Consider the following 51614-nt stretch of genomic DNA (forward strand, 5'->3'; position numbering starts at 1 on the left):
TTGATAAATTAAGTGTAAAAGAATATGAAGACCCTTTTAAGGGTGGCAAGAAATACTAACACTCCTTCAGGGGTTAGTAAAAGAGGCAACGACAATGAGGCTTGAATGCTATATGAAAGCCAGCGCCTTGAGACGCTGGTCGGTAGTATAGGCTTATAGCCGTTGTGCAAACCACCCGTTGGACGGGTGGTCATGATTTTAATCATCCTATAGTGATTCTTTCTTTAGGGTAGCGGAAGGTTCTGTTCTTCTTATTGGATTTAAACATAATTAGAAATGTAAAAATCCCAACCCTACCAATAAGCATTAATACCATAAGAATAATCTTAGTCGTTGTACTTAAATCAGGTGTAATCCCCATCGATAAGCCAACCGTACCAAATGCCGAAGTGACTTCAAAAATGATTTGGATCAACGAATATGGTTCCAGCTTTGAAATTACTAGTACGGATAGGAAACTAATAAACCCCGCCATAATTGTTACGGTTATTGCTTTAGACAAATCCTCTTCATAAATCTCCCTATTAAAAATTCGTATATTTTTTTCACCACGTACGGAAGCAATAATATAGATAATTACTAACGCAAATGTCGTCGTTCGAATACCACCGCCAGCACTACTTGGTGAAGCCCCGATAAACATTAAAAAGGACATAAAAAGCTGGCTTTCTTCCGTAAGGGAACTTACATCCATTGTAGACAATCCAGCACTTCGTGTTGTTACAGATTGAAAAAGAGAATAAAAAAAGGACTCATGCCAATTTTTATCAGCAAGATAATGGTTCATATCCAATAAATATATTCCAACTGCTCCCACTACAACTAAAATAAAAAATGTTATTGTCGTAATTTTCGTGAACAGACTAAATCTTTGAGTTTTTCTATGCTCTTTTTTCGCAAAAATGTATTTCTTAACTTCAATTAAAACAGGGAAACCTATCGCCCCTAGAATAATTAGTAACATATTAATAAATTGAACAAAGTAATCATGGTTATACGGTATAAGTGATGAACCAGTTAAATCAAATCCACCATTCGTTATCGCGCTTACCGTCCCAAAATAACCATGAAAAAAAGCTTCTTTAGGAGATGGAAAGTATTGTAAGAAATAAGTACCTAGAACTAAAAAAGCAATCAACTCAATGATAAGTAATACATAAATGATTTGTTTGATAAGACGTACCATTCCTTGGAAACTTGTTTGATTTTGGTCTGTCATAATTAATCTGCGTTCTTTTAATCCAATTTTTTTCCCAATTAATAACCAAATAAGTGTTCCAATAGCCATAATACCAACGGCACCCAACTGTAAAATACCTGTTAGTATAAAAATACCTGTTACACTTAATGAATCTACTATGGATATAGTGCTTAGACCTGTTACACTAACTGCACTGACCGCAACAAATAAAACATCAATGAGCGGAATATGAACCCCATCCTTATGGGATATCGGTAAAGATAATAAAATTGTTGCAATGATCACAGTTAATATGTAATAGGTAATCAATATTTGTACCGGTGTAAGTTTATTAATCCAATGAAAACGACTGTGATGTAATTTCATGATATGCTCCTAGCCCTTTATTTTTTCTTTTCCAAATTCCCTTTAAACAATACATTGATATTTTCACCTATTTTATTAATCCCAATAATTTTTGATTTAAAAAGAACAGGTTCATTCTCTATTTTACTTATTTTTACCTTTAACAAGAGTTCTTCTATGTTCATTACTTTTTCAAAATAGGTGGTATAATCTTTACTTACAAAAGCTTCAATTAACCACTGATTTGGATAATAATCATCTTCCTTATTTATAATAAGGCCATCTAATAATTTTATTTCCTTTTGCTCTAGATTATTTGGTAGAACGAATAACATTTTTAACTTAAATGTCTTCATTAGAATTCATCATCTCCAGTTACTTCTTTAATAGTTAAAGTCTACCAAAATTTATTTGAATTACAACAGATAAATTATTTTAAGAAAAAATATATTAAAGAAGACTTTTTAGTGAGGTCCTCCATCTCCATTAAAAAAATTCAGAGAATCCCTCTGAATTTTTTCAGTTAAACATTAATGGTTCCACATGGTCAATATTGACAAGTTTGTTATTTACAAGAAACTTTGCTCTTACATATAAATTACACTCACCCTTTACATCTATTGGAGATAAGATTTTTGACTCTTGATAATAAATATTACCTTTATTCAGCTTCTTTTGAATTAAACTTCCTGTAAAATCATGGTTTTTATCAAGCAAAGAAACAGAAATTAATGGGGTTTGATGTAAAATTTCCACCGCACCTTCTCCTATGTATTGCAGGGAGTGATGTACTTCTATACCACTCTTTTCCCTTTCCACTTTCATATGTATAACAAAGTCATTGGCCTTTTTTTCGATTACTTTTTCTTTCTCTAAAACCCCTTCTTCTTCCCCGTATAGAGAAATTAGCATAAAAATTGAAGCAAATATAAGAAAACAAATAACCCCTATCTTTTTCAACCCTATTGTCCCCACCTACTTTCCCCTATCTTAATACGATTGAAAAGACAAAATGTTTCATTTTTTTATTTTAACATGGTTCAGAAGGAAAAATGTAGAAGTATATTTCAATAACATATAACAAAAACTACACTTGATAATTTTTTAAAGGAGAGGATCCCTTTGACTGTAGGAACTCAAGTTAAACAAACAATTGCTGGTTTGAAAAGTGCTCAAGCAAGTTTTGAACAATTTGCATTACAAACAGATAATAAACAAGCCAAACAGATTTATCAGGCTGCAGCCCAACAAACTCAGGCTATTGTAGATAGTGTACAACCTAGGATGCAACAGATTGAACAAGAAGAACCTCAATATAAACAATAAACTCAATTTATATTAAAAGGGGCTGGATGTTACCAGCCTCTTACATATTCTTGAAAAAAGGACTGAAGAAAATGAAAAAAATTTATAAAACGATTTTTATTATAATAACTTGTTTTATTCTTTTTGGATGTCAAAATAACTCTCCTGTAAAAAATACCAATAACCATGATCAAAAAGTAGAGGTTAAAAATATTTCTTCAAGCCAAATGATAGATCAAGAACCTTCTAATGAAGCAAAAGAAATATTAAAAAAACATAATGAAGTTACTGGGATAAAAGCTGCAAATACTGATAAAGATTTAATTATTGCAGTAGAAATAGAGCACAATAAACGATTTCAATTAAAGAAAATAAAAAAAGAGTTAACAAAAGAAGTAAAAAAACATTTTAAAGACTTTCATGTTGAACTTACGGTAGATAAGAAAATATTTTTGGAATTAGATGAACTGGAAAAGAAAATCGAATCGGATAAAATCGAACCAACTAAATTAAATAAAGAGATTGATCGTATTACTAAATTATCTAAAGAGAAAACATAATAAGAAAAGAAAATCTTTAAGAAAGAGGGATTAAATTGTCTGATAAGAAGAAAAAAAAATTACCTCCTCAAGCCCAGGAATATCAATCATTTCAGCAAGATAGGGAAGTAAAGCGGCCTATTTTCAAGAATTGTATAAAAGCCTTTTTAGTCGGAGGAACCATTTGTTTAATAGGACAATGCATAACAACGTTTTATATTTACTTTTTTGATTTTACCGAACAAACAGCAGGAAACCCGACTGTTGCCACGTTAATATTTATTACGATGCTATTAACTGGTTTTGGCGTGTATGATCACATTGGGCAATTTGCCGGTGCAGGTACCGCTGTTCCCGTAACAGGGTTTGGTAATGCTGTTATTTCCTCTGCTATCGAACACCGTACAGAAGGTTTTATATTAGGTGTTGGAGGAAGCATGTTAAAGTTAGCTGGACCTGTTATTGTTTACGGTGTTTTTTCTGCCTTTATTGTTGCACTGATTAAAACCATTCTTATTCAATGGGGTGGATTATAATGCTCACTGGACATCAAACTTGGATTTTTCATAATAAACCTAGAATTATTGAAACTGGTACGGTTGGCGGACCTTTTGAAGCACAAGGAAATATTCCATATGCCTTTGACATTTTGCATGAAGATATGTGGATTAATCAAGATTCATTTGAAAAGGCGCATCAAGTTTTAATGGAACAAGCTTGTCAAGTTGCTATTAAAAAAAGTTCTATTGAGAAAGAACAGGTCGATTTTTTTATAAGTGGAGACCTTATCAACCAAATTACTCCGACTACATTTGCTGCTCGGACAATGGGACTCCCCTATTTAGGTTTATTTAATGCATGTGCTACTTCTACGGAAAGTTTAGCATTATCCGCTGCCATTATTAATGGGAATGGAGCTAATTATATTCTTAGCGGTACTTCTAGTCACAATGCTTCTGCTGAACGGCAATTTCGCTACCCGACAGAATACGGAGGACAAAAGCCACCTACAGCACAGTGGACCGTGACAGGAGCAGGATGTGCATTAGTTGCAAAAGAAGGAAATGGTCCTATTATTACATCAGCGACCATTGGTAAAGTAGTCGATTTAGGAATGACAGATCCATTTAATATGGGTGGAGCCATGGTACCTGCTGCAGTCGATACAATTGAAACACATTTGAAGGAAAGAAATATTGATCATTCTTATTATGATCTTATCATTACGGGAGATTTGGCTCGTATCGGGAGAGAAGTTTCATTGGATCTTCTTCATAAAAGAGGAATTAATATTCCAGAAGAAAAATACGTCGATTGTGGACTAACCATTTATAAAGAGGATCAACCAGTTTTTGCAGGAGGAAGTGGACCTGCTTGTTCGGCAATAGTAGCTTACGGACATTTTGTAAAAATGATTAGAGAAGGAAAAATAAATCGTATTTTAGTAGTAGCTACCGGTGCCCTACATTCGCCACTTAGTGTCAATCAAGGCGATTCCATACCTGGTATCGCACATGCAGTTTCTATCGAGTCAGGAAGTGATGTTTTATGATTTTCCTTTGGTCATTTATTATCGGGGGACTTATTTGTGTGATTGGACAAATTATGTTTGATGCATTTAAATTAAGTCCCGCACATACTTTAACTACCCTTGTTGTAATCGGTGCTGTTTTAGATGGGATTGGCTTATACGAACCTCTAATTGATTTTGCTGGAGCAGGCGCGACAGTTCCAATTACAAGTTTTGGTAATAGCTTGGTTCACGGTGCTATGGAAGAAGCTGAGAAGCACGGATTAATCGGTGTCGTAACAGGAATGTTTGAAGTTACAAGCTCAGGTATATCTGCAGCAATAATATTTGGAGTTATTGGTGCATTACTATTTCGTCCAAAAGGCTAGATTTATTATTTTTTAAGGGGAGTATTCATTTATGACAGTAGGTTCAGAAGTAAAAGGATGTTATGCATCTGTTAAAAATATAGAAGCAACACTTCAAATTCTTGCAAATAAAGCACAGGATGTAGATTCCCAACAAGCATTTAATGAAGCACAGCAAATCATTTCTGAAGTTAAAGAAAGTTTGAACCAACAAGTTATTCACCTCACACGTGAAGAACCACAATACAATAAGTAATTATAAAAGGAAAGGATAGAAACGTCATATGCCGGATTTTCCTGAATGGTTAGAGGTTATATTAAGGTCGCTTATTCTTATGGTTGTTTTATTCACGATTACGAAAATACTTGGATCAAAACAATTGTCCCAAATGAATGTTTTTGAATATGTAACAGGGGTTGTGTTAGGTGGAATTGTTGCTATTCATACATTTGATCCTAATTCTCATATTATTTATGCCATTATCGCAATGCTTATTTGGTTTTTTGTTCCATATGCCGTTCAGAAAATCGCATTAAAAAGTAAAGTTTTCCGTAATTTCACATATGGCAAAAGTACTGTTTTTATTCAGGACGGGAAAATAATGGAGGATAATCTAAAAAAACAAGGCTATTCTACAGATGATTTACTAGAAAAACTTCGAGACAAAGATGTATTTCTTGCTACTGACGTGGAATTTGCTGTATTGGAGCCTGATGGAACTCTAAATGTCTTGCCAAAAAGAGAAAATCGTCCATTAACAGCCAAGGATCTAGGTATAAAATTAGCACCTCAAAAGGAACCCCAAACGGTTATTATGGATGGGAAAGTATTATATGAATCTTTAGCTAATTTAAACTTAAATTTGGCATGGCTTGAAACGGAATTAGAAAAACTCAACGTAAGCATTGAAAATGTATTTCTCGGCCAAGCAGATACAGATGGACAATTGTATGTTGATTTATTTGATGACACAATAGCAGTGCCTAGTCCAAATGAAAAACCATTATTATTAGCCACCATGAAGAAGTGTCAAGCAGATTTGGAATTGTTTGCTTTGGCCACTGAAAATCCGCAATCTAAAACATTGTATCAAACGAATAGTAAAAAATTACAAGCTGCTATAGATAAAATCGAAAAATATTTGAATTAAACGGGCAGTTGATCTCCCACCTACCTTCTTTGTTTTCCCAGAAGCTTGAACCGCCCTTAGATGGGATGAATACAATGTGGAGAGCAACCATCGTGTCTCTCCACTTTCTATATTAATCATAGAAATGAATTGCTACTTTCCCAATTCCCTGGCATTTTTTGTAAATATTCCATACCATCGTCTCCCTTACATGTTTATATATATATGTATCTATTCAAACTATCAGCCTTTAATACCACTTCTAGTACCTAACCAATAAGGCCTTTCATTTCCGTAACTTAGCATTGGCAAATATCATCAATTCAGAATCTTTTATAAAAACAGCCCCATAATGGAACTGTTTTGGAATGCTTAATATAACTTTCCTTGTTTGTAAAGTACAATGGATAATTTCATTACGGCTTGAATATAACAATTTTCTCTTAAGGAAAAATGATCACTAAAATATTTGGGATAAACAATCTCGAAGGTCTTTTTCATTTTCTCAAATAATTGGTTATTTACTTCATCTTCCGTGTAAAATTTTGTATCTCTTCCTTGCATCCATTCAAAGTAAGAAACAATAACACCACCAGCGTTTGCTAAAATATCAGGGATAATAATTTTTTTCTTCTTATTTAGAAAAAGATCCGCTTTACCCGTTATAGGTGAATTTGCTCCTTCAACGATTACCTTTGTCTTGATATTATTCATATTGTTCATATGAATTTGATCTTCAAGTGCAGCTAAAAAGAGGACATCTACATCTAATGTCAACAAGTCATCCCGAGGCATTATTTTAGCTGATATATTTGCTTTTTCTAATTCCTTCTCATTCTTTGGAAGATCCCCATAATTTCCTTGCGTATAGTTTATTAATTTAGTTATATCCAATCCATCAGAATGAAACAACGTAACATTTCGATCGCTTATAGCAATAATTTTATTTTCTAAATACGGACATCTAAAAGCTTCAGAAGCGATAATGGATCCTACATTTCCGAAACCTTGAATGGCTATGTTTAATGGCTTATTTTTTAAAGCTATAAGTTTGTTAGCATATTGATTATTTTGACTCCCAAGCCAATCTTTATTTTGATTTAAAAAGTCATACAACATGTAGCGAAAAGAGTAATACACGCCTTTACCAGTTGCTGTCTTTCTTCCAAGTGAGCCGCCATTTACAATACTTTTCCCTGTAAAGCTTCCAAGATAACTTTCACCCGGATGAATACTTTTATATTCTGCCATCATCCAATCCATTTCTCTTTCACTAGTACCCATATCCGGAGCCGGAATATCTTTGTCAGGTCCAATAATATCACTAAAATAACGAACATACTTTTTGCAAATTAAATTAAGTTCTTCGTTTTCAAAATTTCTGGGATTAATTATTACTCCACCTTTTGCTCCCCCAAAAGGAACATCATGGACAGCATTTTTCAACGTCATTAATGTTGCTAAATTTATTACTTCATCTTCATTTACTGTCTCATGAAATCGAATACCACCCTTGTAAGCTCCTAAAATATTATTATGTTGAACACGGAAAGCAGGTATTCGAACTATTTCTCCATTGTTTAATGGCAGTCTTAAAAACGATTTATACACATGATTTGGCGTTGAAAGAATAGAACGAATGGACCGTAACGCTTTTTCCCTCTCTTCATTCTGTAATTCCGGCAAAAAAGAACTATCCTCAAATAAAGCATCAAGTGATTCATGAACAATGGATCCCGTATTTTTTGACATTTTTCACTCTCCTATTAGTCTTGTTAACATTTATATGTTTCAAAGGATTAGATTATCCTAATAGGAATACAGCTATAGCTGTTGAAACAATCAAGCCAATAATTACTGGTAAAAAGTTTTTCCGTACTAAATCCATTACGGAAACTCCACATAGTCCCGCTATGGCGATTAAAGATGACCATGCTATGATGGTTCCTCCTCCAGTCCAGATTGCACCCATTTGACCAATTGCTGCTAATGTTGTTGCATCGATAGAACCATTCTCCAAACTTGCTGCAAGCGCACCAGTTAATGGTAAACCAGAAAAACCAGATCCATCTAGCCCAGTAATAATACCTATAATTAAGATACTAAACCCAGCAAAAAATGCACTCTGTGGTAGGAATTCTTGCGTGGCTTCAACTAATCCAAATAATAAAGAAGGCCCATTTTCCACTCCCAATATAGCTCCGGAAAAGTCCCCACTACCTAGAAAGAAGAAACCTGCAATCGGGATGACAGGCCCCATCGCTTTGAATGCAAATACGAAACCGTCCGTAATATGATTACTAATATAATTTAATGCTTCTGATTTACCGAAAGCAAGAGTTGACATTAGCAATAAAATAGCAGCTACACCACCAACAAAAGCAGCTCCATCTCCTCCTACTAATCCTCCATTACCGGAAGAAAGCTTATTCACTAACATAACAATAAGCACTAAGAGAAGAGCAATTGGTACAAATATTGCAAAAACCTTACTCCATAATTTAAGATTCACAGTCTTAGCCACATTTTTTGTTTCGTCCGATGTTTGCAAATTTCTTAATTCATTTTGAATATTTTCATTGTCCTTCGATCGGATTTGTTTTCTATAGAAAAGATAAGCTAATCCTAATGCTAAAACTCCAGAAATTAGCGATAAAATAAGAGCTTTATCCGCAACTATGGATGTATCTAATCCGCCAGATGCAGCCGAGAGACTTGGGGCAACTTGAACAATATAGTCAGAAGATAAGGCCATTCCCTGTCCTGCTATGGCAATAGATACTGCAGCAATAATTGCTGGTAATCCCGCACGAACTGCTGCCGGTACTAATAATGCACAGATTAACGGGACAGCCGGAGTTGGCCAAAAGAATAAGGATATGACATAAGTGACAACCGCCAACACAAAGAAAGAAACATGACCATTGACCATTAATTTTTGAATGGGCTGAATCATTCGTTTATCCGCACCTAAATCCCGTAGTGAATTAAGGAGTGCAAGCATGAACATAATAATTAAGAAAATGTTAAATAACTCTTGAGCTGCAACTAAATTGGCTTGGAAAATGGCTTTAAATCCACCAATGATGTCCCCCGTAAAAACCCATGCAATAATAAAGGTTCCTAAAATCGTTGGTAAAACAACGCCTTTTCTAAATATCATGGTAACGATAATAACTATCGTAAATATACCGTATAGCCAGTGAGCTAAAGTTAAATCCATTTAATCCCCTTCCTTTCCTTAATGTGCTATAGCCTATGCGTAAATAAATCAAAACGCTACAGTCCAATAAGGAAGGAAATCATGTTTAACAAAAAAAGAACAACCAGTGTAAACAACTAGATGTTCTTTCTCCATTTAATTGCCTGTAAAGTTTTCTGCAGACTCTGTAGAATATATCGTTACAATCATTTGACCGTTGCTAGCCTTCGCACGGATTAGAATAGGATCATTATATAAATTTTTAAATACAAAATCTGGTCCCCACCAACTTACGGTAGCATCTCTTCCAGGCGGAACATATGGTACTCTCTTACTATGAGCATAACGTTCAACTATTTGTATACCTTTTAAATCAACAGCATTAAAAAGTGTGGAAGATACTTGGCAAATTCCCCCTCCAATATCCTCCGATAATTCTCCTCTCACAATGACAGGTGCACGTTTATACCCTTTCTCTTTTGTTCGCTCACCAACAATGTCATTAAAGGAAAAAGTCTCTCCTGGAAAAACAACAATATTATCAATTGCCTCTGTAGCCAATGAAATATTATGAGACCTTTCTTTATTACTACTACTAAATGAAGTAACGTAGCTTCCTAACTTTTTTGCACTAATTTCCTTTAGTAACCCACTATCCACTTTAGGATATATTTCTCTTAAAGGAACTTTAAACTTTTTATCGGTAGAACTATAATAATGAGTAAGAAAATTCTCCAGAAACTTATTTCTATCCAACGTTAGCCCATACTTCCCCTCGATTATTTCATTGCTTTTCCCAAATTTTGCATTCGTTGGTTCTTTATAAACTTTAGACTCTAAGTTCTCCATTAATAATTCCAGTTTATTCATATCCAAAAAAATAGAATCAAAGTTAGTCAATTCATACTGATGAATTTCCGCTTTTTCTAACCATATTTCATTATTCTTTTTTAACTCAAAGTCTTCTGAATCCGATGCGACAGGATGACCAACTAAAGCAAAAATAAAAGCTAAAAACAACATCTTTTTCACCTCACATTTATTATGAGGCAAAATAACAGAAACATGTAAAAAGAAAAACGCAATCGCCCATTTAGCACCGTATGGAGTGAGTCTTCGTAAAAAAAGCCACTTAGCTAAATTAGCTAAATGGCTTTATTCCTAATAGAAGTCTCTTTTGTCTTCTAAACAATCACTTGCTACTCTATACCCTACCAATGCAACAAGCACAAGTAATATACCGTATAAGAAGTTTTTCATTTAAAAATTACCTCCCCTTTTAGAGCAATACTTTTTTAAACTTTATACCATCAAACAATTGTCTACCTTCTTATTAAAAAGGACGGAATTTACCTTTTTTCACTACTGTTTTTGCTCCACCGACTAGGAACAATGTACGGTCATCAACGACTTTCTTCATAGCTGCAGCAGATTTACCTTTTATTTTAGTTCCTTGGAAGATATTTCCGATTCCATCAGTCAAACCAAGTGAAGCAACGGTACCTTTATCACTGAAGACAAAGTCTTTTAACGGTGCATTATGAATTAATGCCGCAATGTTTTCAGCTGCTACAACACCTTCTTGAGTTGCTAATTGGCCAGTTGGAGGATAAGGTCTTCCCGTTTCTTTGTTCATTACCCATGAACAATCTCCTAAAGCAAAGATATCTTCTTCCCCTTGGATACGAAGATCTGCATCAACGTTCACTTTACCTTTCACTAATTCAAAGCCAGATTTACCTAGTACTGGACTACCCGTTACGCCACCAGTCCAAACAACCGTTCCACCTTTGATTAATTCTTTATCTTCACCAACAATGAATCCTTCAGGTGTACATTCAGAAATTGCAGCACCCATACGGAATTCTACACCGCGAGATTCAAGTGATTGAATAGCGTAAGATACTAAATCTTTATCGAACATAGGTAATATAGAAGGAGCTGCTTCCACATTAATAATACGTACTTTGTTACGTGGAATATCATGTTTCTTACATAGTCTTGGTACTTCTTCTACTAGTTCACCAACAAACTCGATTCCAGTGAAACCGCCTCCACCGACTACTATGTTCAAAGCCTCGTCATCAGTGATTTCTCCCGCACTATATTTTGCGAACTGATATTCAATATGCTCTGCAATTAAGCGACTAGAATCTATATCTTGAATGAAGAATGCATTTTCTTCCATTCCTTTAATTCCAAATGTATTTGTTACAAATCCTAATGCGATAACTAGATAATCATAAGTAACTTCGCTATTTTCTAGGACAACGCGTTTTTCATCTTTATTAATTTCAACAACTGTATCGTAAACTAAACGAACACGGTTTGGATTTACTACATCGCTAATCATAAAACGAGCTTGGTTAGGAGTAAGAGTTCCGGCTGCTACTTCATGTAACCAAGTACTTTCGTAGTGATAATTGTGTTTATTAATAAGAACAATTTCTGCTTCTTCTTGTGATAATTTTTTGGTTAGGTGTCTTACTGTAACTAGTCCTGCATAACCAGCACCTAGTACGACCACTTTAGGTTTACTCATTTAAAACATCACCTTTCTTAATCTTTAATATGTACTTTTAGTAAAGTTAAATGTATAAGGTTTCACACATTTATCTCTACGTAACATTAAACCTCTTATACAATAAAAAGTAAAGTATAATCAAGTGAAACTTATCAGAACCCCACTAGCCACCCCATCACAACTCACAATTCTTAATTGAATCGAATTTCTAACTAGGGACTTACAACATAGAACGTGCTAATTCCGCCGAGACTACATTTTTTGATGATGGAACTTAGTAGTTAGGGTCCCAAGAGTTGCATTTTAATAAGCCAGCTAGTTAAGATATGATTAATTCACATCTAATATAATACCAAATTTTTCACCAATAGGCTAATAAAGAAGACTTCCATCAGTGGGGGGGTTACACGTGATAAACGAGTGTTTTCTCAGTGAATTTCCAAAAAAAGATTAAAAAACTTGGTGTTCGCTATTAGGTTGAGCGAACGCCAAGTTTTCTAATTGTTGCATTTGTTCTTTCCATTCTTCTACTTGATCTCTAATGTCTTTCGCTTCTTGATCGATTTCCTCAAGTTTATTTGTACGAAATTCACTGATAATATCTAACTTATTACGATATTCTTCAATAATGAGCTCAGACACTTGATCAACAATTGATTGATCAACGAATTTTTCCAAACTTAGAATTTGAACGGCTTGGTCATATCTTGATTTTTCCGTTTTAATAACTTCTCTAATTTGGTTTAAGTCCTCATCAAATCGATTATATTCATCTAATATTTCCCATGGCCCTGGTGCTTTGGTATGAGCAAGAGCTAAATCAATGTAGTTTTTTAGCCATTTCTCACCAATGATATTCTTTAACTCTTCTTCATTTTTTACGGAATAGTAGGATCCTTTTCCTAAAATGGAAAGTTCCTTCAGCATATCCCCTGCATCTTCATCAACTTCAAGGCCGATAATATGAACGGATCTATCTACATTTTTACTCATAAACGTTTTAATTTCCTTAACTGGATCTCCATTACATGTTTCCGCACCGTTACTTATCACATAAATAGAAACTTCTTCATCTTCCTCTCCGCTAATTTCTTCCGCCTTTTTCAAAGCTTGTGACAACGGAGATTCACCATTACCTTCTATCGTTCTTAATGATTGTTTGAATTGCTCTTCATCAAAGGCCCCCATCGGATACATTTCTTCAACCGCATTACAGGCTTGTACATGATCGGTTTCCGAATTATTATTTTTATGACCGTAGACAATTAAGGAAACCTCATTATTTTGGCCAATTATTTTTGCAAATCGAGTAATAGAATTTTTAATGGTTTCTAATGTTAACTGACCATCTTGCGATAAAAGCATGCTAGATTTTGCATCTAATAGAATGATAGCCTTTCCACGATTAGACTGCACATCATTATTATCTTCCTCACTAACGCTTGGCATAAATGGTTTATCAAATCTTGGCTCAAAATTCTCTGCTCTATTAATTATTTCTTTATAATTAGGGGAACGGAGTAATTGAACGATTTTATTATAAATCTCCGTTGAATCCGCTGTTTCATTAGTTAATTTTTCTAGTTCCTCAATCATTGCTTTTATTTGATTAGAATTTAGTGGTTCAATAGCCGAATTCTCTACCTCAAATTGGGGCGTAGCATCTTGTACTAATGATCCTGATTTTTGTTCTTTCATCTGTTCTAAAGAATTTATTTTAGAAACTGACTCACTTTCTGAGGAAGTCTCTATACCCGGGTCATTCTCATGCTTCTCTTCATTTACTTGTTCATTGCCTTTTTCTTCTTTTACCTCGGTTTGATTATTATTAGTTTCGTTATTTGGATTTTTGATTACGGTATTAACTTTTTCTCCATTGTTACATGCACCTAAGAATAATAAACAGATGATACAGATGGATACCATTTTTTTATTAAACATTTTCTCCCTCCAATAAAGAAGACTTCCGTCAGTGGGGGGTTCCTTCATCCCACTGATGATTAGTCGCACTTATCGAACCTTTACGGGCAGTCAGTCCCCCACCTACCTTCTTGGTTTCCCTAGAAGCTTAAGGTAGGATAAAATCCCACAGTCTAATAAGTCTGCAAACTATGTTCTTGTCCAATATTACCTAACTACTAAAAATGTTGCAACCACAGTAATAAGGACTAGTTGTCGAAATAAGTCTAAATATACTAGAAGGATTAAAATTAGATTGAGAAAGAATACATTACTACATTATTATAAGTGAAATGAACAAGCATTATGACTATTTTCTATAGGTTGAAAATAACCAAGGTCAGCTCCCTTATTTTTTCTTAAATTCCATTTTCCAACTATAGTAATCGTTGTCTGCATTTTTTTCATAGCTTAAATACGCATTAAATTTTTTACCATTTTTACTCGTTAATCCTTTTACATATGCTTTATTATTTTTCAGAATTTGCTTTACCATCGTTTTTGTTGGCTTCTTTTTCATCGTTTGTAAAAATTTATCATTCTTCCATATGATAAATTTACATCCATTCTTCCAATTACTACATCCAAATCCTTTATATCCATCAATAATTTCATTTCCACATTCTGGGCATTTACCAAGTACTTCATTAGTCACCTTTTTACTTTTCACTTCATGAATGATTATGTCTTCAGCACTTTTAACTGTTTCTACGGAATTTATGGTAAATTGGAAAACGGTGCTTAAAAATTCCTGTTTACTCGCCTTCCCTCTTTGAATGTCTGAAAGAACTTTTTCTAATCTACCAGTAAAGTCCAAATCAAATAATTGTTGAACTGGAAAAGTTTCTACCAATTTCACACCGAGTTCCGTACAGCTTAAATTTTTCCCAGAATTAGAAATATACCCTACATCTTTTAATTTTTTAATCGTTTCAGCTCTTGTTGCCGGGGTTCCAATGCTAAATCCTTTCAAAATACTGCCAAGAAGTTCGTCACTTTCCTCTTTCAAGTTTTTTCCACATGTCTCCATTACACGAAGAAGTGTTTTCTCTGTATGGGGTTTTGGTGGTTTTGTGACATGATTGGTAACCTCTGAATGTTTTATATGCACCTGTTCATTTAATTGTACATGTGGTAATAAGGTATCTTTTGATTCCATTTTTTCTACCTTTTTCCATCCATCTATAAGTTGTACCCTTCCTTTTGAGTGAAAATCTCCATTCAATGGACTGGAATCAACTTTCATGGTTAAAGTCGTTTCTTCATATTCCGCGACGGGCATAAACTGCATGATAAAACGATTTAATATAGCAGAATAAACGATAGATTCATCTTGTGTCATACGTTTAGGCTTTAGATAAGTAGGAATAATGGCGCTATGACTTTCCACCTTAGCATTGTTAAAAATTCTCTTTGATTTGACAAATTTTATTTCATCTTTATATGGCAAATTTTCTGTATGTACTTTTAAAACTTGAGCGGTCTTTCCTACTAAACTTTCTTCTAGTGCGATGCTTGCTGTCCGCGGATATGTGATTAACTTCTTTTCATAGAGTGATTGTGCTACTTTCAAAACTTTATCAGAGGTCCAACCTTTATATTTATTCGTTATATGTCCTTGTAAATTGGAAAGATTAAATAGAAATGGCGGAAACTCTTTCTTCCTCTGTACTTGTTTATCTACAATAGTAGCTTGTCTACCTAGAAGATTTCTTTGTATTTCTTCTAAATACTCCCTGTCTTTAAACTTATCTTCTTTTTTCTCCCTATAAATTCCTTTATATTCTTCACTATTATTTGTCTGAAAAGTGGCTTCTAATTTAAAGTAGTTTTCTGGGACGAATTTTTCAATTTCTTTATCACGATCATAAATAATCTTTAACGTGGGTAACAATACTCGACCAATATTTAGTGCTTTTCCTCTGCCTTTTTGATATTTCAATGTTGCTACAGAAGTTAAGTTTATTCCAATAACCCAGTCCGCCCATTGTCTACTTATCCCAGCATCTCTTAGGGCTTTCATCGCTTGATTTGGTTTTACTTTTGCCAATCCTTCTATTACTTCATTCGGTGTCCATTCATTTAATAGTAAACGATATACCGGTTTGGACTGTCTTCCCCCACGGTATATAATACTATCGCCTATTAACTGTCCTTCTCGGTCATAGTCACACGCTGAAATAATTGCTTCTACATCTGTTCTATGTATTAATTGATGGATTAGTTTTAATTGTTTATTTGCTCCACTATCTGGTTTTTCTCTATCTCTTGGATTACTTTTCACCTTATATTTAAATTCATTAGGGATAAATGGAAAGTTTTCCATTTTCCAGCGAGCCATTTTGCTATCATAATCCTTTGCATCATAAAGCTCTACCAAGTGGCCGAATGCCCAGGTCACTAAATAGCCATTGCCTTCAAAATAGCCGTCCTTTTTCGATTTTATTTTTAAAGCATCCGCTATATTTTTAGCAACAGAGGGTTTTTCTGCGAGTATTAATTTCATAAGTATCACCTGATTCTATTATTTTTATGGATTTAAAAGAGAGGACTTTGGAAGATTCCATGAAGATATTCAGATAAATTTACACACCATTCTATCATATTTTAGGATAGGATAATATTTTAGTAGATATATCTTTAATATAATGAGGAAGAAGGGAAATGAATAATCATATCCCTTCTATAATTTATTTCCTATTCCAGAAGCGTTGTTTTGCGATTGCTTCGACAAAATCATTTCCGAAGTTTGGATTATTTGAGGCAAATACTACTTCATCTAAATTGTTTTTATCAGATGGTTGAATATAAGACTGAGCAGTCGTTGCAATACCAATTGGTTTATAGTGTTTATATTGTTCATTTATAAAATGCATAACACTCTGGTTGAATTTTTCTTGATTTTTAGTATTTCCTCCAACGACATAGATAGAGTCAAACAAAACAGGATATGTTGAGGTAAATATTTTATCAACGTTAATTTTTGTGCCATCATCCCCTATAACTGTACCTAGATTTTCACTTACAATGTCCACCCAAACCCCATATTTGCGTAATACATTAAGCGCATTAGTTACCTCTTGCCCGTTAAAACCATTACCAATCAAAACAGCAACTGTTCGGGTATATGCATAATACTTCGTCCGAGTAAGAGCGGGGGAACTTTTAGTAACCGGTACATTGGTCCCGCTTGGACGTTCAACACCAATATTATCTGCAATTTGACATGCCATCCCTTTGTCAACGTTGACAAACATATCCACAACTTGTTGCCTAACAGATTTACTTTTTACATATCCAAGGTGAAAAGTAAAGGTTTCTACAATATGCTGTTTTTCAACTGGGTTCATACTATTCCAAAAAAGTCTTGGTTGTGAAAAGAAATCATAGAACGATTCACCTGGACGTTCTCTCGTCTTGTGTCCTTCAACTTTCTCCGGATAATGTGCATACCCACCTTCTTCGGGAGGGGTCTCTGCCGGCGTATTATTAGCTAGTGAATTTTTATGATAATTTACGGAATCAACATCAATCCGATGACGCGCAACTCCTTGGCGTTGGTTAAAGTTTCTTTCAACGATAGGCTGGTTGACCGGTATATTATTTATATTTGCCGTACCAAGTCGATGATAATCTGTATCTCGGTAGGCAAATGATCTACCTTGTAGGACAGGATCATCGGTGAAATCAATTCCTGGAACAACAGTTGCTGGATCAAATGAAGACTGTTCCTCTTCTGCAAAATGGTTATCAACTAGACGATTTAACGTCATTTTACCGATTATCTCAACAGGAATGACCTCTTCCGGCCAAAATTTTGTATCATCCAGAATGTCAAATTCATACTTAAATTCATCTTCTTCTGCAATCAGTTGCACACCTAGTTCATATTCGGGGTATGCTCCACGCTTAATAGCCTCATGTAAATCCCTGCGATGGAAGTCCGGATCGACCCCTCCAATGGTATTCGCTTCATCCAATAATAATGAATGGACACCAAGCACAGGCTTCCATACATATCTAACAAATGTTGATTTGCCCTGTTCGTTGATAAATCGGAACGTATTAACTGGCCAAGCTTCCATCATCCGCCAGCTTCTTGGACGGCCCCGATAGGACATAAGCCACATAATAAAATGGGCAATTTCCTGATTATTGGAGATATAATCCCAGGCATTATCGTGCGCAACAGTTGCTTGTGGGACACCTGTCCTTGGATTCGGTTTGACCGCATGGGTAAAATCGGCAAATTTCATGGCATCCATAATAGCGAAGATAGCAAATGAGAGTGCCAGCATATCATAATTTCCTTCTTGTGTGTAAAACTTGGTTGCAAAACCACGTATATCAATGGCTGTATCCTTGGACCCTTTACTCCCTATAAAGTTGGAAAATCGGACAAATACAGGTGTTTTAGTGCCAGGTTCTTGCAAAAAGTGTGCTCTTGTTACATGTTTCATGGATTTGTATAACTCAAATTCCCCATATGCTCCGTCACCTCTTGCATGAACAACTTTTTCTGGTATCCGTTCCCGACTAAAATGTGACTGTTTTCTGTAAAAATGGAAGTCCTGAAATAATGTCGGCCCCCGCTTTCCGGCTCTTAAGGACCACCGATCGTTCGAAATTTTAAACCCAGCGTCATCTGTCATTTTCTCGCCTTTACCTGTGTTTTTCTCTCTATACTGTTCCAACTGCTCCTGTTTTTTATCTTTATCAAACTTATTGTTATCTCTTGGTGACTTATCCATGTATTCTATCATCCTTTCTTATAAAAAGCTTTAAACTTAAACTCGATATTTATATGTATATGACTATTCCGCAAAATTAGAACATTAGGGGGAAAATGTGGATTTTACAGAATTGGCTGATTATATTATCATTAATTTATACAAAAAAGGGGTGTTTCATATGGACTACAATATAATAGAAGAAATCGTTACAAAAATTTACCAAGCTCGTGAAACAAAAACTCCAATTGAGTTTATTCGAAATGATTATACTTTAGATGAAAATACTGCATATGCTGTTCAAGATGAGTTAATGAAGAGAATTCAAGAAGTACATAACGAGGAAATTATCGGATATAAAATTAGTATGACAAGTAAAGAAACACAGGCTATAGCAAATACTCATGAACCGGCATACGGAACATTACTCACTTCCAATATTGTCGAATCCGGTAACAATATTTCCTTATCTAATTTATTTGCACCATTAGTTGAGCCAGAATTAGTGTTTATATTAACAGAGGATTTATCCCCTACTGCAACAGAAGAAGAAATTCTTAATAAGAGTAAGATAGCAGCTGGACTTGAGATTCCTGATTCACGCTATATAGATTGGTTCCCTAACTTCTCTTTAGCTGACCTACTTTCCGATGATACAGCAACAGGACTTGTGGTTGTTTCTGAAGGAGTTACGCCACCTTCATTGGATGAATTAGCTAATATTAAAATGGAACTGTTCCACAATGGTGAAAAAATTAGTGAGGGTGTTTCTTCAGCAGTGTTAGATAATCCGGTATCTGCTGTAGCATGGTTAGTTAAAAAGCTTGCTAGTCATCATAAAACACTAAAAAAAGGAATGATGATTTCTTCTGGAACCTTTATTTCACCTTTACCTGTACAAGTTGGTAAATACGAAGCGTCTTACTCCTCCATCGGAAAATTAGAAGTCACCTTTTCATAACAAAGGCGTAAGTGCCCTTACAGGCTAAAAACGCGACGTCCTGACGCAACTCCTGTGCTTCGTAGCAACATACAAACTGCACTCCGCAATAACAGGTGGTCCGATTGCCGGGCGCTTCGGGGACGCGGCCTGGGATAGTGGAAAAACCCCTTTTTATGAGACTAGTTTTCTTGCCCTTACTCTCTTTTGCCTTATCCATATACTATTATTGTAAATGGAGGTGAGATTATGAGTTACAGCGGCGGTTATGGCGGAAGTAGTAGCTTCGCGTTAATTGTAGTTCTATTTATCCTTTTAATTATCGTTGGAACTTCCTATGTTGGTGGTTACTAGTATGTAATAAATACGGGGATGCGACTTCAGCATCCCCGTATTTTTTTATTGTTGTGGGGAAGACGGGGTAGAAATACTTGCTAGCGCTTGTCCAGCTTCATCAGCATGTTGATTCTGAACTGCTAAATCTCCTAATGCTACCATTCCAACTAACTGACCATTTTCCTCAATTGGCAATCGACGAATTTGTTGCTGTGACATTAACTCTGCAGCCTGGTCTGCATCCATATCTGGAGTACCTTTTACCATTTGTTGCGCTGTCATTACTTCGGAAACCGGCGTTTGTGCATTTTGTCCTTGTGCTGTTGTACGTAAAGTGATATCACGATCCGTTACAATCCCTACCATTTGACCTCCACTGTTAACAACAGGTACCGCTCCAATATTGTACTGGCTCATAATAGCAGCTGCCTCTTGTACCGATTGTGATTCATTTACGGTCATTACATTTTGCGTCATCATATTTCTTAATTGTGTCATGTAAGTATTACCTCCTTCACCCTTAGAGTGGTTTAATTTTTCCTAGTTATACCTCCTTTTCATTAATACGTGATAAAGCCATCAGTGGGGATCTCCCTTCATCCCCCACTAATAATTAGTCGCACTTATCGTCTTTACGGGCAGTAAAACTCCTACCTCAAGCTTCTAGGGATAAAAGTTTTCCGGAATAAATTCCCATTGCTATTTTTAAAAAAGTTACCTAAAATAAGAACATACGTTTCATAACTTTAGGCGGTGAAGATGATGGATTACTCTCCTTATCCTCGGAATGATGTATTATGTATTGATATGCGTTCATTCTATGCTAGTGTAGAAGCAATTAAATTAGGACTTGATCCAATGACTACCTTACTCGCAGTAGTTGGGGATCCTAATCGTTCGGGCAGTATTGTACTGGCTGCTTCTCCAACTTTGAAAAAAAAGTATAGTATCAGCAATGTCAGCCGCTACTTTGAACTACCGAAAGATCCAGATATTCATATTGTTCCTGCACATATGGCAGATTATCTCCATGTTTCTATTGAAATCACAAAATTAATTAACCAATATGTTCCGAAAGAAGCCATCCATCAATACTCTGTGGATGAAGTTTGGGTTACTGTAAATGGATTGAAAAAGCTTTTCGGTGATCGTTGGGAAGTAGCAAAAAAGATCAAACAAGATATTTTCGATCATTTTGGAATCACTTCTTCTATTGGAATTGGTGATAATAAGTTTCTTGCTAAGGTAGTGATGGATATTCATGGGAAAAAATCCGGGATTGCCGAATGCAAATATGAAGATGTAGAAGAAAAACTTTGGCCCTTTCCTGTTGAAGAAATTTGGGGAATTGGTAGCAGAATGAAACGCAATCTCAATCGAATGGGCATTGTTACTCTCGGTCAACTTGCCAATTATAGTTTAGACCACTTAAAAAGTCGCTTTGGGATTATGGGGGAACAGTTATACTTTCATGCTTGGGGAATTGATTTAAGTCCCGTGTATGGAAACTTTACGAAAACAGAACAAAAAGGGTTTGGTCATGGAATTGCTTTATTACGTGATTATACAAAGGAAGAAATTTCTACATGTATTCTTGATTTATGTGAAGAGGTATGCCGAAGAGCCCGAACTGCTGACAAGGTAGGAAAAACCATTCACCTAGGCATCTCTTATTCCAAAGATACAGGTGGAGGCGGATTTTCTCGTTCCAAATCAATCGAGATTCCGACAAATGTGACAATGGATGTTCATCATGTTTGTATGCAGCTTTTTCATCAATTTTACGATGGCTTTAGTAATATTCGTCATGTCTACGTTACGTTAGATAACCTCTCTAATAAAGCAGAAACCCAACTCGATTTATTTGAAGACCGTTCAAAAAAGACGGATATTGGATATGTCATGGATGCGATTCGTGACAAATATGGTTCTACTGCTATTCTTCGTGCTTCTAGTTATACAGCTGCTGGCGTAACCCTTGAACGTAGTAAAAAAATTGGAGGCCATTTTGCATGATTAGAAACTCGGTATTGGATATACCAAAAATAGACAAACCATTCATAGATGACTTAACATAGTAAATACCATGGGAAGAAATTTAAGATTCCACGTCCTCACAGAAGGTATAGAAAAGAACTAACAAATCTATTAAAAAATCTGATTAAAGGAGGATTTAAATGTATGAATTAAAGACAAAAGAAAATGATAATAGTGTAATTGAGTTTATTGAACAAGTCGAGAATTCAAAAAAACGTGAGGATGCCTATCGTTTGCTAGATATCTTCACAGAAACGACCGGATACAAAGCAAAAATGTGGGGAACCAGCATCATTGGCTTCGGATCTTATCATTACAAATATGCAACCGGCCATGAAGGCGATGCACCTTTAGTTGGCTTTTCACCGCGCAAAACCAATTTTAGTTTATATTTTGCTACCGGAGATACTGAACGTGATATGTTACTACAGGAATTCGGAAAACATAAAGCAGGGAAATCTTGTGTATATATAAATAAAATCGCCGACATTGATGTGGAAGTGTTAAAGAAATTAATCCAACAATCTATTCGATTTCTAAGGGAAATGTATCCCGATACAAAGTAACATCTCTCCAATTCAACTAGTTGTACAAGTCCAAATCATTATGTAAGATAGATGAAGAATTAAAATTTAAAATCCATAATGAAAAAATGTTGGATTGTAAGGAAAGCGTGTTTAATATGGGATTCATCATTATTGAAGTATGTGATTACAATATACTCTCTTCTGAAGAATTAGAGGAAGTATTTAACCGTCCCGAAGTTGCCGTCATGAGTTATGAATGCATGAATTATTGTGGAATGTGTGCAATGAGACCATATGCCATGGTAAACGGAAAACGGGTATTCGGCAAAACAACAGAAGAATGTATTGAAAAGATAAAAAAAGAAGTAGAGAAGGAACTTGAAGAACTTGAAAATTTTTAAATAGAAAAGAACAGATACACCGTGTACCTGTTCTTTTATATACCCTATTCCGTTAATAGTGGATAGTATCCTTCTTCATTATGCGTTTCCGTCCCTACCAAAGGTGGATTAAATACGCAAATCATTTGCATTCTCTTTCTAACACGTACTATGTGTTTATCATTCTGATCTAATAAATACATCGTATGTGGTTTAAGTTGCCACACTTCCCCTGTTTCTACCTTTTCAATCTCACCTTCACCTTCAATAAGATAAACGGCTTCAATATGATTTTTATACCAAAAGTAATTTTCTGTTCCAGCTTCAATAACTGTATTCGTCATACTGAAACCTACACCGTCTTTCTTTAAAACAAATCTGCGGCTAGCCCATGTTTCCCCTTTTGTTTCAGCTTCTGTTCCCATAATATCTTCAAGTGATTTTACGATCATATGGTTCATCTCCTTTTCTATTCGTTTTTTATATATCCTACGCGGGAATTAGCTAGATAGAACTTGAGCAATGCTATCGTCTAGAATTGCCATCCCTTTCATTATCCCTTCTTCATCAATAATAAGAGGCGGAAGGAACTTAACAACTTCATCATTAGGTCCAGATGTTTCTAAAATTAGCCCACGTTCAAATGCCTTTGTGCAAATTTTACTAGCGAGGTCATCAACATGAACCGCAATTCCTTGCATTAAACCTCTCCCGCGAGCTTCCCCATTTAATTCAGGATATTTGGCGATTATCTTGTCTATTTTCACTTTATACAATTTTGCTTTATCTTGTATTTCGCTGGAGAATTGATCCGTTTCCCAAAATCTAAGTGCTTCTTTTGCTGCGATAAATGCTAGGTTGTTACCGCGGAAAGTTCCGTTATGCTCACCAGGTCCCCATTTGTCATATTCAGGTTTAATCAGTGTTAGTGCCATTGGTAGTCCAACGCCGCCGATTGATTTAGAAAGACAAACGATATCCGGTTTAATCCCAGCTGGTTCAAAACTAAAGAATGTACCAGTTCTTCCACATCCTGCTTGAATGTCATCGACAATTAATAGAATATCCCAACGACGACAAATACGCTCTATTTTCTTCAGCCAGTCCATACGCGCAGCATTAATTCCACCTTCTCCTTGCACCGTTTCTAAAATAATCGCTGCAGGTAATGCAACACCGCTACCACTATCTTCTAGAAATCTTTCAATATATGCAATAGAGTTTTGATCTTCCACATAATCATCAAAAGGCATGGATACCGTATGGTGGAGCGGTACACCAGCACCATGGCGTTTAAAAGAGTTACCTGTCACAGATAATGATCCGATTGTCATTCCATGAAACGCGTTTGTAAAACTTATTACCGTATCGCGCCCTGTAACTTTCCTAGCTATCTTCAATGCACTTTCTACTGAATTGGTTCCAGTTGGGCCAGGAAACATAACTTTATAATCGAGGTTTCGAGGTGTAAGTATGATTTCTTGGAAGGTTTCTAAAAATTCTTTTCTTGGAGTTGTTCCCATATCGAGGCTATGAAGGATCCCATCTTGTTGAATATATTCAATAATTTTTTCCTGCATTTTCGTATCATTATGCCCATAGTTTAATGTACCTGCCCCAGCAAAAAAATCGATATATTCTTTTCCATCTACATCCCATAGTTTATATCCTTTTGACTTCTCAAATACTGTAGGCCAACCACGACTGTAGCTCCTAACAGCAGATTCCAATTTCTCAAATGTTTCCATCTTATTATTGTTTATTACAGCAGTCGTCATTATCATTATCTCATCCTTTTCAAGGTTATTCAAAAAGTCCGGTGAAAATGACACGTCGATGTTTCTAGTTGGCTTGCTTTTCCGTTCCTTGGAAAAGAAAACCACTTTTCCGGCGTGCAAGAGCGTCTGCTCACGTATTAATTGCATACGTTCCGCTACTCAGAGCTACGCCGCCTCGAACTTCTTGGTCCTTTTCATCCACCTTTTTGAACACGTATTTTTTATTTTTATTTTTCAAACGGTCCAATTTTAAACAACAGTTCCTCTTCATGTTCTAAACTTGGAAAGTCATCCGAAGTAAAATAATCACTAATTACCCAATTTGTCTCAAACTTTCTTGCAAGGCCTAAGAATAAACGCTTTGAAGGAGTATTTGACGGTGATACGGTCGCTTCAACATAGTGAACATTTTCACTTGTATCACGGTCAAGTAACTGTAACAACATCTTTGTTGCCAATCCATTTCCCCGTTCAGATTCATGAACTGCAACCTGCCAAATAAACAACGTATCTTCCTTTTCTGGATGAATAAATCCAGAAATAAAACCAACGACTTTTTGTGCACCTTTTCTTACCACTACAATAGAAGTATCGGAAAAAATCTCACACCACATTAAATAGCTATAAGAAGAATTGAGATCTAAATTTCCAGTATGTTTAACAAGCTCCCAAACAGAAGCCCCGTCATCTTTATTCGGCTTACGGAAATGGTATTCCGTGGTCTTTATATTCAATCTATCCACTACTTCTGAAATATTAATGATTTCACCTCCGAGAAAATTTTTATTATTCAATACGTTAATTAGCTTAAATGGTAAAAAATGTTTCGTCAAAATAGATAAAATTGGATAAGATGTGTTTAAACATCATGCGCTACCATTCATAAACAATACATGCCAAAACCTATTAAATACTAAGCTATAGTGTCAAATAATATGTTTTTTAAATAATCCTGTATAATCAAAAACTAGCAATCCCTTATGGGGCAAGGGATTGCTAGTTTTTGATATTTACTTTATCTTCGTCAATACTTTTTTCATTTATGATCATTTTAATCATGTCTTCCAATAAAACCGGAGTTTCTACAAAGGCATTTTGTATATGCAAACGTTCCGAACGTTTATGTGGATCTTTGCCGAAAGGACCGACATTTAATACAGGAGCTTGCAGTTTTTGCATATCTTCAAAGGGGATAGAATACGTATCTCCCCAAACCGGTGTATTCTCTTCAAATGCACTCCACCCTTCCTTAGGACCGTTATAATTAACATAACTTAAATCACAAATACCATTAAAGTAATGGATTTGACTAATCGTCAGTTGATATTTTTCCTTTGCCCTCTGTATGATATATTCGGAGCATTTCTTGACTAATGGATGATTAGACGAATTAACTGCCGGATAATACGGAGGAGCAAGTAATACAACAATAGCCGGTGCCAACTCTTGACAATGAATCATCAATCGATCCGTCATACGAAGTGATTTTTCCCGGTCATCCCATTCCTCGTGATAATAAATATCAGATTTAATATCTTTAATGAATTCGGTACCAAACCTTTTCTCGGCATATTGTAATAAATCTTTATATTTAATAACTTTTACTTCGCCAATGGGCTCAGTTTCATTAGCTTTACATATATTTTTATAATCGTTATTACATTTTTTTGCCGCTTGTTTCGCTACTTGCTCGAACAGTTCGAAAACTTCTGATGCATTTTTTCTAAATACAAAAATATTATATAGTGCGGAAGAACGATAAGGGGTTTGAGTGGAATATAAAAGCCTTAAATCCGTTTGTTGTAAAGTTATTGGCAGAGGAGTTTTTTCATTGAACACCGTTTCTTGAAAACTAGCATTCCATTCCATTTCTCTCGTTAAATAAGAACTTATAAACGGTGAGGTCATCCCTTTTAATGATTCGCCTGCATGTGTCTCTTTCCCATAGAATAATGCAGCCGCTAATATTTTCCCAATGGAACCTGTGTAAAAATAGTGATGATCGTTATTTGGATTCTGGGAAAATACCGGTTCACTATTTAAAAACAAACTGTATGTTAAATGATGTTTCCTTTGTATCTCGATTAGTTTCGGAACCGCATGGCGCATCCCAGATGAATTTACTTCCTCATCAGGTACAGTAAGCAACAATAGATTAATTGGCCAACTTTCTACACTTGCTTTTTCAATTATACGCATATGCATCACAAGTCCCATCTTCATATCCATGGTGCCCCGTCCAAATAAATATTCACCAGATTCAATATCGTGAATAACCTCATTAGGTAAATGATCCGTTCGTTCTTTCCAAACCTTCGTTAATTCCTCCGGTTGTGTTGCAAGCGGTTCATCATCTCCATATTCTTCCGTATTTACCGTATCAAAATGACTAATGAAGCAAATCGTCTTTTTCGCTTTTGGATGTTTATAAAGTGCAGTTAGAAATTTTCTTCGTAGGTCAGCATCATGCAATTTAAGATATTCCGGATTTTTTTGAAAATAAGTCAAATCCTGTAGCTTTGCTTGTAATTTAATAGGAAACTGTCTTTCCCCTTCTGACAATGTCATACTTTTCCAACTAACAAGCTCCGCTAACAAACTCCGTAATTCTTCTGGTGTCTGCCATTTCATATTCTCCATCTCTCATTCATTCCTCCTATCCAAAAGGAAACAATCTATTCTTACCATATTATATTCATTCCATTATAATTTTGTCATAAGACAAGATAGAAAAAGATAAAATGGAAAAAGTGATACTTATTCAGTCGATTTTCTTTTATCTTCTACCTGAGTTAATACTTAACGGAGACAGATTATTATTTTAAGATATAAAGAAGACTTCCATCATTGGGGTTTTTCCCTCAGGCAGTTGATCTCCCACCTGCCTTCTTTGTTTCCCCAGAAGCTTGCAGGTGGTAGTTTTATTGCCTGTTTAGGTGGGAAATATAAATTCTTTTAGACTAAAGAAAGGTGAGGATACATTTGAAATCTGGCTTAAACATTCTTATCTTAGGTGGCGATAACCGCTACCTAGAAGTAATAAATATATTAGCTTCGAATAATATGAATATATTTTTAAATGGATTTAACAAATTATCTTTCGAGGATCCATCTATCCATAATCTAGAAACATCAGAAATTGATTTTAGTATCATGGATGCGATTTTACTCCCCGCATCCGGAACAGATAAAGATGGTGAAATAGAAGCTACATATTCTAATACATCGATTAGATTAACAGAAAAACAATTACAACAAACACCTGACCATTGTACGATTTATACTGGAATATCCAACGACTTTTTAGATAAAATAACGCACTCAAGTAATCGAAAAATGGTTCGTTTATTTGCTCGTAACGATATTGCCATCTATAATTCAATCCCTACCGCTGAAGCTACATTAAAAATCGCAATAGAAGAAACAGATGTAACGATACACGGATCTGAAGTTCTCGTAATAGGTTTTGGGAGAGTTGGAATAACGGTAGCTCGCCTTTTTGCAGCATTAGGAGCGAAAGTAACGGTTGCTGCCAGAAAGTCGGAACATTTTGCTCGCATAGCGGAAATGGGGTTAAAATCCATTGAGACCAGTAGGGTAGAAAATATCGTAACGAATATGGATATTTGCATTAATACGGTTCCCCATTCCATCATCGGTCCAAAAATCATAGATCAAATGAAATCCTCCTCCCTCATCATTGATCTTGCATCCAAGCCAGGTGGAACAGATTTTGATTATGCTAATGAAAAAGGGATTAAAGCCATTCATGCATTGGGGTTACCTGGAAAGACTGCGCCAAGAACGGCAGGAGAAATAATTGGCGGGGTTTTTTTAGAACTATTGCAAGCTTAGGAAAAACTTGACTTAGTGAATTCCTTTATTGCACTTATGCAGATCTTTACGTAGAGGCAAGTAATCGGATCCCCACAATGGGAGGAATCTAGAAGTTCCTTCCCACAACAAATGCTCACTTCTTAACAATTGGCTTTATTTACCAGCTATGCAATGTCCCATTTGATAATACTGCAAAAAGACATCAATCCCTCTTGTTTACTGGATTCATCACAAAATTCAAATATAATATTAATTACCTTTTTTATATCTGCCCCAAAAAATACATAGCTTATTGAACTTTTTGTGAAATTTATCTCAAACCATTGTAAATAGCTTTCTGTAATACTAGTATATTTAATGCCAGTAAGTGATAAATCTAGAAAAAAATAATGGATAACTCGAGAAAGGGGTACCTACATGAAATTAAAATGGGCTTTATTATCGTTAGTTTTCACTATGGCGTTAGTGTTAACTGGATGTGAGCCACTATTAGTCTTAAATCCACAAGGGCCACAAGCAGAAACACAAGCTAATGTTATATGGATATCTATTGCTACAATGGCCATCATTCTTATAATTGTTCTAGCAATTTTAATTACTGTGTTAGTTAAATATCGCGCATCCAAGCAGAGTGATGACTATGAACCTCCGCATATTAAGGGTAATCCTATTGTCGAAGGAATTATCGTTGGTTTTCCAATTTTAATTATTATCTTCTTAGGTATCGTTTCCGTTAACTCTGTATATAAAGTTGAGGCGACACCTGAGGGTTATGAAGACCAAGAACCATTAGTAATTTATGCTTCCTCATCTAACTGGAAATGGCACTTTAGCTATCCAGAGGAAGACATTGAAACAGTAAATGCTGTGTTTATTCCAGAAGATAGACCTATCGAATTTAAACTTTACTCATATGGTCCAATCACAAGTTTTTGGATTCCACAACTTGCTGGTCAAAAATATGCAATGGCTGATATGGTTACAACCTTACATTTAGCTGCGGATCAACCAGGTGATTACATGGGACGTAATGCAAACTTTAGTGGAGAAGGATTTGCAGAAAATATATTTGATGTAACTGTTTTAACACAAAAGGATTTTGATAAATGGGTGGACGACATCCATAATACAGCTGAACCTATTACAGAGAAAGAGTTTAATAAACTATTAGAACCCGGACATTTAGGTAAACTCTTCTACACAGGTACACATTTAGATTTCTCACCTGCACCTGAAGGAGAGCATGCTGGACATAATCACGGTGATGCATCTGAACATGAGGATCACTTAGAACACAGTCATCATTAATTCTCTATGAAACATCATGATTTTCAATTAAAGATTCTCGAAAGGAGATAAAAGCATGGAATTCTTTGAAAGATTTGCCATTCCTCATCCAAGTCCATTGATTTATGCATCAATGGTAGCAATTGGATTAGTATCCATTGCTATAATAGTTGGGATAACTTACTTTAAAAAATGGGGATATTTATGGAATGAATGGTTGACTACTGTAGACCATAAGAAAATTGGAATTATGTACATCATTTCAGCATTACTAATGTTATTCCGTGGTGGTGCAGATGCAATTATGATGCGTCTTCAAACAGCTGTACCTGAAAATTCATTTTTAGACGCACAACATTATAACGAAGTATTTACAACACATGGGGTTGTAATGATCATGTTTATGGCTATGCCATTTATTATCGGTTTAATGAACTTTATCGTGCCATTACAAATTGGTGCGCGCGATGTAGCATTTCCTAGATTAAATGCCATTAGCTTCTGGCTATTCTTTTTCGGTGCTATGTTATTTAATCTGTCCTTTGTTGTTGGTGGATCACCAGATGCAGGTTGGACAAACTACTATCCACTAGCAAGTAATGAATTTAGTCCTTCTGTAGGGGTTAACTACTATAACTGGGCACTGCAAATTTCAGGTATCGGTACATTAATGACTGGTATTAACTTTATAGCAACCATTCTAAAAATGAGAGCACCTGGAATGAAGTTAATGAAAATGCCAATGTTCACATGGGCAAGTCTTTTAACTAACGTTATTATCGTATTTGCTTTCCCTGTATTAACCATTGCACTAGTTATGGGGACTTTCGATAGACAATTTGGCACACACTTCTTTACAAGTATGAATGGCGGAATGGATATGATGTGGGCCAACCTATTTTGGGTTTGGGGCCACCCTGAGGTATACATTCTAATTTTACCGGCATTCGGTATTTATAGTGAAATAATTTCTACGTTCTCACAACGTAATTTATACGGATATAAATCTATGGTTTGGTCTATGGTTCTTATTTCCTTATTTTCATTTACGGTTTGGCTTCACCATTTCTTTACAATGGGCCAAAATGCGTTTACAAATAGTATATTCTCTATTACTACTATTGCCATTGCGATTCCTACAGGGATTAAGATCTTTAACTGGCTATTAACGATGCGTAAAGGAAAAATCAGATTTACCGTACCAATGCTCTATTCGATAGCCTTCATTCCCCTATTTACAATAGGTGGGGCTACAGGGGTTATGCTTGGTATGGCAAGTGCTGACTACCAATATCATAATACGATGTTTTTAGTTGCACACTTCCACAATGTTATTATTCCTGGTGTTGTATTTGCTGTACTAGCAGGATTCACTTATTGGTGGCCAAAAATGTTTGGTTTTATGTTAAATGAAAAAATTGGTAAATGGGCTTTCTGGTTCCTTTCAATTGGTTTCTGTTTAGCATTCTTCCCAATGTATATAACTGGTCTTAATGGGCAAGCACGTCGTATGTACACATACTCAGAAGCAACTGGATTCGGACCATTAAACTTGCTTTCCTTCTTCGGGGCAGGACTAATGGCAATCGCTTTTGTACTAATTGTATACAATGTGTACTACAGTTTCCGTCATTCACCAAGAAATGTTGGAGATGATCCATGGAATGCACGTTCATTAGAATGGGCAACCCATAATCCAGTACCTGAATATAACTTTGCCGTTGCACCAGAAGTAAAATCTTCTGAAGCCTTATGGGATCAAAAGAAACATGGTCATAAGCTATTTAATAAAGAATATGAAGAAATTCATATGCCAAATAAGAGCGGCGTTCCATTCATTATGGGAGTATTATTCTTTATATTTGGCTTTTCATTTATTTTTGCAATTTGGTTAGGCGTCATCCTCTCTGCTATTGGAATATTTGCATGTATGATATACCGTACATTCGAGCAAGATCATGGATTTCATATATCTGTGAAGGAAATAAAAGAGACGGAAGAAAAATTTGGAGGTGCTGATAAATGAAATTAGATCACTCACAGCCTCTAGAATACAGTACCGATCAAAATCGTTTAAATATCCTAGGCTTTTGGATATTCCTAGGTGCTGAAATTATGCTATTCGCAACACTTTTTACATCCTACTTCGTTTATGAGGATCGTATAGGAAGTGGACCATCTGGTGCTGATATTTTTGAAATTACACCAGTATTAATTGAAACTATCATTCTTCTAACAAGTAGTTTTACAATTGGTCTTGCCATTCATGCAATGCGCATTAATCGCACAAAAGCAATGACTGTATTTTTAGGAATTACGCTTCTTCTTGGAGCTGCATTCCTGGCAACAGAAATCTATGAATTTAATCATTATTATCATATTGGGGCAACGTTACAAACTAGTGGGTTTACCGGAATACTACTCACTACGCTTGGTACTCATGGAGCCCACGTTACGTTAGGTTTATTCTGGGGTGCGATGATTTTAATACAAATTATGAAACGTGGATTAACGCCACAAATAGCAAATAAATCATTCATATTCTCCTTATATTGGCATTTCTTAGATGTAGTCTGGATCTTTATTTTCAGCTTCATCTACTTGAAAGGAATGATGTAAGATGAAAGAATTATTTCCTATGAAACAAGTAAATGGTTTTATATTCTCTATGCTACTTACGGTGATCGCACTCAGCGTTTACTTCTTAGATATGTCGTATAGCGTAGCTCTAACTATATTACTTGTAACAGCATTCATTCAAGCAGGTGTTCAATTAGTATTATTTATGCATGCCGGTGAAAGTGAGGATAAGACCTCCATATACACTACTACGTTTTATGCACTAAGCATTGCATTATTTACTGTTTTTGGTTCCTTATTAGCAATGATTTGGGGCTACATGTTTTAAGGCATTTAAAGACCATCCAGAAAATGGATGGTCTTTTTATATTCCGCTTCTTTTTCTTTTTAACATTTCCTCTGTTGAAACAAGGAATATGCTCATGATAAAAATAAAAACTCCTCCCATTACCGTGCCATACCCTATTCCAACCACATCTGAGTAACCGTTTACAAAACCATATAGAAATAAAAGTGTCCCAATTGTAATTAAGGACCCACAAATAACCTTTGCCGCACTGAGTAATCGTAAATTAGATTTCATAATCTAATCCCTCCTTTTCCTTTATTATCCTATTTGTTCACACTTTTGTCAAATGTTTATTAATATTTTATGATACTTTAAAATAATTGTTGACATTTAATTTATTACCCTGATTAATTAATCCGTAAACATTACCCGTAGACAATAGGCGAAATTCCAATTTCCTACCCTACCATTCATACGCTTCATTCAGTTCTGTTTTGTTGATTTTCTTTATTCCTTGTCACTGTAATTGCTCTATCAATATCAAGGTGTGGTTTACCACGTAATGCATGATTTACAAAAATATTCATTGATTCTTCTTTGCTGTCTTTAGACATATCCTTCCCTCCACATCACAATAATCAGTCCTTCCTAGTCTGTACTAATATTTTCATATTCAAACACTGGATCCGGGCTTTTGTTCCTCCGACTCCCCTTGCACTATTTCTTATAAACCCGTCTATCCTTTTTGACTGCTGATATTTCGGTGACGATTGCCGATGGTTTTTCTTATAAAACCATGAATACTCCCATCACTTAATCTCCTACAAAATTTGATGTAAGGGTTTCTTGGGTACCAAAACAAAATGTATGTTCCTATAACTATTATCAAAAAAGGAAGTGAAATACAAAGGATAAAACCGTCAGTTCACTAGTCTGAACTAGTATTTCCATATTTAAAAACAATCCTTCTAAACCAAGAATTGAACCATTGATTTTAAACGATTATATAGACAATCACATAGTCATTTAATGAATATACACATAGTATAAAGTGAAACTGTTCAAGGAAAGTGGGTGAAATGTCTATGGGTGATTCATCAAAAAATTTTAAAATGCCACAAAAAGTAGTAGAGGTAATGATTGATAATATATTTAGAAAAAATGACATTAAAAAGGAAGAAATTAAGAAAAATATATCGGAAGAACAAAAAATAATGATCAAAGAAATGATTGAAGACTTAAAACAACAGGTTGAACAATTTAATAAGAAGAATGATGAAACAAAAGAATAGCACAATAGGTCTATGAGTGCCTATTTGAGTTTTTTGTTTATGGTATGGATCCTAAATGAAATAAATGAGTTGCATGTTGCAAGGAAATCATGAGTTAAATGACAGAATATCTCAAGTGTGAATGTTCACTTGGGATATTTTTTTGGAAACTTTGTATTAACTTCTTTAATATCAACCCATATGAAGAAGAATTCCATCAGTGGGGGGTTCCTTCATCCCCTACTGATAATTAGGTGTGCCAGTGTGCCAGGCATGCGCACATTCTCTAGAGTTGAAGTCCCGAACCATGAAGGCAGTAGTAGTGGTTCGCCTAAGACAAGGGTGTCTGGAGCGACCCAGAATTTGAAGGAAGTCGGCGGCAAATCTCCGCCCTTAGGGACACGAACTTCATATGAGGCTAGATGCACTTGGGTAAGACTGCCTAACAAGTCAAAGCCCTTACTGCCAAAAGGTGCATAGAATAAATGAAGTGGGGACATGGAAAGGAAGAGTGTGTGCTTACCCTGTGAGGTCTGATAGAAATGCGGTACACCTACCGTAACCGAACATGTGAATGTTCGCTGAACTATCAGAAGTCAGCAGAAGCTGTAGTACTGGGTACTTCTAGAATATCCGGGAAGAGCTGAATCATTTGAGAAGAATTGTTGCATTGCGTACGCAATACTTGATAAAGCAGAAACATATAAACCTTCCTAATGGAGGAAGGGTGAATCCCGTGGGGGACATTAGAAGGGTTGAAAGTAATTGCCACCCAAGAAGATCGGACAATTCACGTAGGAGTTAGATATCATGTTGGAGCGAATCCTATCACGAGAAAACTTAATACTCGTAATAAAGCTTGTAGAACGAAATAAAGGAAGCCGCTGTTTAGATGAGATGCCTGTACAAAACCTACGAGCGCATATCATGGAACACTGAGCTTCTATTCGAGAACAACTCGAAGAAGGTACCTACTATCCACAACCCATTCGTCGTGTCGAAATCCCGAAACCAAACGGCGCCATGTGTTTGACGAATAGGTAGGGACTTTCTATGTTTGGTCGTCCGTATTTGAGATAATCGATTTTCAAGGGGTTCTTTTGCATGAAGCATTAAATTCATTGAAAGAAAACTTAAATTAAAAGTAAATGAACAGAAAAGCGCAGTAGACCGACCATGGAAACGTCAATTTCTTGGATTTTCTTTCACTTTCCATAAAGCGAACCCAAAGATTCGGGTTTCTAAAGAAAGTATCAAACGTTTTAAACAACGCATCAGAGAACTAACCTTTAGAAAGAAGTCTATGAATATACAGGATTGAATCGAAAAGCTAAATCGATACTTAGGCTAGGCTAAGGAAAAACGTAGGAATGGGCAAACACAAGAAAGACTTACTGGCGTATAGCCAAAAGGCCAATCCTGCATAGAGCGCTAGGCGACCGATACTGGTAAAACCTAGGCTTAAAGTGTCTACTTAAATGATATCAAACAATACGTTGGACTTAAATGAAACCGCCATATACGGAACCGTACGTACGGTGGTGTGAGAGGTCGAAGGTTAGTCACCCCCTCCTACTAGATTCGCCCTTATCGAACCATTACGGGCAGTTGGTTTCCCACCTACCCTCTTTGTTTCCCCAGAAGCTTGATCAGGAAGTCTTACTGCCCGTTTAGGTAGGAGAAATAGACCTATAAATAAATTAATATATATTTCAAGATATTAGCTAGGGCATAAGCTGGTAGGCTTATTTATTAAATTATATTTCTCTAGTGAATCTGTACAGTCCTACTTAGTAAAAAGACCATAAAGTATTGTATAAATAAGGAAAGGAGTGTTAGTATGACAGTTTTTAGAAAATCCGATTCAGACAGAAGTAACACTAGATATTTTTATTTGGATGACAACGATTGTCATTCCAACCACCACTGTTATTCTGAACCAATGGATGAAGAAACTCATAAAGAGGGTAATTTTTTTGATAGCCCTGAGGCTACAGTCGTGGCTGAATCCGGTGAGTTTTCTTTTATGGATCAGGAATCCGCTGAATTAATATGGGTGAAAGAATCCTGTGATATTACAATAAATACAACAGATACCCAAGCAGCTGTTTCACTTCAAGTGGCTTTACAATTGGCAATTGCTATTGTAGTAAGTATCACAATAGGCGATAGTGATCGAAGTGATCATGTTTCTGATCAACTGTTACAACTATCTAATATTGAACAAACAAATAAACAAAAAATTTATATTTACAATACAAAAGATGCTACTGTTACTACAACAGATACAGATGTGGCTATCAATGTTCAAATATTACTACAAATATTACTGACGTTAGTAGTATTGGTGGATATCTTATAAATTACTAAAAAGGGGTGAACAACATGTCAAGATTGAAAGAATGGCGAGCTTTAGATCATTGTGATACTACAGGTGGTGATAATGCTACAATTGAAAAAGATTCAGATCAGTTAGCAAAGACACAACAAGTTTCCGATGAATGGATCATTATTAAAGATTCCGAAAAGGTTAATGTTACAACAACTGATACACAAGCAGCTATTTCATTACAAGCTGGTATTCAAGTTGCCATTGCAATAGTTCTTAATATTACTATTGCTGATTCAAACCGAGCTGAGCAAGTCTTCGATGATCTTAAACAAGTGATTAAGACAAGGCAAGCAAATAGACAGAAAACAATTGTTGAAAAATCAGTAAACGTAGAAATCACTACTCAAGATACAGATGTAGCAATTAATATTCAACTATTACTTCAAATTCTTGTTGCGATTGTTCTACTATTAGACGTTCTATAAAATGGAGCTTATCTAGAGGGGAATAGAAAAACTAACACCTACTCCCCCACTATCAAATTTTTCTTTAGCATGTTCTTTTTCTGTCTACAACCTTTAACCAAAACTTTAATGGAAAGGAATGATGATAAATGCCTCTAACAGACCGTCAAAGAGCTTTATTGCAATTGATTAGTCAATTGAACCAAAACTTAATTTCAGATACGTTAGGTTTAGTTGATTTTGACCTAGATCTAGGTCTAGATTTAGGTATTAGTTTGGGTGGTAATAATGGTAATACTCCCCCACCAGATAACGAGCCAGGAACACCGCCAAGCACAATTACAGAATTATTGTCATCTTTAGTGAATGAGTTAGTGGAAATCACTACTCCTTTTGGCACAATAACAGGCACATTGCTTCAAGTTCTAGACGACTATATTGTCATGTTGGAAAACACTGGTGATAGAGTATTAGCCCGTATTGACAAAATCGAACTAGTTAACGAATTATAAGGAGGGATTTAAGTGTTCCAAGAAACATTCGCTGCCGAATTAGCCAATCGAATTGGTTCAACGGTTGAAATAGCTACCGATAATAATTTAGTAGAAGGTATCCTGTCAAGCGTTACTCCGGAACTAGTTCTCGTTCTTGAGGTGAATGATGGCTATGGCGGCAATATAAAAATTTATTTGTCACTAGGTGCAATTAACTTTGTCCGCTTTCCTCAGGCTGCTTAATAAATGATCATTTTAGGGATACATCGGATTTCATACGGTGTATTCCTTTTAATTTATAAATGGAGGGTTTGATTTGAAAGATATCACTGCAATTTTAATTAACTATACCAACCCAAATTTCTTGCACAGGGCAATAAACTCCCTTAATACTATTCGTACTAGACTTAAATCTATTATTGTTTTAAAAGAAAAGAAATCAATTGTCGATCATACCTATAACTGGATAGAGAAAATTGAATTTATAGCGATCAAAGAACACGACTTAAGAAAAACAATAAATCAGATTATTAATCAAATTGAAAGTACCTACATCTTCTTCCTCCAAAATACAGAATATGTTTCTCCAACTTTAAAAGTTCATAGCCTTAACCTTCCACAAACTAAGGAAGTAATGGAAACGATTGATCATAATAACATCCATCAACCTGTACTCATCCGCACCTTGTTTTTAAAAAAGCAACCTTTTTTTCCTATCCCCTTTAAAGAGGCACTGCTACCCTCTTGGCTCAGCAACATCAACAGTTCTTATAGATATGTTGAAAAAAACATTGTAAAACAGGCAAGAAATGATAGTTCTAAAAATCAAATTGTGAAAAACGAGTTTATACAAAAGTATCAAAAAGATACTGAAACGAATAATCCAAGTCTTGCTGTCGTTATTGCAAATTATAATATGGAAAAGTATATAGAAACCGCTATTACATCCTGTCTACTTCAAAATGAAAAACCCGAACAAATTTTAATCATCGATGATGGTTCCACGGACTCCTCTTATGAAAAAATTCAAAAATGGAACGATAAAAGAGAGGTTAATATTTTTCACCAGGAAAATAAAGGGAAAGCCCAAGCATTAAACCATATACTCCCTAACATAACATCTGATTTTATTTTAGAACTTGATGCAGATGACTGGCTTGATCCCGATGCCATTTCCACGATTAAAAAGTATTTAATACATCTCGATCAGGATATTTCGGTATTGTACGGTAATCTTAGAAAGTGGAAGCAATTAACAAACAGGGATGTCCTCTATAAAAGGATTGCTAAAGGCATGCCAGTTATTAAACGAAAAGATTTATTAAATTATCACTTTCCACTTGGACCAAGAATTTATCGAAGCTCTACATTAAAGCAAGTTGGAGGATTTCCAGTGATTGATTTCGAAAATGGCCATCTTTACGAAGATGTGAGTGTTTTAAACCGCTTAATTAATTGTTCTCGAATCGAATATAAGGATTTTACTGTATATAATGTGCGAGACCACAGTGAAAGTATCACTAAAAACAATCTTTCCAAATGGAAGGATTTTATTAAAACACTGTAATATAAATAAATCATGTAAAAAATACCCAAGTGAACTTCCCCTGTCATGTGGATGGGGAATATTCACTTGGGTATTTTTTTATTTACTTTCAAAATAACGCTCCACGGAAGAAATAATATAATTTTGATTTCGGAAAGTTAATGTAGGGGAAATAGGAAGAGCTAATATCCTTTCAGCTGTTTCTTCTGCGATTGGGAAATCTCCACTCTTATAATTCAAATAATCAAAAGCTTTCTGAAGGTGAAGGGGAATCGGATAATAAATGGCGGTGGCAATTCCAGAGTCGTTTAAATAGGATGCAAGTTCATCCCTTTCATCTAATTCAATACAATACTGATGAAAAGTATGTTCCCGATTTTTAGCTATTGACGGAGTTGTTAAATAGGAAGGCAGGTTTTCTGTATACATTCTAGCTACTTCTTTTCTTTTATGCAGAAAAATATCTAAGAAGTTAAATTTGACTAATAATATAGCCGCTTGGATTTCATCCAATCTACTATTCATACCGATAGTTGAATGATGATATTTTTTTTCACTTCCGTGGTCTCTAATCTTTTTAATCTTTTCATAAATATGTTTATGATTGGTTGTTATAAACCCCGCATCACCGAACGCTCCTAAATTTTTTGATGGAAAGAAAGAAAAACAACCAACATCCCCTATTGCTCCAACCCTCCTACCATTAGACTCAGTTCCAATAGCTTGGCAGGCATCTTCTATTACTTTCAAATGATGAGTATTAGCTATCCTCATTATTTCCTTCATGTTTGCGGCTTTTCCAAACAGATGGACGACAAGAATTGCTTTTGTATTTTTGGTTATTACTTTTTCAATATTAGAAGGATTCATATTGTATGTTTCTTTTTCAATATCAACAAAAACAGGTGTAGCCCCTGCCTCCGCAATCGCCTCTGCGGTGGCAAAAAAAGTAAACGGAGTTGTAATAACTTCATCTCCTGGACCGATATCTAATGCTTTTAGAGCCAATAATAAAGCATCCGTACCATTTGCTGTACCGAGCCCATAAGAAGCCTCAACGTATGATGCAATAATTGTTTCTAATTGTTTTCCTTTTTCCCCTAGTACATAAACCCCACTATCTAAGACTTCTGTCATCATTTCTAAAATAGGTGTTCTCATTAGCTTTAATTCCTCTTTTAAATCAATCATTGGTATCTTTTTAAAGTTATTGTTTGACATTTAACCATCATTCCCTATTCCTAGATACGTAATTCCCAACTTCGATATGCTATTTTTATCCAGTTTATTCCGACCATCCATTATAATTTTACAATTATTAAATATTCTAAAATCTAAGTTTTCATATTCTTGATGGAAAGCTTGAAGGATGACAACATCCATTTTAGATATATCTAATGAGTCTAGTGACAAAGGGTTGATATGGAATCTTTCAATTTCACTATCGGAGAACAGTGGATCATTTACAAATACGTTTGCATTTTTATCTTTTAATTGGTCTATTAATAGTAATGTAGTAGATTTTGTTGTCTCCTTTACATTTTCCCTATAAGCCAATCCTAAAATAAGAACATTTTTATTCTCTAATTCCCCTATCTCTTTTTCAACTTTGGAAATCGCATAATGAGCCATATGATCATTTATTTGTCTTGAAAGAGGAGTCAGTCCTTGGTCTAGACCTTTATTAATGAAGAAATATGGATAAATTGGTATACAATGCCCCCCAACACCAATTCCTGGAGAGTGAATATTGGAATATGGTTGACTATTACTAGCCTCTATCACTTCTGATATTTGAACGTTTTGCTTTTCGGCAAATAAACTTAATTCATTGGCAAGTGCAATATTTACATCACGATACACACATTCTGCGACTTTCGAAAATTCAGCAGTCTCTAAAGAACTTACTTCCATTACTTCACATTCTAAAGCACGTTTATAAAAGTTTTTAGCAAGCTCAAGGCTTTTTTCATCTATTCCTCCCACCACTTTGGGATAAACGTTCAAATCCTGTATGATTCGGTTTGAATAAACTCTTTCAGGACTATAAGCTAAATGAAAATCTTTTCCCATCGTTAATTTTGATATTTCTTCTACTTTCCTTCCAAATCTATTTTTCGTTGTTCCTGGTGGAAGAGTTGTTTCAAAAACTAATAGAGAACCTTTCTTCATTCCCTTAGCTATTTCCTGAACAGCCAAATCAATATATTGATAATCAATATGATTCTCTTCATCAACTAATACCGGAACAATAACTATAATAATATCTGATTGACTGACTGCTTCAGATGTATTAACTGTCGCACTAAGTGTTTGTTTCTTATAAGCGTTATAAACAAGTTGTTCTATACCTGGTTCGTTCATTATATGTGATTTTCCTTGATTAACCGTGTCAACAACTTTTTGGTTTATATCTGCACCTATAACTCTATATCCATTATTGGCGAATACAGCTGCTAAAGTTAGTCCAATCTTTCCTAGTCCAACAACCGTCACTACTGCCAACGGTTCCATAGGTTAGCCTCCTTCGTATTGATTTTAATTTTTATAGTATTTATATTATTAAATGAGTTGTTGAACGGATTGGACTTATTGTATGGTTTAGAAAAAATTGGCTAAGATCTATTAGCTTAACTTTTAAAGAAGACTTCCACCTACTGTTTCCCCACAAGCTTGAGTCGGGAGTCTTACTGCCCGTTTAATTGAGATAAATCTTTCATTAATTTGTCATAAATTGCAAAAAGTTTTTTCTCCATATGCTCCCAACTGTACGTTGATTCCATTATCCTTCGTGCATTTACACCCATACTTTGGATTTTCTCTCTATTGGAATTTAGCATCAGAAGAGCTTGAAAATAATCTTCAGCAGTAGCATATAGTTTTTTAACGATGTGACCGCATTGGTATGTTTCAACAAATCGTTCTATATCCTTGCCCTGATTAGCTAAAATTGGAACACCATTATTTAAATAACTAAAGAACTTGTTCGGCATGGCAAATCTATGATTTAAAGAATTCGCTGCATTTACGTCTACCCAACCTAAATCAACATCCTTCATAAAATGAGGAATTAAATCATAATTAACCCAACCAGAAAACTCTAACTTTTCCTTTAAATGAATTGGAATTTGTTGAATGAGTTCTTTATCAGACTCTTTCTTCCCTCCAATAATTCTTACTTTTAAATCAATCTTTTTATTACTCATTTCCAATAACTTTAATAATTTTGGGTAATTTCCCCTTTTTTTATTTAAAGTACCTTCGTAGGCTAGTAGAAGGCCGGATTGGGAAACGTTTCTCGGTTCATAGTTAGGGGCTAGTGGCGGAGAGTTATAAATGACTTCTACCTGGAGATTAGAGTCAATCGAACGATACCATGATTGAATAGATGGTGATACAGTAATGACATAATCCGTTTCTCTTAACATCGCTCTTAACATTTCTGTTTTCACTTTCTTTTTATTTTGTGACTGATCTATTAAAGGGTCTGGTTCTAATTCATGGCTATCATAAATAACTTTACATGGTTTTCCCTTACCAGCTAATACCCGTTTCACTCCAATAGCCGCATACAATGAAAAAAACTCATGTGCATGATAAATATCCGCTTTCTGCTCAACTCCTAATTGGAACAAAGAATCTGTAAAACGGTGATGACTTCGAGATTGCAAATTAGATCCTAAATATTTTAAATGCTTTTCATAAGTTATCTGTTCATACGTTACTATCTTAATCCCTTCATATATAAACGTTTTTTCCAGAAAACTATCCTTAAAAATAGCACCGTTTATATCAAAGAGGTAACCATTCTTCCTCGGTACAATCATGGTTACGTCATAGCCAATTTTCATTAAACTCTTCGCTTCCTTCTTGTATATACGCGCATCTAAAAAAGGGTGTTCAGTTATTAAAAAGCAAACACTTTTCCCCATTTTATCCTCCTTCAAAAAATCATAGTTTACCTATTTAATGTTTGCTTAAATAATACTTTTGTTTTTCACTCAATAACTTAATAAATAATATTATTAATTAAGTTATTGAATTATTCATATAATCTTATACTTTAGCATTCATTACCTGCCTAATAAACAGGTTTTAGCAATATATGCCCTCAACCTTACAACTATATTGGAATAAGATGGAGAAGCAGTAATTACTTTTAGGAGGATTAAAAAAACAAATGAAAATGCCAAACTTTACTACACGTTTAAAAACAGTTAGCAATCACCGTTATAAAATTAAATTCATGGAAGATGGGTATCCCGGGAAGGATTTAGGAGAAACGGTTGCTTGTCATCCGATTTATGGAGTATATGTCATAAGAGACTACCTGTTTCAATTCAAAAAAACGAAAGATATCAACTATCAAAAAGCAGCGATGAGAGTTGCTGATGCAGCTATTCATAGAATGGAAAGTTTTAAAGATACATTGGTGTTTTGGTACAAATCAAACTCTGCCTTTAACTCTATGAATAGAGATTATTATTCTGGTTTAACACAATCATACTATGCCGAAGTCTTTGCACAACTTTATGCCTCAACAAATAAAGAAAAATACAAAGATGCAGCCCAAAAGGTTTACCATAGCTTAAAAATTCCAGTTACTGAAGGTGGGGTCTTTCATCATTCCTTATACGGGCCAAGTATACAGGAATACCCTATGGAGCCAAATGGCTATGTTCTAAACGGGTGGCTGTCAGCGATATCTTCAATTAAAAAATATGCTGATATCATACAAGACAAAGATGCAACTAAATTTTGGAATAAAAATCTAAATACATTAGCTAACTTACTCCCTTTATATGATGCACCACAATTCGCAAATTCTAGATATACATTAAACGGCAGTACAACTATTAAGATTCAATCAACTGCAGGTAATATGGAGCTACAAGGAATTCATTTAAACGTTCCTGGGGAAGGGACATTTGAATTATTAGTTGATGATAAAAAAAATATATGAATTGTATTCATGATAATTCAGTGGTAAAAAAAGGACAGAAGATTTTCACCAAAAATCAATCCGCATTAATAAATGTATTATTAAGCAGATATTCATATCCTGAGACAAACGAAATTACGATTCATCTAGTTAGCGAAAACGCAGGATTGTTGACTCTCTCTATGATAAAACCAAAGTATTCTGCTAAAACTATGAAACCTGACAAATCTGTGGTGCTAGATAAAATTCCAATTCAAAAAGGAAAAAATGTCATCAAGGTTAAAATACCTTGGCAACACTTAGAGGCACTAGGAAATCCCACTACTTTTAAACAATTTGGCAATAAATGGCATAATGTTTATCACTTCATACACATTAATAGACTTGAAGAATTTTATCATATCACGCAAGACAAAAGATTATTGCATTATATAAACAAATGGAAGAAATATGTAGATTCATGGAGTAATAATCCATTATATAAGGGAGTGGAAACAGTTCCCTATAAGTAGTTACTTCTTAGTAATTCAAGGAGGATAAAAATGAAAAAAAAAGTATGTATGTTAATACACACCCATTCTTTTTTAGATTCTAGAATATTTAAAAAGGAAGCCAAAACGTTACAAAAGAATGGTTATGACGTAACAATGATTGTACCTAGGGTTAAAGGGAATTTATTTGATATCGATAAGGCTCCTTTTAATGACCGTTTCTTACAACCAAGTTTTATGCACGAAGATATAAAAATAGTTACCTATAAAATAGAATCTTTTAAACCCTCCCCCATCGAAATGCAAAGCCACATAGATCATGGTAATCATACCAAATTCGAAAATCCACTAACACAACTCGGACTGGAAGAAAAAGCAGATATTTATCATGCCCATGAGTTAGGTTCATTATATGCAGGTATTGGCATCAAACGAAAGATGAAGGAATTACACAATACAGAAGTAAAATTAATATACGATAGTCACGACCTAATTCCGGATCCATTAGATAATAAAACCATTCCACAAAAAAGGAAAACAGCAATGTTAAAGTTACTAAATACCATGATTAAAGAAATTGATCAACTTATAACGGTATCTCACTCCATCAAATCCTGGTATCTTTCAAAAAATCCATTGCTTCCGGTTGAAATTATTTACAATTCTCCTCCTCTTGCCAAACCATTTGAACCTAAAGATTACAAGAATAACAAACTTACGGTTTGTTATGAAGGTCATATTGCAGATAACAAAAAAGGAAGCAGGGATAAAATATTCGATATTACAAATATATGTTCAAAGCAAACCGACTTTAACTTTAAAATAATTGGCGGTGTATTACATGGACACTCCTTAACTGTCCCAGATAATTTGAAGAAACATGTAGAGTTAACAGGTTGGGTTGATTATCATTCCATTTCAAAGCATATGGAGAATGTTGATATTGGTTGGATTGATTTTGATGATTTATCCCAATCCCTTAATCGATCCTATGCATTACCTAATAAATTTTTTAGTTATTTAAACAATGGAATCCCTGTAGTTGTTAATAAATGCCATGAGATGGAAGAATTTATTCGAACACATAAGTGTGGGCTTGTTATCAATAAACCGAAAGCGACAGCACAAGACTACGCAAGGGCGTTTCTATATTTAAATAAAAATAGAGCAAAACTAACACAAATGAGTGTAAATGCGAGAAAGGTAATGGAAAACTTATATAGCTGGGAACACATGGAAAAAAGGTTGTTAAATGTCTATGAATCGTTAATAAATGGTAATAGCCCATTCATTCTATAATAGTGGGGGGAGCTTTTTACCCCCCACGAATTATCCTATAAATTTTTTCCGATGTTTTTCCATCTCCAAATAACATTGGGTAGGAATCTGGTTCCTTTTTAGCTGATATTTCTTTTAAAATTTTCTGGTGATCAGACGCACCAACAATACTATTCCATTTTGCTTCTACCGTTTCAATCCATTCTGTTTCATCCCGCAACGTGATACAAGGAACTTGAAGCATATAAGCCTCCTTTTGAACACCTCCAGAATCAGTTAATATCATCTTTGCTTCGCTTTCTAAAGCAAGCATATCAAAATAATTCAAGGGTTCAATCGTATGAATATGGGAGGCTGTGATCATGGATTCCAAATTCCAATGCTCTATCTTTTTCTTTGTTCGCGGGTGCAATGGAAGTACTACAGGCCTATCTAATTGGGACAGTACCTTCAACAATGTTTGAAGTCTATCCATTCTATCCGTATTTTCCGCACGATGAACGGTAGCAAGGTAATAATCTTTCTTGTCAAGATTCAACCTGCTAAAAAGGGTAGAATGTTTTAAAGCTTCAGACTTAAAATGAAGAACCGCATCATACATAATATCACCTGTTATAAAGACCCTATCTTTTATCCCTTCCCTCTTTAAATTACTATGAGCACTTTTCGTTGGACAAAATAACCATGTAGAAAGATGGTCCGTTAAAAGTCGGTTAATCTCCTCCGGCATCTTTTTATTAAAACTACGCAGCCCTGCCTCTACATGGGCAATTGGTATATGCAACTTTGAAGCCGCTAAGCTACCTGCAAGGGTAGAATTGGTATCCCCATAAACAAGAACGATATTAGGTTCTTCTTTGAATAAAATAGATTCAATTTCTGATAACATTCTTCCCGTTTGATTCCCGTGAGTACCAGATCCAATCCCTAGATTATAATCTGGCTTCGGAATTTTCAACTGGTCAAAGAAAATATCGGACATATTTGCATCATAATGTTGTCCTGTATGAACTAATATTTCTTTTATGTTAGGATCTTTCTGGAATAATCTTGATAACATGGAAACTTTTATAAATTGTGGCCTTGCTCCAACTACAGTTACAATTTTCACGATAAATCCCCCCTTCTAGGAATTAATCTTTCGAGCAGGAACGCCAACAACAGTAATATTTTCTTCTAAGTCTTTAGTAACAACGGAACCAGCACCTACTATTGTATTTCTGCCTATTTTAATTCCTGGAAGTAGTGAAGCATTGTTCCCAATCTTTACTCCCTTTTCGATATATGCTCCTTTTAAAGAGTATGGTTTAGTCCCCATATACTTATCATTCGACATCGAGACACAAGGTCCGATGAAAACATCATCCTCCAGCGTTGTATCCCCAGTTACATATGCAAGTGTTTGAATGGTGCAATTTTTCCCTATTTTTGAATTCAATTCTACAATAGCTGCTCTTCCAACAACAGTTCCTTCCCCTATTAAGACATTCTCTCTAATGCTTGCATGATCACCAATAAATACATTTTTGTCAATATGTGTCCCTGAATAAACGGAAGCCAAATTTCCAATTCTAGTCCCTGATTGAATAATTAATGAAACATTTTCCTGTGAAATTTTTCTCATTCTTTTGTTGACCGCCGGTTTTATACCTAATACACAGCTGTTTCCAATAACAACATCATCAGCGATTTTAGTGCCTTGTAATATAGTGGTGTGATGACCGATTACGACATTTTCTCCAATTGTCACACCTTTTTCAATAACGACATGACTTCCTAACTCTACACTTTCTGGAATGACAGACAAAATAAATCCCCCTTATTAAAAAACAATGCTTTCCATTCTTTCAACTAATTGCCGAGCTCTTATTTTAACGGAGTGGTTTTCGTGAATAAAATGATAGCCTTGTTCAGCAATTTGCTGTCGTTTAATTTCATTCTTTAAATAGTATGCAGCCTTCTCTTTAAAGTTGTTTTCATCGATTGGAACAAAGTGTGTACCTGGAATAAAACCAATATCTTCCAGTTCCTTGAATGTAGGTGCTAAAAGTAACGTATTACACGCTAAAACCTCAAAATATTTTCTGACAGGATAATAATATATCGATGGGCACGTAAAAAAGATCTTGGCTCGATTTATCTCCTTAGCGTAATAGGAGCCAATAAAATGTTGGGTTTCTTCCTGTTCATTAAATGACTTATATCCCGGATGCTCGTGGTAAACAAAATTAGAGTTTTCTTTATATGTGTTACGTATTTTTTTTCTTAATGGATAAATATCGTTTACCGCCCCCATCATTAATAGATGAATAGTCTTTTGTTTATGATAATCCCTATAAATTTTTGTATTAATAAAATGAGGAAACCATTCCATTTTATGTTGAAATTCTGGGTAAATTTCGATGAATTTATCTCGAGCTATTGTGAATAAATAAGGTATTTTATTTTTGGAAATAAAATTTCTTCGATGATTTGTAAATCGATGAACATCATTAATAAATAATCCTACGGGAATGTCAATGTTCGCTAAACCCTTAATTAAAGGAGAAAATTTTTTGCCTATATCATTTAATAATAAAATAAAATCTGGTCGGATAGATAATTTTTTGAGAATAGAACTGATATGTCCATTTTTTCTCCAGAATGTGACATGTGCTATCTTAACAAGCTCCTGTTCAAGATAATAAAAGTTTTTGTTCAAAAGTTGAGATGTATCTTCAGCAATAAATAATATATGAATCATACCCACCCTTTCTTAGATTTGTAGTTAAAGAGCCAATTTATCTCTTTCATTACCATCGTCCATATCAATTTTTAACCAAAACATAGTATATATTAGGAGTTCAACAAATATGAGGAGGTTAAATATGAAAATCGGAGTAATCGGTATTGGGAAAATGGGAGAAAATCATGTTCGAACATACTTATCCCTTCCAAACCATTGCGAACTCGTGGGTATATACGATATAGACGAAAAGAGAGCAAATGAAATTGCTAAAAAATATCAGATTAAACCTTTTCATTCTTTAGATAACCTTCTCCGATCAGTTGATGCTGTTAGTATTGCTGTACCAACAGAATTTCATTATAAAGTTGGCTTATCTTGTATAAAGCATAACGTGCACATGTTAATGGAAAAACCAATTACTAGTACAGTAGATCAAGCAAAGGATTTGATTAATCGGGCAAAAAAAGCTGGTATTAAACTACAAATTGGTCACATTGAACTCTTTAATCCATTAATACAATTCCTAAAAAATAAATTGCAAACTGAGAAAATTGTAGAAATTGTTCATTACAGAATGAGTCCACATGATGATAGAACGAAAGATATTGATGTGGTGAAAGATCTAATGATTCATGATTTATATATCTTAGATGAACTCCTTAAAGATGACTATAGCGATTTGTATTCCCTTGGGAAAGTAATAAATGGAATCCCAGAACACGCTGTTACTATGATTAAATCTTTAACAGGAGTGACAGCTCAGCTAACTGCAAGTTTTAAATCTATAAGGAAAGTTAGGACGATTAACGTCGTCACAGAAGATGCCTTTTTTGAGGTTGATATTTTAAATAACGTGATGAAAATCTCTCGCTCTATTAAAGAAGATAACAGTGATATTCCAGTACCGATTATAGAAACCATTCAATTTGACAGCTCTATAAAGCCATTAAGCCTACAAGTATTAGATTTCATGAATTGTATTAATAAAGATGGAAAACCTAAAGTGACCGGAGAAGATGGATTGAAAATATTATTTTTGACGAATAAAATTAGCGAATCTATTATTCATTCAAATGAAAACAAGGATAAATAAATGGGTATTCCCTGCCTTGGGGAATACCTTATTTTTTATTTGGAGTGGTAAAACTGTATACTGTATTAAAATACTACCGTCTTTTTTTTCTTTTTCCACAACCACAACCTGACTTTTTCCTTCTCCTTGAATATGTTACTTCCTTTGATCCCTTTTTTGATTGGTGTTTCTCCTTCATTTCCATTCCTCCCTGTTAAAATTAAAAATCTGTGAGTCTATTTACTACAGATTCCAAAAATCCTGCCGCACCTGTAATTGCAAGAACGATAATGACGAATTCCATAACAGTCGGCCAAACATAATAAAGCCCTAACAGCAAAACTGCACACCATACTCCTGTGCACCAATAACAGCTAAGTAATTCGCCTACCCATTTTTTAATTCCATTTCCTTTTATTTGTATATATGTTACAACTGTTCCATCCTCTTCTACTTCTTCCACTTCCTCTATAAATGGTGATCTTAAAAATGCGGTTATTTTATCAAAAACAATCAATCTAGTTAATCGAAATGTTGCCAATGCTAACAATAAAAATTCGAAAACTGATAAATTCATTTCATCATCCTCTTTAATGAACGTATTGAAAAAAACGTATTGTATTGTATGAGTTTTAATAACAATTGGTATAGGCAGCAACGTACAGAGTAATGGCAATTTATCATGAAGAACATATTGTAATAATGAAGACCTCCATCAGTTATCGGATCTTCACGGGCAGGATAAATATTGTAAAGGAGGGAATGGATTGAGTGTTATCAATACAAAAAAATGGTTAGATCAAGAATCCTATAATCCAATCAAACTTTGTAAAAAATTAGAACCTTACTTTAATAAATTGGATGCCCAAAATATTTATCATTATTTAACATTAAACGGAATGTTTCGTAAATCTAAAGCAGTAGAAAATAATTTCATAAAGGATCCAAATAAAATTTATAACATCATTAAACGGGAACATCAGAGCCTTAGGAAGGAATGGCATGGCCCGGATATTCCTATTATTATCTTACCTTCCGATCCAATGAATCAAAAATTAATAAAAGAGTTCAATGGGAAGTCTGGACTAGCTTTTAAGGATAAGTTATTTCTTTTTTTATCTAAGAAAAATACGACGGACGAAATTCGGGCATTGTTCGTTCATGAATATAATCATGTTTGTCGGTTGAAACATTACAAAAAAAAAAGGAAGAAAAGTTCACATTACTTGATACGGTTATTCTTGAAGGGTTAGCTGAACATGCGGTATTAGAAAGGTTTGGAAAAAAATACCTAGCAAGCTGGACCTCTTACTATGACTCCTCCATCCAACAAAAATTATGGAAAAGGTTTGTTCAACCTAACAAAGACATTTCTGTCCAAAACCCAAAGCATAACCATATCCTTTACGGTTTAAAGTTATATCCTAAAATGACTGGTTATTCCGTTGGTTATTATTTAGTTAATAACTATATCCAAAAACACAACACAGCTATTAAAGACATGTTAAGTATGGATTCAACAAGGATTGCGTCGATTTCAACTTAGAATTTTATTCATTACACATAGCCCAAATTACCTCAATCTAGACGTACACCCATATCATACAAACGCCCGACACATATAGTAATATTGTAAATCACTTTGGAGGTGATGTTTAAATGAGTAATGTTGAAGGTGGCTATGGTGGAGGCTTTGCCTTACTTGTAGTATTGTTCATACTATTAATTATTGTGGGCTCAGCTTACGTTGCCTGCTAAAGTAAAATAAGGATGGTTTCTTAAATAAATAAAAGGAGGAATTCAATAATGGGCTTCGGATGTGGATGTTACGGATACGGTGGTTACGGCTATGGTGGTTATGGACGCGGAAACGGATTTGCGTTAATCGTTGTTTTATTTATCCTTCTAATAATCGTTGGTGCAGCTTGGCTGTAAATTCTATCATTTAATATTGTTTAAGAAGGGAAACCATCCAACTGGTTTCCTTTTCTAATGATGGAAAATAGGGAAAGTAACGACTATAAGGAATAGGTAACCTTTACGGGCAGTTCATCTCCCACCTACCTTCTTTGTTTCCTTAGAAGCTTGAGGTGGGTTAAACAAGAATTTTTCTATCTATGTGTAAAATAGTTCTCGGGGATTTGAAACAAAATTCTAGAAAAAAAAGAAAAGGCGCTCTATCATAAATGTAT

General features: G+C 34.9%; 54 protein-coding genes and 1 pseudogene. 31 read left to right on the forward strand and 24 right to left on the reverse strand.

Features of this window, described 5'->3' with window-relative positions:
- Positions 1–202 precede the first annotated feature (202 nt).
- The 3 genes from KM885_RS12460 to KM885_RS12470 all read right to left on the reverse strand — a co-directional run bounded on the left by KM885_RS12460 (position 203) and on the right by KM885_RS12470 (position 2521).
- Positions 203–1567 carry a TrkH family potassium uptake protein gene (locus KM885_RS12460; RefSeq protein WP_047185459.1) on the reverse strand — a complete coding sequence of 455 codons (1365 nt, stop codon included), beginning with the start codon at positions 1565–1567 and terminating at the stop codon, positions 203–205.
- Between the two features lie 17 nt (positions 1568–1584).
- On the reverse strand, positions 1585–1902 hold the full coding sequence (locus KM885_RS12465) for a YwpF family protein (RefSeq protein ID WP_052771726.1): 318 nt from the start codon (positions 1900–1902) through the stop codon (positions 1585–1587).
- A gap of 163 nt (positions 1903–2065) precedes the next feature.
- A complete protein-coding gene (locus tag KM885_RS12470) occupies positions 2066–2521 on the reverse strand; it encodes a hypothetical protein (RefSeq protein WP_047185458.1) in 456 nt (151 codons plus the stop codon).
- A gap of 147 nt (positions 2522–2668) precedes the next feature.
- Here KM885_RS12470 and KM885_RS12475 point away from each other — a divergent pair, with 147 nt between their 5' ends.
- The 7 genes from KM885_RS12475 (at position 2669) to KM885_RS12505 (ending at position 6419) form a co-directional block, all read left to right on the forward strand.
- Complete coding sequence (locus KM885_RS12475) at positions 2669–2872, forward strand: DUF1657 domain-containing protein (protein WP_047185457.1); 204 nt, start codon at positions 2669–2671, stop codon at positions 2870–2872.
- A gap of 71 nt (positions 2873–2943) precedes the next feature.
- Entirely contained in the window at positions 2944–3411 is a 468-nt protein-coding gene (locus KM885_RS12480) for a hypothetical protein (RefSeq protein ID WP_047185464.1), read from the forward strand.
- Between the two features lie 35 nt (positions 3412–3446).
- Positions 3447–3926 carry a stage V sporulation protein AC gene (gene spoVAC / locus KM885_RS12485; protein WP_047185456.1) on the forward strand — a complete coding sequence of 160 codons (480 nt, stop codon included), beginning with the start codon at positions 3447–3449 and terminating at the stop codon, positions 3924–3926.
- The gene (gene spoVAD, locus KM885_RS12490; protein ID WP_060669348.1) at positions 3926–4942 is read left to right on the forward strand and encodes a stage V sporulation protein AD; all 1017 of its coding nucleotides are present in this window, start codon (positions 3926–3928) and stop codon (positions 4940–4942) included. The genes spoVAC and spoVAD overlap by 1 nt, the downstream gene beginning before the upstream one ends.
- Entirely contained in the window at positions 4939–5289 is a 351-nt protein-coding gene (gene spoVAE, locus KM885_RS12495; RefSeq protein ID WP_047185454.1) for a stage V sporulation protein AE, read from the forward strand. Before spoVAD ends, spoVAE begins: the two co-directional genes overlap by 4 nt.
- Before the next feature lie 31 nt (positions 5290–5320).
- Positions 5321–5524 (forward strand): DUF1657 domain-containing protein, encoded by a 204-nt coding sequence (locus KM885_RS12500; RefSeq protein ID WP_047185453.1) that lies wholly within the window; start codon positions 5321–5323, stop codon positions 5522–5524.
- A 28-nt stretch (positions 5525–5552) separates the two neighbouring features.
- On the forward strand, positions 5553–6419 hold the full coding sequence (locus KM885_RS12505; protein ID WP_216884077.1) for a DUF421 domain-containing protein: 867 nt from the start codon (positions 5553–5555) through the stop codon (positions 6417–6419).
- A 351-nt stretch (positions 6420–6770) separates the two neighbouring features.
- Here KM885_RS12505 and KM885_RS12510 read toward each other — a convergent pair whose 3' ends face one another.
- From KM885_RS12510 to KM885_RS12540, 7 genes are all read right to left on the reverse strand, one after another.
- A complete protein-coding gene (locus tag KM885_RS12510) occupies positions 6771–8150 on the reverse strand; it encodes a Glu/Leu/Phe/Val family dehydrogenase (protein WP_216884078.1) in 1380 nt (459 codons plus the stop codon).
- 52 nt (positions 8151–8202) lie between these two features.
- Positions 8203–9621 (reverse strand): hypothetical protein, encoded by a 1419-nt coding sequence (locus KM885_RS12515; RefSeq protein WP_047185450.1) that lies wholly within the window; start codon positions 9619–9621, stop codon positions 8203–8205.
- 135 nt (positions 9622–9756) lie between these two features.
- Entirely contained in the window at positions 9757–10623 is an 867-nt protein-coding gene (locus KM885_RS12520) for a VanW family protein (protein ID WP_047185449.1), read from the reverse strand.
- 310 nt (positions 10624–10933) lie between these two features.
- Positions 10934–12142, reverse strand: a complete 1209-nt coding sequence (locus tag KM885_RS12525) for an NAD(P)/FAD-dependent oxidoreductase (protein ID WP_047185448.1) — start codon at positions 12140–12142, stop codon at positions 10934–10936.
- Positions 12143–12574: 432 nt separating this feature from the next.
- Positions 12575–14065 (reverse strand): vWA domain-containing protein, encoded by a 1491-nt coding sequence (locus KM885_RS12530; RefSeq protein ID WP_216884079.1) that lies wholly within the window; start codon positions 14063–14065, stop codon positions 12575–12577.
- A 367-nt stretch (positions 14066–14432) separates the two neighbouring features.
- On the reverse strand, positions 14433–16589 hold the full coding sequence (locus tag KM885_RS12535; RefSeq protein WP_047185446.1) for a type IA DNA topoisomerase: 2157 nt from the start codon (positions 16587–16589) through the stop codon (positions 14433–14435).
- A gap of 184 nt (positions 16590–16773) precedes the next feature.
- Positions 16774–18834 carry a catalase gene (locus tag KM885_RS12540; protein ID WP_216884080.1) on the reverse strand — a complete coding sequence of 687 codons (2061 nt, stop codon included), beginning with the start codon at positions 18832–18834 and terminating at the stop codon, positions 16774–16776.
- Positions 18835–18994: 160 nt separating this feature from the next.
- Between KM885_RS12540 and KM885_RS12545 the strand changes: the two genes are divergently transcribed.
- On the forward strand, positions 18995–19774 hold the full coding sequence (locus tag KM885_RS12545) for a 2-keto-4-pentenoate hydratase (protein ID WP_216884097.1): 780 nt from the start codon (positions 18995–18997) through the stop codon (positions 19772–19774).
- 228 nt (positions 19775–20002) lie between these two features.
- Positions 20003–20107, forward strand: coding sequence for a YjcZ family sporulation protein (locus KM885_RS12550; RefSeq protein ID WP_047185443.1), 105 nt, complete (start codon positions 20003–20005; stop codon positions 20105–20107).
- A 45-nt stretch (positions 20108–20152) separates the two neighbouring features.
- Here KM885_RS12550 and KM885_RS12555 read toward each other — a convergent pair whose 3' ends face one another.
- Positions 20153–20587 carry a CBS domain-containing protein gene (locus KM885_RS12555; RefSeq protein WP_047185442.1) on the reverse strand — a complete coding sequence of 145 codons (435 nt, stop codon included), beginning with the start codon at positions 20585–20587 and terminating at the stop codon, positions 20153–20155.
- A 264-nt stretch (positions 20588–20851) separates the two neighbouring features.
- Here KM885_RS12555 and KM885_RS12560 point away from each other — a divergent pair, with 264 nt between their 5' ends.
- The 3 genes from KM885_RS12560 to KM885_RS12570 all read left to right on the forward strand — a co-directional run bounded on the left by KM885_RS12560 (position 20852) and on the right by KM885_RS12570 (position 23054).
- The gene (locus tag KM885_RS12560; protein WP_047185441.1) at positions 20852–22105 is read left to right on the forward strand and encodes a DNA polymerase IV; all 1254 of its coding nucleotides are present in this window, start codon (positions 20852–20854) and stop codon (positions 22103–22105) included.
- Between the two features lie 161 nt (positions 22106–22266).
- Positions 22267–22692: a DUF1801 domain-containing protein gene (locus KM885_RS12565; protein ID WP_216884081.1), complete on the forward strand. Its 426-nt coding sequence runs from the start codon at positions 22267–22269 to the stop codon at positions 22690–22692.
- Positions 22693–22808: 116 nt separating this feature from the next.
- Positions 22809–23054 carry a YuzB family protein gene (locus tag KM885_RS12570; RefSeq protein WP_047185439.1) on the forward strand — a complete coding sequence of 82 codons (246 nt, stop codon included), beginning with the start codon at positions 22809–22811 and terminating at the stop codon, positions 23052–23054.
- A gap of 44 nt (positions 23055–23098) precedes the next feature.
- On the opposite strand, the gene KM885_RS12575 is transcribed toward KM885_RS12570, so the two are convergent.
- The 4 genes from KM885_RS12575 to KM885_RS12590 form a co-directional block, all read right to left on the reverse strand.
- Positions 23099–23485, reverse strand: a complete 387-nt coding sequence (locus KM885_RS12575; protein ID WP_216884082.1) for an ectoine synthase — start codon at positions 23483–23485, stop codon at positions 23099–23101.
- Positions 23486–23533: 48 nt separating this feature from the next.
- A complete protein-coding gene (gene ectB, locus KM885_RS12580) occupies positions 23534–24811 on the reverse strand; it encodes a diaminobutyrate--2-oxoglutarate transaminase (protein ID WP_216884098.1) in 1278 nt (425 codons plus the stop codon).
- A gap of 227 nt (positions 24812–25038) precedes the next feature.
- The gene (gene ectA / locus KM885_RS12585) at positions 25039–25545 is read right to left on the reverse strand and encodes a diaminobutyrate acetyltransferase (RefSeq protein WP_244987012.1); all 507 of its coding nucleotides are present in this window, start codon (positions 25543–25545) and stop codon (positions 25039–25041) included.
- 262 nt (positions 25546–25807) lie between these two features.
- On the reverse strand, positions 25808–27451 hold the full coding sequence (locus tag KM885_RS12590; RefSeq protein ID WP_216884083.1) for a M20/M25/M40 family metallo-hydrolase: 1644 nt from the start codon (positions 27449–27451) through the stop codon (positions 25808–25810).
- Positions 27452–27793: 342 nt separating this feature from the next.
- Here KM885_RS12590 and dpsA point away from each other — a divergent pair, with 342 nt between their 5' ends.
- The 5 genes from dpsA (at position 27794) to qoxD (ending at position 32843) form a co-directional block, all read left to right on the forward strand.
- Positions 27794–28666, forward strand: coding sequence for a dipicolinate synthase subunit DpsA (gene dpsA / locus KM885_RS12595; protein WP_216884084.1), 873 nt, complete (start codon positions 27794–27796; stop codon positions 28664–28666).
- Positions 28667–29065: 399 nt separating this feature from the next.
- Complete coding sequence (gene qoxA / locus KM885_RS12600) at positions 29066–29956, forward strand: cytochrome aa3 quinol oxidase subunit II (protein ID WP_216884085.1); 891 nt, start codon at positions 29066–29068, stop codon at positions 29954–29956.
- Between the two features lie 55 nt (positions 29957–30011).
- Positions 30012–31961, forward strand: coding sequence for a cytochrome aa3 quinol oxidase subunit I (gene qoxB / locus KM885_RS12605; RefSeq protein ID WP_216884086.1), 1950 nt, complete (start codon positions 30012–30014; stop codon positions 31959–31961).
- A complete protein-coding gene (gene qoxC, locus KM885_RS12610) occupies positions 31958–32554 on the forward strand; it encodes a cytochrome aa3 quinol oxidase subunit III (protein WP_216884087.1) in 597 nt (198 codons plus the stop codon). The genes qoxB and qoxC overlap by 4 nt, the downstream gene beginning before the upstream one ends.
- Before the next feature lies 1 nt (position 32555).
- Positions 32556–32843 carry a cytochrome aa3 quinol oxidase subunit IV gene (gene qoxD / locus KM885_RS12615; RefSeq protein ID WP_216884088.1) on the forward strand — a complete coding sequence of 96 codons (288 nt, stop codon included), beginning with the start codon at positions 32556–32558 and terminating at the stop codon, positions 32841–32843.
- A 36-nt stretch (positions 32844–32879) separates the two neighbouring features.
- On the opposite strand, the gene KM885_RS12620 is transcribed toward qoxD, so the two are convergent.
- Positions 32880–33098 carry a hypothetical protein gene (locus tag KM885_RS12620; RefSeq protein WP_216884089.1) on the reverse strand — a complete coding sequence of 73 codons (219 nt, stop codon included), beginning with the start codon at positions 33096–33098 and terminating at the stop codon, positions 32880–32882.
- Positions 33099–33283: 185 nt separating this feature from the next.
- Positions 33284–33418 (reverse strand): hypothetical protein, encoded by a 135-nt coding sequence (locus KM885_RS18115; RefSeq protein ID WP_276516080.1) that lies wholly within the window; start codon positions 33416–33418, stop codon positions 33284–33286.
- Positions 33419–33889: 471 nt separating this feature from the next.
- Between KM885_RS18115 and KM885_RS12625 the strand changes: the two genes are divergently transcribed.
- From KM885_RS12625 to KM885_RS12650, 6 genes are all read left to right on the forward strand, one after another.
- Complete coding sequence (locus tag KM885_RS12625) at positions 33890–34096, forward strand: spore coat protein (RefSeq protein WP_216884090.1); 207 nt, start codon at positions 33890–33892, stop codon at positions 34094–34096.
- A gap of 1873 nt (positions 34097–35969) precedes the next feature.
- Complete coding sequence (locus KM885_RS12630; RefSeq protein ID WP_047186305.1) at positions 35970–36437, forward strand: spore coat protein; 468 nt, start codon at positions 35970–35972, stop codon at positions 36435–36437.
- Between the two features lie 23 nt (positions 36438–36460).
- Positions 36461–36892, forward strand: a complete 432-nt coding sequence (locus KM885_RS12635) for a spore coat protein (RefSeq protein ID WP_047186258.1) — start codon at positions 36461–36463, stop codon at positions 36890–36892.
- Between the two features lie 128 nt (positions 36893–37020).
- Entirely contained in the window at positions 37021–37383 is a 363-nt protein-coding gene (locus tag KM885_RS12640) for a hypothetical protein (protein ID WP_047186259.1), read from the forward strand.
- Positions 37384–37395: 12 nt separating this feature from the next.
- Positions 37396–37608, forward strand: coding sequence for a hypothetical protein (locus KM885_RS12645; RefSeq protein WP_047186260.1), 213 nt, complete (start codon positions 37396–37398; stop codon positions 37606–37608).
- Between the two features lie 73 nt (positions 37609–37681).
- On the forward strand, positions 37682–38932 hold the full coding sequence (locus KM885_RS12650) for a glycosyltransferase family 2 protein (protein WP_047186261.1): 1251 nt from the start codon (positions 37682–37684) through the stop codon (positions 38930–38932).
- A 78-nt stretch (positions 38933–39010) separates the two neighbouring features.
- Here KM885_RS12650 and KM885_RS12655 read toward each other — a convergent pair whose 3' ends face one another.
- From KM885_RS12655 to KM885_RS12665, 3 genes are all read right to left on the reverse strand, one after another.
- Complete coding sequence (locus tag KM885_RS12655) at positions 39011–40132, reverse strand: DegT/DnrJ/EryC1/StrS family aminotransferase (RefSeq protein WP_216884091.1); 1122 nt, start codon at positions 40130–40132, stop codon at positions 39011–39013.
- Positions 40133–41425 (reverse strand): nucleotide sugar dehydrogenase, encoded by a 1293-nt coding sequence (locus KM885_RS12660; RefSeq protein WP_047186263.1) that lies wholly within the window; start codon positions 41423–41425, stop codon positions 40133–40135.
- Positions 41426–41598: 173 nt separating this feature from the next.
- Positions 41599–42843 (reverse strand): glycosyltransferase, encoded by a 1245-nt coding sequence (locus tag KM885_RS12665; protein WP_204797838.1) that lies wholly within the window; start codon positions 42841–42843, stop codon positions 41599–41601.
- A 248-nt stretch (positions 42844–43091) separates the two neighbouring features.
- Here KM885_RS12665 and KM885_RS12670 point away from each other — a divergent pair, with 248 nt between their 5' ends.
- The 3 genes from KM885_RS12670 to KM885_RS12680 are packed head-to-tail and all read left to right on the forward strand — an operon-like array spanning position 43092 to position 45643.
- Complete coding sequence (locus KM885_RS12670) at positions 43092–43874, forward strand: D-glucuronyl C5-epimerase family protein (protein WP_216884092.1); 783 nt, start codon at positions 43092–43094, stop codon at positions 43872–43874.
- Positions 43871–44365, forward strand: coding sequence for a hypothetical protein (locus KM885_RS12675; RefSeq protein WP_216884093.1), 495 nt, complete (start codon positions 43871–43873; stop codon positions 44363–44365). Before KM885_RS12670 ends, KM885_RS12675 begins: the two co-directional genes overlap by 4 nt.
- A 30-nt stretch (positions 44366–44395) precedes the next feature.
- Complete coding sequence (locus tag KM885_RS12680; protein ID WP_204797840.1) at positions 44396–45643, forward strand: glycosyltransferase; 1248 nt, start codon at positions 44396–44398, stop codon at positions 45641–45643.
- Positions 45644–45659: 16 nt separating this feature from the next.
- Here the strand turns inward: KM885_RS12680 and wecB are convergent, their stop codons facing one another.
- From wecB to KM885_RS12695, 3 genes are read right to left on the reverse strand one after another with little or no spacing between them, the layout of a single operon-like run.
- Positions 45660–46733, reverse strand: a complete 1074-nt coding sequence (gene wecB, locus KM885_RS12685) for a non-hydrolyzing UDP-N-acetylglucosamine 2-epimerase (RefSeq protein ID WP_204797841.1) — start codon at positions 46731–46733, stop codon at positions 45660–45662.
- Positions 46734–46748: 15 nt separating this feature from the next.
- Complete coding sequence (locus tag KM885_RS12690; RefSeq protein ID WP_244987013.1) at positions 46749–47429, reverse strand: acyltransferase; 681 nt, start codon at positions 47427–47429, stop codon at positions 46749–46751.
- A 15-nt stretch (positions 47430–47444) separates the two neighbouring features.
- Positions 47445–48365, reverse strand: coding sequence for a glycosyltransferase (locus tag KM885_RS12695; RefSeq protein WP_216884094.1), 921 nt, complete (start codon positions 48363–48365; stop codon positions 47445–47447).
- A 124-nt stretch (positions 48366–48489) separates the two neighbouring features.
- On the opposite strand from KM885_RS12695, the gene KM885_RS12700 reads away from it, so the two are divergent.
- A complete protein-coding gene (locus KM885_RS12700) occupies positions 48490–49443 on the forward strand; it encodes a Gfo/Idh/MocA family protein (RefSeq protein ID WP_216884095.1) in 954 nt (317 codons plus the stop codon).
- Positions 49444–49642: 199 nt separating this feature from the next.
- On the opposite strand, the gene KM885_RS12705 is transcribed toward KM885_RS12700, so the two are convergent.
- Entirely contained in the window at positions 49643–49999 is a 357-nt protein-coding gene (locus tag KM885_RS12705) for a DUF1360 domain-containing protein (protein WP_216884096.1), read from the reverse strand.
- 190 nt (positions 50000–50189) lie between these two features.
- Here KM885_RS12705 and KM885_RS18120 point away from each other — a divergent pair, with 190 nt between their 5' ends.
- From KM885_RS18120 to KM885_RS12720, 4 genes and pseudogenes are all read left to right on the forward strand, one after another.
- A complete protein-coding gene (locus tag KM885_RS18120; protein WP_276516081.1) occupies positions 50190–50675 on the forward strand; it encodes a DUF2268 domain-containing putative Zn-dependent protease in 486 nt (161 codons plus the stop codon).
- Positions 50600–50968, forward strand: a complete 369-nt coding sequence (locus KM885_RS18125) for a DUF2268 domain-containing putative Zn-dependent protease (RefSeq protein WP_276516082.1) — start codon at positions 50600–50602, stop codon at positions 50966–50968. Before KM885_RS18120 ends, KM885_RS18125 begins: the two co-directional genes overlap by 76 nt.
- Before the next feature lie 113 nt (positions 50969–51081).
- The gene (locus KM885_RS12715; protein WP_084824110.1) at positions 51082–51180 is read left to right on the forward strand and encodes a YjcZ family sporulation protein; all 99 of its coding nucleotides are present in this window, start codon (positions 51082–51084) and stop codon (positions 51178–51180) included.
- Between the two features lie 93 nt (positions 51181–51273).
- A pseudogene (locus KM885_RS12720) lies at positions 51274–51357 on the forward strand (YjcZ family sporulation protein); the annotation flags it as partial.
- Between the last annotated feature and the right edge of the window lie 257 nt (positions 51358–51614).

It is taken from the genome of Oceanobacillus caeni, assembly GCF_019037185.1.
Taxonomy (GTDB): Bacteria; Bacillota; Bacilli; order Bacillales; family Amphibacillaceae; genus Oceanobacillus; species Oceanobacillus caeni.

Excerpts from the sequence above, each read along its gene's own strand:
- ectB (WP_216884098.1), bottom strand. The coding sequence starts at position 24,811 with ATGACGACTGCTGTAATAAACAATAATAAGATGGAAACATTTGAGAAA.
- KM885_RS12705 (WP_216884096.1), bottom strand. The coding sequence starts at position 49,999 with ATGAATTTATCAGTTTTCGAATTTTTATTGTTAGCATTGGCAACATTT.
- KM885_RS12665 (WP_204797838.1), bottom strand. The coding sequence starts at position 42,843 with ATGGGGAAAAGTGTTTGCTTTTTAATAACTGAACACCCTTTTTTAGAT.
- KM885_RS12540 (WP_216884080.1), bottom strand. The coding sequence starts at position 18,834 with ATGGATAAGTCACCAAGAGATAACAATAAGTTTGATAAAGATAAAAAA.
- KM885_RS12715 (WP_084824110.1), top strand. The coding sequence starts at position 51,082 with ATGAGTAATGTTGAAGGTGGCTATGGTGGAGGCTTTGCCTTACTTGTA.
- KM885_RS12655 (WP_216884091.1), bottom strand. The coding sequence starts at position 40,132 with ATGTCAAACAATAACTTTAAAAAGATACCAATGATTGATTTAAAAGAG.
- KM885_RS12555 (WP_047185442.1), bottom strand. The coding sequence starts at position 20,587 with ATGACACAATTAAGAAATATGATGACGCAAAATGTAATGACCGTAAAT.
- KM885_RS12545 (WP_216884097.1), top strand. The coding sequence starts at position 18,995 with ATGGACTACAATATAATAGAAGAAATCGTTACAAAAATTTACCAAGCT.
- KM885_RS12525 (WP_047185448.1), bottom strand. The coding sequence starts at position 12,142 with ATGAGTAAACCTAAAGTGGTCGTACTAGGTGCTGGTTATGCAGGACTA.
- KM885_RS12505 (WP_216884077.1), top strand. The coding sequence starts at position 5,553 with ATGCCGGATTTTCCTGAATGGTTAGAGGTTATATTAAGGTCGCTTATT.
- KM885_RS12530 (WP_216884079.1), bottom strand. The coding sequence starts at position 14,065 with ATGTTTAATAAAAAAATGGTATCCATCTGTATCATCTGTTTATTATTC.
- qoxA (WP_216884085.1), top strand. The coding sequence starts at position 29,066 with ATGAAATTAAAATGGGCTTTATTATCGTTAGTTTTCACTATGGCGTTA.
- KM885_RS12590 (WP_216884083.1), bottom strand. The coding sequence starts at position 27,451 with ATGGAGAATATGAAATGGCAGACACCAGAAGAATTACGGAGTTTGTTA.
- KM885_RS12670 (WP_216884092.1), top strand. The coding sequence starts at position 43,092 with ATGAAAATGCCAAACTTTACTACACGTTTAAAAACAGTTAGCAATCAC.
- KM885_RS12635 (WP_047186258.1), top strand. The coding sequence starts at position 36,461 with ATGTCAAGATTGAAAGAATGGCGAGCTTTAGATCATTGTGATACTACA.
- KM885_RS12570 (WP_047185439.1), top strand. The coding sequence starts at position 22,809 with ATGGGATTCATCATTATTGAAGTATGTGATTACAATATACTCTCTTCT.
- KM885_RS12480 (WP_047185464.1), top strand. The coding sequence starts at position 2,944 with ATGAAAAAAATTTATAAAACGATTTTTATTATAATAACTTGTTTTATT.
- KM885_RS12465 (WP_052771726.1), bottom strand. The coding sequence starts at position 1,902 with ATGAAGACATTTAAGTTAAAAATGTTATTCGTTCTACCAAATAATCTA.
- KM885_RS12620 (WP_216884089.1), bottom strand. The coding sequence starts at position 33,098 with ATGAAATCTAATTTACGATTACTCAGTGCGGCAAAGGTTATTTGTGGG.
- qoxB (WP_216884086.1), top strand. The coding sequence starts at position 30,012 with ATGGAATTCTTTGAAAGATTTGCCATTCCTCATCCAAGTCCATTGATT.
- KM885_RS12695 (WP_216884094.1), bottom strand. The coding sequence starts at position 48,365 with ATGATTCATATATTATTTATTGCTGAAGATACATCTCAACTTTTGAAC.
- KM885_RS12515 (WP_047185450.1), bottom strand. The coding sequence starts at position 9,621 with ATGGATTTAACTTTAGCTCACTGGCTATACGGTATATTTACGATAGTT.
- KM885_RS12625 (WP_216884090.1), top strand. The coding sequence starts at position 33,890 with ATGGGTGATTCATCAAAAAATTTTAAAATGCCACAAAAAGTAGTAGAG.
- KM885_RS18115 (WP_276516080.1), bottom strand. The coding sequence starts at position 33,418 with ATGTCTAAAGACAGCAAAGAAGAATCAATGAATATTTTTGTAAATCAT.
- KM885_RS12640 (WP_047186259.1), top strand. The coding sequence starts at position 37,021 with ATGCCTCTAACAGACCGTCAAAGAGCTTTATTGCAATTGATTAGTCAA.
- KM885_RS12575 (WP_216884082.1), bottom strand. The coding sequence starts at position 23,485 with ATGATCGTAAAATCACTTGAAGATATTATGGGAACAGAAGCTGAAACA.
- qoxC (WP_216884087.1), top strand. The coding sequence starts at position 31,958 with ATGAAATTAGATCACTCACAGCCTCTAGAATACAGTACCGATCAAAAT.
- KM885_RS12500 (WP_047185453.1), top strand. The coding sequence starts at position 5,321 with ATGACAGTAGGTTCAGAAGTAAAAGGATGTTATGCATCTGTTAAAAAT.
- qoxD (WP_216884088.1), top strand. The coding sequence starts at position 32,556 with ATGAAAGAATTATTTCCTATGAAACAAGTAAATGGTTTTATATTCTCT.
- KM885_RS12680 (WP_204797840.1), top strand. The coding sequence starts at position 44,396 with ATGAAAAAAAAAGTATGTATGTTAATACACACCCATTCTTTTTTAGAT.
- KM885_RS12520 (WP_047185449.1), bottom strand. The coding sequence starts at position 10,623 with ATGTTGTTTTTAGCTTTTATTTTTGCTTTAGTTGGTCATCCTGTCGCA.
- KM885_RS12550 (WP_047185443.1), top strand. The coding sequence starts at position 20,003 with ATGAGTTACAGCGGCGGTTATGGCGGAAGTAGTAGCTTCGCGTTAATT.
- KM885_RS12510 (WP_216884078.1), bottom strand. The coding sequence starts at position 8,150 with ATGTCAAAAAATACGGGATCCATTGTTCATGAATCACTTGATGCTTTA.
- KM885_RS12675 (WP_216884093.1), top strand. The coding sequence starts at position 43,871 with ATGAATTGTATTCATGATAATTCAGTGGTAAAAAAAGGACAGAAGATT.
- spoVAD (WP_060669348.1), top strand. The coding sequence starts at position 3,926 with ATGCTCACTGGACATCAAACTTGGATTTTTCATAATAAACCTAGAATT.
- spoVAE (WP_047185454.1), top strand. The coding sequence starts at position 4,939 with ATGATTTTCCTTTGGTCATTTATTATCGGGGGACTTATTTGTGTGATT.
- KM885_RS12535 (WP_047185446.1), bottom strand. The coding sequence starts at position 16,589 with ATGAAATTAATACTCGCAGAAAAACCCTCTGTTGCTAAAAATATAGCG.
- KM885_RS12565 (WP_216884081.1), top strand. The coding sequence starts at position 22,267 with ATGTATGAATTAAAGACAAAAGAAAATGATAATAGTGTAATTGAGTTT.
- KM885_RS12660 (WP_047186263.1), bottom strand. The coding sequence starts at position 41,425 with ATGGAACCGTTGGCAGTAGTGACGGTTGTTGGACTAGGAAAGATTGGA.
- KM885_RS12560 (WP_047185441.1), top strand. The coding sequence starts at position 20,852 with ATGGATTACTCTCCTTATCCTCGGAATGATGTATTATGTATTGATATG.
- KM885_RS12700 (WP_216884095.1), top strand. The coding sequence starts at position 48,490 with ATGAAAATCGGAGTAATCGGTATTGGGAAAATGGGAGAAAATCATGTT.
- KM885_RS12460 (WP_047185459.1), bottom strand. The coding sequence starts at position 1,567 with ATGAAATTACATCACAGTCGTTTTCATTGGATTAATAAACTTACACCG.